We start from the raw sequence: 57,671 nt of genomic DNA, 5'->3' as shown, positions 1-57,671 counted from the left end.
GCCATGGCGGCCGGTGTGGCGCCGGTGGCGTTCGACTGCGCCCCCGGCGTCCGGGAGATCGTGTCGGACGGCGAGGACGGCCTCCTGGCCCGCCTGGGCAACACGGTGGAACTGGCCGGGCACCTGAGCCGGCTGATCTCCGACAAGGAGCTCCGGGACCGGATGGGCGACACCGCGTTCCGGGACGTGAAGCGCTACTCCAGCACGGAGATCACAGACCGCTGGGAAGAGCTGTTCGCGTTCCTCCAGCGCTAGCGGCGACGGCGCCGGCGGAAGCGCCGGCGCCCACTGCGGACGACGAGGGGCCGCCCTCCCGACACCGGGAGGGCGGCCCCTTCGCTTCCGCGGGCGCGGTCGGGACCGCGCCCGGCCCGGCTAGCGCTCGCGGTGGGCGAGCGTCTTGTTCGCCTGCCAGCCGGCCCAGGCCGAGGTGATCATCTCGCGCACGTCGTGGCGGGCCTTCCAGCCCAGCTCCCGCTCGATCCTGTCGGCGGAGGCCACCACCTTGGCCGGGTCGCCGGGGCGGCGCGGGGTGATCACGGGCGCGTGGTCGTGCCCGGTGTTCTCGTTGAGCAGCTCGACCATCTCGCGGACGGAGACGCCCTCGCCGCGGCCGATGTTGACGGTGAGGTCGCGGTACTCGCCCTCCCGCGCCCACTCGGCGAGCTTGCGGGCGGCCGCCACGTGCGCCTCCGCGAGGTCCTCGACGTGGATGTAGTCGCGGATGCAGGTGCCGTCCGGGGTCGGGTAGTCGTCGCCGAAGATCCGGGCGCCCTCGCCCCGGTCGTAGCGCTCGAAGACCATCGGGACCAGGTTGAACACGCCGGTGTCGGCGAGCTCGGGAGCCGCTGCCCCGGCCACGTTGAAGTAGCGCAGGCAGGCGGTGGCGATGCCGTGCGCCTTGCCGGTCGCGCGGACCAGCCACTCGCCGGCCAGCTTGGTCTCGCCGTACGGGCTCAGCGGCGCGGCCGGGGTCTCCTCGGTGACCAGGTCCACGTCGGGCATCCCGTACACCGAGGCCGAGGAGGAGAAGAGGAAGTTGCGGACGCCCGCCCTGGCCACCGCGCCCAGCAGGACCTGCAGGCCCTCCACGTTCTCGTGGTAGTAGTACAGCGGCTTCTCGACGGACTCGCCGACCTGCTTCTTGCCGGCCAGGTGCACCACGCCGGTGATCTTGTGCTCGCGGATGGTGTCGTCCAGCACCAGGTCGTCCAGGACCGAGCCGATCACCAGGGGGACGCCCTCCGGCACGCGGTCCTCGTTGCCGGTCGACAGGTCGTCGAGCACGACGACCTTCTCCCCCGCGAGCAGCATCGCGCGGACGACGTGCGAGCCGATGTAGCCGGCCCCTCCGGTGATCAGAAACGTCATGCGGTTCTCCCGAGTCCTGTCCATGTTTTCCAGCGTGCCCAGCGTGCCCAGCGTGCCCGGCATGGCGCACGGCTTGTGCCCGGCGTGCCGCACGGCATGCGTCGTACGTGCCGCACGGCACGTACTGTCCGACGCGCCTGGCGGCCCGGCGGTTCTGCCGCGCGGAACGGCTAGCGCGCCCCCCGGCCCAGCCGGGCCCGGCCGAGGCGGTTGCGCACCAGGTCGGCCGCGCCGTCCGCGCCGGGCGCGAGCCGCAGCGCGAGCGATCCGGCGGCCGTCCGGTACGGCTGCGCCAGCAGCACACCGTACCGGCTGCTGGGGAGCGCCCGCCTGCGCAGGAGGTCACCGAGGGGACGCAGGGAGGTGAGCAGGGTGCTTCCGTCGGCGCACTCCACACCCACCCGGACGTCCCATGCCTGCATGCCGCGCAGGCCCAGCCGGCGGCCGGTGACGGCCAGCGCGGTGGGCTTGAAGGGCAGTTCGGCGGTCCAGGTGCCGTCCGCGCCGGGCCGCAGCTCCACCGGGTGCCCGCTGACCGGTTCGCCGCCGCCGCGGGGCAGGAACCGCAGCCGGGCGGTGCGCGGACCGGCCGCGGCGAGCCGCCCGTAGAGGTCGTGGACGCGGACGGTCAGGGCGCCCGGCCCGGCCGCCGGTTCGGCGTCGACGGTGACCGGGAGCTCGGCGACCGGCAGCGAGCCGAGGCCGTCGAGTTCGGCGGCGGGCAGCTCCGCGCTCCACACCGGGGTGCCGTCGGCGGTCTCGGCGTACGGCGGCAGCAGGCGCGGGGGTTCGGCGGCGAACCGGGTCAGCCGCTCGACGTCGGCGGGCGGTTCTTCACAGGCGCGCAGCACGCGGACGACCCACCGGGCCTTGGGTGCGGCCGCCTCGACGGCGGCCTCGTCGAAACCGGCGACGTAGCCGCGGGTCAGGTCCCACCAGTCCTGCCGGTACACGGGGTCCTTGCCGAGCTCGCGCAGGTACATGCGGAGGTCGTATTCGAGGAACTTGACCCGGCAGGCGAGTCCGAGGAGCGGGGAGGCGGCGGCGAGGACCTCGTGCGCGGTGCGGTGCGCCTCGATCCGGGAGCGCCAGTTGCCGACGTCCTTGCGGTCCAGGGAGATGGAGACCTTCGCGGCGCTGCGCCGGACGTGCCAGACGTAGACGAGGTCCTCGACGACGGCGATGCGCGGGGCCGCGGCCAGCACGCGGGCGGTGAAGACGAAGTCCTCGTAGACGAACCGGCCGTCGGGGAAGCGGATGCCGTGCGCGTTGAGGAAGTCCTTGGCGTAGAGCTTGTTGACGCAGAGGGTGTCGCGGACGAGTTCGGGCCGGTCCGCGGGGTCCTCGATGACCTCGCCGGGGGTGAGCAGGCCGGGCATCCACGGCACGTCGTTGCCCTGGGGCAGCTCGCGGCGCACGCAGGAGCCGACGGTGACCTGTGCGCGGTGCTCCTCGGCGGCGCGCAGCAGCGCGGCGGCCGCTCCGGGCGGCAGGACGTCGTCGCTGTCGAGGAAAAGGACGTACGGCGCGCCGGCGGCCGCGATGCCGTCGTTGCGCGGGGTGCCGCAGCCGCCGCTGTTCTCCGCGCGGTGGATCACCTTCAGGCGCGGGTGCTCGGCGGCGAGCTCGTCCAGCACCCGGCCGGTGCCGTCGGACGATCTGTCGTCCACCGCGATGACCTCGCTGACGGCCGGGCCCTGGGCGAGGGCCGAGGCGACGGCCTCCCCCACCAGCCCGGCGTCGTTGTAGGCGATCACGATGACGCTGACGCTCGGAGTGCTCACCGGAGCGATCCTACGGGAGCGCGGAAGCGGCCGGTCCGGGTGCCCGGACCGGCCGCTGCGGACGCTGCCCGCGGGTGCCTCAGAAGGGGCGGAACTCGTCGTACTCGCGCTGCGCGGCGTCGCCGCGCTGGGCTTCCTTCTCCTTGCGGCGCTGGGTGGCCGGGCGCGGGGCGTCCAGACGGTGGTCCTCACCGCGGCGGCCCAGCATCTCGGCGCCGGCCTGGAGGGTCGGCTCCCAGTCGAAGACCACGGCGTTCTCGTCGGAACCGATGGCCACGCCGTCGCCGGCGCGGGCGCCGGCCTTCATCAGCGCGTCCTCGACGCCGAGGCGGTTGAGGCGGTCGGCGAGGTAGCCGACGGCCTCGTCGTTGTTGAAGTCGGTCTGGCGGACCCAGCGCTCCGGCTTCTCGCCGCGCACCTGGTAGATGTCCTCCGCCTCGTCGTAGGTGACGGTGAAGCCGGAGTCGTCCAGGGCCTTCGGGCGGATGACGATGCGGGTCGCCTCCTGCTTGGGCTTGCGGGCGCGGGCCTTGGCCACGATCTCGGCGAGGGCGAAGGAGAGCTCCTTCAGGCCGGTCCGGGCGACCGCCGAGACCTCGAAGACCTTGTAGCCGCGCTCCTCCAGGTCGGGCCGGATCATGTCGGCGAGGTCCTGGCCGTCCGGGATGTCGACCTTGTTGAGCACGACCAGCCGCGGACGCTTCTCCAGGCCGCCGCCGTACTGCCTGAGCTCCTCCTCGATGACCTCGAGGTCGGAGAGCGGGTCGCGGTCGGACTCCAGGGTGGCGGTGTCCAGTACGTGCACCAGCACCGAGCAGCGCTCGACGTGCCGCAGGAACTCCAGGCCCAGGCCCCTGCCCTGGCTGGCGCCGGGGATCAGGCCGGGGACGTCGGCGATGGTGTAGACGGTGGAGCCGGCGGTGACCACGCCCAGGTTCGGGACCAGCGTGGTGAAGGGGTAGTCGGCGATCTTCGGCTTGGCGGCGGAGAGCACCGAGATCAGCGAGGACTTGCCGGCGCTGGGGTAGCCGACGAGGGCCACGTCGGCGACGGTCTTCAGCTCCAGGACGATGTCGCCGGAGTCACCGGGCTCGCCGAGCAGTGCGAAGCCGGGGGCCTTGCGGCGGGCCGAGGACAGGGCCGCGTTGCCGAGGCCGCCGCGACCGCCCTGGGCGGCGACGTACGTGGTGCCCTGGCCGACCAGGTCGGCGAGGACGTTGCCCTGCTTGTCGAGGACGACCGTGCCGTCGGGAACGGTGAGGAGCAGGTCCTGGCCGTCCTTGCCGGAGCGGTTGTCGCCCTCGCCAGGCTTGCCGTTGGTCGCCTTGCGGTGCGGGCTGTGGTGGTACTCCAGCAGCGTGGTGATCGACTGGTCGACGGTCAGGATCACGTCGCCGCCGCGGCCGCCGTTGCCGCCGTCGGGGCCGCCGAGCGGCTTGAACTTCTCCCGGTGTACGGAGGCGCAGCCGTGGCCCCCGTTACCCGCGGCGACGTGCAGCTCGACGCGGTCCACGAAGGTGGTCATGGTTGTTCCTCCAGATGTACAGCGATGTACGGAAAAGTCTTGCGTTACAGCCTGTGTAACGCGCCGAGGGCGGACCCGCTTCCCGGCTTGCGCCGGGAAGACTCAGATCCGCCCTCAGTGAGTTTCGAACGCCTTGATCAGATGATCAGATCAGGCGGCCGGAACGATGTTCACGACCTTGCGGCCACGGTGGGTGCCGAACTGCACCGCGCCGGCCTGCAGGGCGAACAGCGTGTCGTCGCCACCACGGCCGACACCGGCGCCCGGGTGGAAGTGGGTGCCGCGCTGGCGGACGAGGATCTCACCAGCGGAAACGACCTGACCGCCGAAGCGCTTCACGCCGAGCCGCTGGGCATTGGAGTCGCGACCGTTCCGGGTGGACGATGCGCCCTTCTTGTGTGCCATTGCTCAGTCCCTCTTTACTTCGCGGCCGTCGGGATGGACGTGACCTTGATCGCCGTGTACTGCTGACGGTGACCCTGGCGACGGCGGTAGCCCGTCTTGTTCTTGTAGCGCAGGATGTCGATCTTGACGCCCTTGTGGTGGTCCACGACCTCGGCCTGGACCTTGATGCCCGCCAGGACCCACGGGTCGCTGGTCACGGCGTCGCCGTCGACAACGAGCAGGGTCGAGAGCTCGACCGTGTCGCCAACATTGGCAGTGGAAATCTTGTCAACCTCAACGATGTCGCCGACAGCAACCTTGTGCTGGCGGCCACCGCTGCGCACGATGGCGTACACGCGGATCTCTCTCTCGCTCGAAATGGGAACCCCTGAAGCCAGCCGACCCCCGTCGAACACGGGGCGGCCTCCCCCGCGCCGCGAAGGACCCGGGAGGTGAGTTGCTCAGTGGCTGGCGTGCACTGAGACACGCCGACGGTCAAGGTTACGGGGCCGGGTTTGAGAGGTCAAACCGGGCCCCGTGACCCCGCCCGCCCCCGGGGTCCCTCACAGGACCCCGGGGGCGGGAACGGCTGCGATCAGGCCTCGGTGGAGGCCGAGACGGACGGAGCGGTCTGCTCCGCCGCCGCGGTCTTCTTCGTCGCCTTCTTGGCCGTGGTCTTCTTCGCCGTCGTCTTCTTGGCGACGGCCTTCTTCGCGGTCGTCGTCTTCTTGGCGACGGCCTTCTTCGCCGGGGCCTTCTTGGCGGCCGTCTTGCGGGCCGTCTTCTTGGCCGGGGCAGCCTCCTCGGCCGGCCCGTCCGCCGGGGCTTCCGCGGCCGGGGCCTCGGTCTGCTCCGGGGCGGCCACCACCAGGACCGCGGCCTCGGCGCCCGCCGGGGAACCGGCCGGAGCGGTGGCCTTACGGGTGGCGCGGCGGCGCGGACGCGCCGGAGCGGCCTCCGCGACCGGCGCCGGCTCGGGCGCGGCCTCGGCCACCGGGGCCACGGCCGGCTCGGCGGCCGGGACCACGACCTCGGCGACGGCCGGGGCCTCCGCCTCGGCAGCCGGCTTCGGCGAACCCGCCGGAGCCGTCGCCTTGCGGGTGGCACGGCGGCGCGGACGCGCCGGAGCGGCCTCCGCGACCGGAGCGGCCTCCACGACCTGCTCGGGCTCGGCCACGGCCTCGGCGGCCGGCTCCAGGACGGTGTCCGCGGGCTCGGTCACCGGCACGGCCTCGACCACCGGCTCCACCACGGGCTCCACGACCGGCTCCGCGACCGGCTCGGCCACGGCCACCGGCTCGGCGGCAGCGGCACGCGGGGCGGCGGCACGCGGGGCACCCGCCGGAGCGGTGGCCTTGCGGGTCGCGCGGCGGCGGTTGCGGCGCGGGCTCAGACCCGCCGCGGCCTCCGCCTCGGCCGGGCTGCTGTAGAGCTCCTCGTCCGGGACGAACGCCGGCTCGGGCAGCGCCACCGGGGCGGCGGCCTCCGCAGCGACCTCGGCCTCGGTCTCCACGGCCACGGCGGAACCGGCGGTCTCGACCACCTCGACCTCGTGCTCGTGCTCGTGGCCGCGGCCGGCGCGCTTCTTCGCGCGCTTGCCGTTGCCACCGCCGCCGACGGCCGTCGGCTGCTCCATGTGCACGATCACACCGCGCCCGTTGCAGTGGACACAGGTCTCGGAGAAGGACTCCAGCAGGCCCTGGCCCACCCGCTTGCGGGTCATCTGGACCAGGCCCAGCGAGGTGACCTCGGCGACCTGGTGCTTCGTACGGTCCCGGCCCAGGCACTCCAGCATGCGCCGCAGCACCAGGTCCCGGTTGGACTCCAGCACCATGTCGATGAAGTCGATCACGACGATGCCGCCCAGGTCGCGCAGCCGCAGCTGGCGCACGATCTCCTCGGCCGCCTCCAGGTTGTTCCTGGTGACCGTCTCTTCGAGGTTGCCGCCCTGACCGGTGAACTTGCCGGTGTTGACGTCGATGACGATCATCGCCTCGGTCTTGTCGATCACGAGGGAGCCGCCCGAGGGCAGCCACACCTTGCGGTCGAGCGCCTTGGCGAGCTGCTCGTCGATCCGGTACGTCGCGAAGACGTCCACCTCTGAGGTCCAGCGCGACAGCCGGTCGGCCAGGTCCGGAGCCACGTGCGAGACGTAGCCGTGGATGGTCTCCCAGGCGCCGTCACCGCTGACGATGACCTTCGAGAAGTCCTCGTTGAAGATGTCGCGCACGACGCGGACGGTCATGTCCGGCTCGCCGTACAGCAGGCTCGGCGAAGAGGTCGAGATCTGCTTCGACTTCTTCTGGATGTCCTCCCACTGGGCCTGCAGACGCTCGACGTCGCGGCGCAGCTCGTCCTCGCTCGCGCCCTCGGCGGCGGTGCGCACGATGACGCCCGCGTCCTCGGGGACGATCTTCTTGAGGATGGTCTTCAGGCGCGCGCGCTCGGTGTCGGGCAGCTTGCGGCTGATGCCGGTCATCGAGCCCTCGGGCACGTAGACCAGGTAGCGGCCGGGCAGCGAGACCTGCGAGGTCAGGCGGGCGCCCTTGTGGCCGATCGGGTCCTTGGTGACCTGGACCAGCACGGACTGGCCGGACTTCAGAGCGGACTCGATGCGGCGCGGCCCGTTGGCCATGCCGAGCGCCTCGAAGTTGACCTCACCGGCGTACAGGACGGCGTTGCGGCCCTTGCCGATGTCGATGAAGGCGGCCTCCATGGACGGCAGCACGTTCTGGACCTTGCCCAGGTAGACGTTGCCGACGTACGAGGTGGCCTCCTCCTTGTTGACGTAGTGCTCGACGAGCACGTTGTCCTCGAGGACGCCGATCTGGGTGCGCTCGCCGGACTGGCGGACGACCATCACGCGCTCGACGGCCTCACGGCGGGCCAGGAACTCGGCCTCCGTGATGATCGGCACGCGGCGGCGGCCCTGCTCGCGGCCCTCGCGGCGGCGCTGCTTCTTCGCCTCCAGGCGGGTGGAGCCCTTGATGGACTGCACCTCGTCGGAGGCCTCCTTCTCGCGGGCCGGGCGCGGCTCGCGGACCTTGACGACCGTGCGGACGCCGTCCTCGTCGGCGGCGGCCTCCTCGGCGCCGGTGTCACCGGAACGGCGACGGCGGCGACGGCGACGGCGGCTGGAGCTGCTGCCGAGCGCGGCGCCCTCCTCCGACTCGTCCTCGTCCTCGGCCTCGGCGGCGGCCTCGTCGGCCTCCTCCTCGTCGGCTTCCTCGGCGGCCTCGTCGAGCTCGGCGGACTCACCGCGGCGACGGCGGCGGCCACCACGGCGACGGCGGCGCGACGGACGCCCGTCCGCTTCCTCGGTCTCGTCCTCGGCCTGCTCGGCGGCCTCGTCGGCCTCGGCTTCGGCCTCGGTCTCGGTCTCGACCTGGTCCTCGGGCTCCGGCTCGGCGGCCACGGGGGCGCCGCGGCGGCGGCGACGGCGGCCGGAGGGCTGCTCGACGGGGACCTGGACCTCGGCGACGGCCTCGGTCTCGTCCTCCTCGAGCTCCTCCGCGTCCTCGGCCTCGGCCTCGGCGGCGCGGGCGGCGGCGACGGCCGCGGCGGCGGTCTCCGGGGTCTGGAACATCGGCTCGGTGAACACCGGGGCCTGGAACACGGCCACGGCGGGGCGCACGGAGCGGCGCGAGCGGGCCGGGGCCTCGGCCTCCGGCTCGGCGGCCGGGGCGGGCGCGGGCTCGGACTTCCGGGCGGGCGCGGCGGCGCGGGTGGCGCGGCGGCGGGTGCGGCCCTTGGGGGCGTCGACGGCGTCGGCGACCGTCACGGTCTCCACCGCGGCGGGAGCCTCCTCGGCGGCCGGGGCCGGGGCCTCGGCGGCGGGAGCGGCCTCGGTGGCGGCCGGAGCCACCGGAGCGGTCGCCGCACGCGTGGCACGACGACGGGTACGGGCCTTCGGCGCCGTCTCCTCCACCGCGGCGGCCGGGGCGGCCTCGGCGGCGACGGGCTCGGCAGCGGCCTCGGCGACGGGCGCCTCGACAGCGGCGGACGCTTCCACGACGGCGGACGCGGCGGGCGCGACAGGCGCCGCGGCGGCACGGGTCGCACGACGACGGGTACGCGCCGGAGCAGCGGCCGGAGCCTCCTCCACGGCCTGAGCCGCAGCCTCGGCAGCGGGGGCCTCTACGACAGGAGCGGCCTCGGCGGCGGCCGGAGCCACCGGAGCGGTCGCCGCACGCGTGGCACGACGACGGGTACGGGCCTTCGGCGCCGTCTCCTCCACCTCGGCGGCCGGGGCGGCCTCGGCGGCGACGGGCTCGGCAGCGGCCTCGGCGACGGGCGCCTCGACCACGGCGGACGCGGCGGGCGCGACAGGCGCCGCGGCGGCACGGGTCGCACGACGACGGGTACGCGCCGGAGCAGCGGCCGGAGCCTCCTCCACGGCCGGAGCCGCAGCCTCGGCAGCGGGGGCCTCGGCAGCGGGAGCGGCCTCGGCGGTGGCCCCCGGCGGGCCGGCCGGACGCGACGCGGCACGGCGGCGTCGGCGCGGCGGCAGGTTGTCGCTGGGGCTGTCGCCACCGGCGGCGGGGTTCTCGATTTCGTTGTTGAGCATGCGGGCGGTTCTCCCGTCACGCCCCCTGGGCACCGCGGCTGACATCCGGTCCGGCACGGCTCCGCACGATGAATGCGGAGCCTGCCTCCGGGGCGCGTTCGCCTCACGGGAGCTGTAGGTCCAAGGCCGCCGGTTCCGTACGCGTGGTGCGTACGGCCTGGCGGAAGTCTTCAGGTCAGTGCGCGGCCCGACCCAGGTGGCTCCCGAGTACCAGGACCGCGCGTCGAGACGTCCTTACGCGGCGGGACCTTCCGGCGCCTTCGCGGCGGCAGTCTCGGCGGCCGTGGGTGGGGCGGCCGTGACAGCCTCGCGGTCGGGCGCGAGCGGGTCGGTCACCGTGCCGGACTCCTCGTCGAAGAGCCCCTGCGCCAGCCTGGTCACCGCTGCGGGGACCGGCGGCGCCAGGTCGGCCACAGCTCGGAGACCGGACAGGACGTCGTCGGGTCGCACGGCAGGTGTCACGTGCCGAACAACCAGCCGCAGTATCGCACAGGCATTGTCCGGCGTCCTATCACCCGGAGCGGGCGCCGCTTCGAGGCTGACCACCGCCCCCCGGGTGTCGAAGGTCCGCATGCCGTTCTTGGTCCGGCGCTGGACCTCGACCGCCTCGGCGGCGAGGAACACGCCGGCGGCCCGTTCGGCCTCGTCGGCCTCCACGCCTTCCAGGCGCAGCTCCCAGATGGAGGCGGTCAGCCGGTCGGCGAGGCCCGAGGTGCGGGCCTCCACGGCGTCGGTGATGTCCAGGCCCGCCGGCAGGGACTCGTCGAGCAGCTCGCGGAGCTTCTCGGGGTCGCGGTGGGCGGTGAGGGCGATCTCCAGGTACTCCGCCTCGCTGCCGGTACCGGTCGGAGCGGCGTTGGCGTAGCTGACCTTCGGGTGCGGGGTGAAGCCGGCCGAGTAGGCCATCGGCACCTCGGCGCGGCGCAGGGCCCGCTCGAAGGCGCGCTGGAAGTCGCGGTGGCTGGTGAACCGGAGGCGGCCGCGCTTGGTGTAGCGCAGTCGGATGCGCTGCACCGCCGGTGCGGGCGGTGGGCCTTCGGGCTGTCGCTTGCCCAGTGGTTCTTCTCCTTGTGCGGGGCGCGAGCGCTCAGGCTCCGCCCTGTGACGTCTTTCGCAGCCGGTGCGGCTCCGGGGCCGCGCCCACGGCTGTCGTACTACCCAGAGTACGCGCCCGTGACCTCGCCGGTTCCCGGGGAGGAGTACCCCACAGGGCCCGGCGCACCTGCTCGCGGGCCTCGCGCACGGCACCCCGTACGGTCCGCCAGGCATCACGCACGGCATGTCCGGCCGGGGTGAGCACATGCCGGTACACCCTGGTCGCCGGCCACCCGACGGTCACCCAGCCGACCCACTTGACCGCACGCCACAGCGCCCGCAGGATCCGCCCGGCCACGTGCCAGGCCCACACGAGCACCCGCCAGACGGGCCGCAGCACATGGATCCACACCCGTGCGCCCAGCCACCCGAGCGAGATCCCGACGGGCCGGATCAGACAGGTCCACACCTGCATGCCGAGCCACCCGAGGGCAACCCCGACGGGCCGGACCGCGTACCGCCACACCCGAACGGCGACCCAGCCCACGACCAGCGCCGACGGCCTGACCACGTACCGCCACAGCCCGACCCACGGCCAGACGAACACCGCCATGGCCAGCACCCACCCCAGCCGGGCCAGCGCCTTCCCGGCCGGCCGCAGCAGATACGTCCACAGCACCTGCCCGACCCACCCGCCGGCCACCCCCAGCGGGTGCAGCACCCACCGGTACAGGAACGCCCCGAGGGGCGCGAGCAGGTACGTGTACACCCGCTCGGCGAGCCACCCGCAGCCCACCCCCACGGGCCGCAGCAGGTACCGCCACAACCCGGTCCAGGGCCAGACGAACACCAGCTTCAGCAGAACGACGCACACCCACCCCAGCGCCCGTCCGCACGGCACGAGCACGTACGCGTACACCGGGTGGAGCACGTACTCCCGGAACGGCCGCAGCAGATACCGCCCCACAGCCCGCGCCGCGACGACAACGAGATCCCAGACCAACCGCACGGGCAGCACGACGGCCACGGCCACCGCCTTGGCCACCCCGCCGAGACACCCACCGGCAGCCGGCGCGGGCTGTTCCTTCAGCGTGTTCATACACCTCAGGACACCCTGAGGCGTGGTGCAGTTGCGGTCAGTCGATGGAACCGGGCTCCGCCAGCCAGCGGGTGCGCAGATCCGCGTGCTTCGCGATGGTCTCGAAATCCCGGTCGTAGTGGAGGACGGTGAGCCGGTGGTGCTGCGCGGTCAATGCCACGACGAGGTCGATGACGCCGGCTGAGCGGAGAGCCCCCGCCGCTGCCAGCGTGGACTGGAGCGCCATGACCTTCGTCCAGACGCCGTCGGGGACCCCGTACCAGGCGTAGAGGTCGCGGTGGGTTCCGCGCATTTCCGTGTACTGGCCTGCCGACCTCGCCGAGTACAACACCTCGGCCTCTGTCGCCGGGCACATGCCGATCCGGCCGGCGCTCAGGGCGCCCCGCCACGCCGCGAACGGCCCCGGCAGGGTGATGCGGTGCGCTGCCGAGGTGTCGATCAGGTATCGCTCGCCGAGGTCCCCCACGATCCGCGCACCTCCTCCTTGAAGCCAGGCTCCCGCCCCTTGTCGAACGCGCCCTCCTCGTCGAGGGCGAGGAGTCTGGCGAGCGCCCGCTCCCTTCTGACCCGTGCTCCTATTTCCGCGAGCGCCGCGTTGACCGTGTCCTTCTTGGTCTTCGTTCCCAGCGCCTCCGCCGCCAGCGCGAGCGCTTCCTCATCCAGATCGATAACAGTCTTCGCCATGTACATCCACCTCCGCGAGAAAACTATATCCAGCACACATCACAGCGGAAACATTTCAGCACCCTTCGAACACATATGCCCCCGCCGGGAAGATCCCGGCGGGGGCATATCGATCAGGGCAGCGGGGGCTACTTGACCACGGTCAGCGGCAACATCTTCTTGCCCGTGGGGCCGATCTGGATGTGGGTGTCCATCTGAGGACACACGCCGCAGTCGAAGCACGGGGTCCAGCGGCAGTCCTCGACTTCGGTTTCGTCGAGGGCGTCCTGCCAGTCCTCCCAGAGCCAGTCCTTGTCGAGGCCCGAGTCCAGGTGGTCCCAGGGGAGGACCTCCTCGTAGGTGCGCTCGCGGGTGGTGTACCAGGCGACGTCCACGCCGTACTCGGGCAGGGTCTTCTCGGCCGCCTGCATCCAGCGGTCGTACGAGAAGTGCTCGCGCCAGCCGTCGAAGCGGCCGCCGTCCTCGTAGACCGCGCGGATGACGTCGCCGATGCGGCGGTCGCCGCGGGAGAGGAGGCCCTCGACGATGCCCGGCTTGCCGTCGTGGTAGCGGAAGCCGATGGAGCGGCCGTACTTCTTGTCGCCGCGGATCTTGTCGCGGAGCTTTTCGAGACGGGCGTCCGTCTCCTCCGCCGAGAGCTGCGGCGCCCACTGGAACGGGGTGTGCGGCTTGGGCACGAAGCCGCCGATGGAGACCGTGCAGCGGATGTCGTTCTGGCCGGAGACCTCACGGCCCTTGGCGATCACGTTGACCGCCATGTCGCCGATCTGGAGGACGTCCTCGTCGGTCTCCGTGGGCAGGCCGCACATGAAGTACAGCTTCACCTGGCGCCAGCCGTTGCCGTACGCCGTGGAGACCGTACGGATCAGGTCCTCCTCCGAGACCATCTTGTTGATGACCTTGCGCATGCGCTCGGAGCCGCCCTCGGGGGCGAAGGTGAGGCCGGACCGGCGGCCGTTGCGGGTCAGCTCGTTGGCCAGGTCGACGTTGAAGGCGTCCACCCGGGTGGAGGGCAGCGAGAGGCCGATCTTGTCTTCCTCGTAGCGGTCCGCGAGGCCCTTGGCGATGTCGGCGATCTCCGTGTGGTCCGCGGAGGACAGGGAGAGCAGGCCGACCTCTTCGAAGCCCGTGGCCTTCAGACCGCGGTCCACCATCTCGCCGATGCCGGTGATGCTTCGCTCCCGCACGGGGCGCGTGATCATGCCGGCCTGGCAGAAACGGCAACCGCGGGTGCAGCCGCGGAAGATCTCGACGGACATCCGCTCGTGGACCGTCTCGGCGAGCGGGACCAGCGGCTGCTTGGGGTACGGCCACTCGTCGAGGTCCATGACGGTGTGCTTGGACACGCGCCACGGCACGCCGGAGCGGTTGGGGACCACGCGGGCGATACGGCCGTCGGGCAGGTACTCGACGTCGTAGAAGCGCGGGATGTAGACCGCACCGGTCTTGGCCAGGCGGAGCAGGACCTCGTCGCGGCCGCCGGGCCGGCCCTCGGCCTTCCAGGCGCGGATGATCTCGGTCATGTCGAGCACGGCCTGCTCGCCGTCGCCGATGATCGCCGCGTCGATGAAGTCCGCGATCGGCTCCGGGTTGAAGGCGGCGTGGCCGCCCGCCAGGACGATCGGGTGGTCGACGGTGCGGTCCTTGGACTCCAGCGGGATGCCCGCCAGGTCCAGGGCGGTGAGCATGTTCGTGTAGCCCAGCTCCGTGGAGAAGGACAGGCCGAACACGTCGAAGGACGAGACCGGGCGGTGGGAGTCCACGGTGAACTGGGGGACCCCGTGCTCGCGCATCAGGGCCTCCAGGTCGGGCCACACGCTGTAGGTGCGCTCGGCCAGGACGCCCTCGCGCTCGTTGAGCACCTCGTAGAGGATCATGACGCCCTGGTTGGGGAGCCCGACCTCGTACGCGTCCGGGTACATGAGCGCCCAGCGGACGTCGCTGCTCTCCCAGGGCTTGACGGTGGAGTTGAGTTCACCGCCGACGTACTGGATGGGCTTCTGCACATGCGGGAGCAGCGCTTCGAGCTGGGGGAAGACCGACTCGGACATCACGCGACTTTCGTGAAGCGGGCAGGGGGAGACATTCCAGGGTACCCGAGGCCCGGACGGCCTCCGTCGGCCTTGATCACCGGTGCCCCCTGCCCGCGGTGGTCAGCCGAGGGCGGCCCTCAGGGCGGGATCGGACGCCTCGGCCCAGAGCTCCGGGAGGTCGCGTTCGGCGCGTTCGGCGCGGGCCTCCTCGCGGCCGTGGAGGAGGCCCCAGCTGAAGGAGGGCTCGCCGGCGCCGTGGGCCTGGTGGGCCAGGTCGAGGAGGGCGGTGCGGGCGACCACGCTGTCCTGGTGCTCGCCGAGCAGGCTCTGGACGGACTTCATGGCCTTGGCGAGCTTCCTGGCGGGTTTGCCGAGTGCGGGTTCGGCGGCCTCGGCGGCGTAGCGGGCTCGTTTGGCGGCCTTGCGGGCGTCGTGCAGGGCGTGGTCGCGCTCCTCCCCCGGGTCCAGGGACAGGGCGTGGTCGACGCGGGCGGCGAGCCGGCCGTAGTCGTGCAGGACGGCTTCGGGGAGGGCCTTCGCGGCGGGCTTCCCGGCGCCGGACTTCAGGGGCGGGTCGGCGAGCAGGCCCTCCAGGGTGTCGAGCAGGGCGAGGTGGCGGCCGTCGTCGAGGGCGGCGAGGGTCTGGCGGCGGGAGCCGGAGCGGCGGGTCTTGTTCCAGGTGCGGAGGCGGCGGCGGGCCGGGCCGGAGACGAGGGTGCGCGGGAGGCCGGTGAGTGCGGTCAGGAAGTGCTCGTGGAGGACTTCCTGGTCGCGGTCGACGCCGAGTTCCCGGCCGAGCCGGCGCAGTTCCTCGCCGATCGGGTCGGTGACGTCCCGGTCGAGGACCTTGCGGTAGGTCTTGAAGGCGCTGCGCAGGCGGCGGGCGGCGACCCGCATCTGGTGCACGGAGTCGGGCTCGTCGCGGCGTACGGCCGGGTCGTAGGTGATCAGGGCGTCGACCTGTTCGCGGAGGTACGCCAGGACGTACGCGCCGGCCGTGCCGTCGTCCCCGGGGTCGGGGCGGGGGCGGGCGGGGGGTTCGGTGCCGGTTTCGGCGAGCGCGCGGGCGAGTTTGGAGGGGGCGTCGGAGACCTTGAGCCCGGCCTTCCCGAACGTCTTCTCGACGGCGTCGAGGAGGGCGGGGTCGGTGTCGTCGGCGAGTTCGACCTCGACCTCGGTCCAGGCGGCGGTGGTGTCCTCGCGTTCGGCGGTGACGCTGTCGGTGCTGAGTTCGGCGAGGAGGGTCCCGTCGGCGGCGAGGAGGTGGCTGATCCGGCGCGAGGAGAGCAGCCGGACCCGGGGTTCCAGCGGGGCGTCGCGGACGCGGGAGCGGACGAGGGCGGCGAGGGACCGGGGCAGGGTGTCGCTGAGGGCGGCCCGGACCTCGTCGCGGACCCCGGGGGCGACGGGGAGCTTGAGGTGCCAGCCGGCGTCCTCGCCGCCGGTGCGGCGGCGCAGGGTCAGGCCGTCGGCGGCGAGCCGGTGGTCGGGGGTGTCGTAGTAGACGGCGTCGAGGTCGGCGGTGCCCTGGTCGTGGACGGCGGCGATGCCGGCCGTGCCCGTCAGGTCCGGTACCCCGCGGCGTTCCGCCTTCGGCTTCGTGAACTCGAATTTCCGCTCGATCTCGCGCTTCGTGTCCGCCATGCATCGAACGTAGTCCTGAACGGGGTGGAACGCGGTGGTGAACGGGAGATTCGGCCGAGATCCTCTCGGGGTGTGGGCCCGGCCGGGGCTCCCGCCGAGCCGGGCGGTGGCGTGGCCCGGCCGGGGCCGGTGTGGCCGGCTCCGGCCGAGCGGGTCCGCCGGCCGCGCCCTGTTCGAGCGAAGTCGAGAACTCGGGGAGGGTGGGCACACCGGGACACCCCGCTCAAGCACTCGCCCCCGCCCTGCCGGAGCCCCGCCCAGGGTGGGGACCCCCATCGCCCTGCGGGACGCCTGCCCACACCGCGCGGCACGGCCCACGCCGCGCGGGCGCCTGCCACAGCGGGCGCGACGCCCCGCGCCGGGCGGACGCTAAGCGCTTATCGGGCGTTGCACCCTGATGGATTGGAGTAGTCCGACCGCGACCCATACGGCGAACATCGAGGAGCCGCCGTAGGAGACGAAGGGGAGGGGCAGGCCGGCGACCGGCATGATGCCGAGGTTCATGCCGATGTTCTCGAAGGCCTGGAAGGCGAACCAGGCGATGATCCCGGCCGCCACGATCGTGCCGTACAGCTCGGTGGTCTCGCGGGCGATCACGCAGGCCCGCCACAGCACCACGGCCAGCAGGCCGAGGATCGCGAGGCCGCCGACGAAGCCCAGCTCCTCCCCCGCCACCGTGAACACGAAGTCGGTCTGCTGCTCGGGCACGAACTGCCCGGTGGTCTGCGGGCCCTTGAACAGGCCCGACCCCAGCAGGCCGCCGCCGCCGATCGCGATGCGCGCCTGGTTGGTGTTGTAGCCGGCGCCCGAGGGGTCGAGGTCGGGGTTGGCGAAGGCGGCGAAGCGGTTGATCTGGTACTCGTCGAGCACGCCCAGCTGCCAGACCAGGATCGCGCCGCCGATGCCGGAGCCCAGCAGGCCCAGCACCCAGCGGTTGGAGGCGCCCGAGGCCAGCAGCACGCCGAGCACGATCACCACCATGACCATGACCGAGCCCAGGTCGGGCATCAGCATGACGATGCCCATGGGTGCGGCGGCCAGGCACAGCGCCTTGACCACGGTCCGGTGCTCGGGGTGCACCAGGTCGCCCGCGTCCACGCGGGCGGCCAGCAGCATCGCCATCACCAGGATGATGGTGACCTTGACGAACTCGGAGGGCTGGAGGGAGAAGCCGCCTCCGATCACGATCCAGGCGTGGGCGCCGTTGATGGTGGCGCCGAGCGGGGTGAGCACCGCCGTCACCAGGAGCAGCGAGAGCCCGTAGAGGACGGGTACGGCGCCGCGCAGCGTGCGGTGGCCGAGCCAGACCGTGCCGGCCATCAGGACCAGGCCGATGCCGGTGTTGAGCAGGTGGCGGTAGAGGAAGTACTCGGGGTCGCCCTGGTTGAGGGTGTCCCGGTTGCGGGTGGCGGACCACACCAGCAGGGCGCCGATCAGGGACAGGGCGAGCGCGGAGAGCAGTATCGGCCAGTCGAGTCGGCGCACGACGGAGTCGCGGGCCGTCAGCCGGGCGATCGGGCCCTTCTGCGGCGCGTACCGGGAGACGGAGAACTTGGTGGCGGTCGGCATCTTCGGCTCAGTCCTGCCGGTGTCGGGGCGGGGCGGGGGGACCGGCGAGTCCGGGCGTCTGCTCCTCCGGGGTCGGAGGCACGTACGGCTTGATCTCGGGGGCCTGGATGGTGCCGTCGGGCTGCACGGCGGGCAGCTTGGCCTCGGGCTTGGGCAGCAGCGCCTTGCCGGTCGGCTTGCCCTCCATGGTGAGTCCGTACAGCGCGTTGTAGATGTTGCGCACGGCGGGGCCCGAGGCGCCGGAGCCGGTGCCGCCCTGGGAGATCGTCATCACGATGGTGAAGTCGTCGGTGTACGTCGCCAGCCACGAGGTGGTCTGCTTGCCGTAGACCTGGGCGGTGCCGGTCTTGGCGTGCATGGTGATCTTGTCCTGCGGCCAGCCGCCGAAGCGCCAGGCCGCGGTGCCGCCGGGCTCGACGACGGACTGCAGGCCCTTGTCCAGGTCGGAGATGGTCTTGGCGTCGACGGGCAGCTTCGCGTGGAACTTGGGCTTGATCTCCTCCACGGTGCCGTCGGGGCCGACGACGGCCTTGCCGACGATGGGGTGGTAGAGGGTGCCGCCGTTGCTGATGGCGCCGTAGATGGACGCCATCTGGATGGGGGTGACGAGGACGTCGCCCTGGCCGATGGCGAAGTTGATGCTGTCGAAGGCCTTCAGCTGGTTGCCTTCGAGGCAGTTCTCGTACGCGATCTGCTGGACGTAGGTGCCGCCCTTCTTGCCCTCGCGGCACCAGGAGTCCTTGTTGGCCTCCCAGAAGCTCTTCTTCCACTGGCGGTCGGGGATGCGGCCGGTGACCTCGTTGGGCAGGTCGATGCCGGTCTCGGAGCCGAGTCCGAAGTCGCGGGCGGTCTTGTAGAACCAGTCGTGGGCGTCCTTCTTGGGGCTCAGGCCGCCGTCGCGCTGCCATTCCTTGTGGCCGAGGGCGTAGAAGACGGTGTTGCAGGAGAACTTGAGGGCTTCGCCGAGGGTGATGGGGCCGTGCCCCTTGGACTCGAAGTTCGCGAAGCTGCGGCCGCCCATGTTGTAGGAGGCGCTGCAGTTGTACTTGTCGTCGAAGCCGTATCCGGCGCGTACGGCGGCGCTCGCGGACACCACCTTGAAGATCGAGCCGGCCGGGGCCTGGCCCTGGATGGCCCGGTTGAGCAGCGGGTAGTTGGAGCTCTTGCTGGTGAGCCGGGCGTAGTCCTGGCCGGAGATGCCGCCGACCCAGGCGTTGGGGTCGTAGTCGGGCTGGGAGGCCATGGCGACGACGCGGCCGGTCTTGGCCTCCATGACGACGACGGCGCCGGAGTCGGCCTCGTACTTGCGGTTGGTGATGTTGTCCGTCTCGTTGCGGACGACCTTCATGGCCTGGGCGAGTTCGTACTCGGCGACGGCCTGGACGCGGGCGTCGATGCTGGTGACCAGGGTGGAGCCGGCCACGCCGGGGTCGGACTGGGTCTGGCCCATGACCCGGCCGAGGTTGTCGACCTCGTAGGAGGTGACCTGGGCCTTGCCGCGCAGCTGCTTGTCGTAGGTGCGTTCGATGCCGGAGCGGCCGACCTGGTCCGAGCGCAGGTGCGGGGAGTCGGTGTCCTTGGCCTTCTGGATCTCGTCGTCGGTGACGGGCGAGAGGTAGCCGAGCACCTGGGCGGTACGGGCTCCACCGGGCGCCGGGTAGCGGCGGACGGCGGTGGGCTCGGCGGTGATGCCGGGGAAGTCCTCGGGGCGCTCGCGGATCGTGAGGGCCTGCTGGGTGGTGGCTTCGAGGGTGACCGGGATCGGCTGGTACGGGGAGCCGTTCCAGCAGGGCTTGGGGGTCTTGGAGTCGCAGAGCCGGATCTTGTCCCTGACCTCCTGCGGGTCCATGTTCAGGACTCCCGCGAGGCGGGTCAGGACGGCCTTGCCCCGGTCCTTTATCTTCATCAGCTCGGTGCGGGACGCCGAGACGACCAGGCGGGTCTCGTTGTCGGCGATCGGGACCCCGCGGGCGTCCAGGACGGAGCCGCGCACGGCGGGCTGCACCACCCGCTGGACGTGGTTGCTGCGGGCCGCGTGCGCGTACTCGTGGCCCTGACGGATCTGCAGGTACCAGAGCCGTCCGCCGAGCGTGAGCAGCAGGGAGAACACGAGCACCTGGATGATGACGAGCCGGATCTGCACCCGGGGGGTGCGGCCGGTCTCCGGGATGTTGGTCATGCGTCGTGTTCCCCCGTCACAGCTTCTTGACGCTCTTCACGCCCTTGATGCCCTTTATCCGGCCGGCCCGGTTGGCCCGGCCGCGGGCGGTCCGCAGCCGGAGTCCGCCGCGCTGGCCGCCGATGCGCAGGCCGGTGCCGCCGGCCACCCAGCCGGAGGAGACGTCGGTGCCCTGCGGTGCGCCGGCGTTGGCCTCCACGGCCATCGGGTCGTTCTCCGCGCGGCGGGCCAGGGCCATGATGAACGGCACCGTGAACGGGGCGAGCACCAGGTCGTAGAGGACGGCGCTGAACAGCAGTCCGCCGAGGCCGACGTGGCGTTCGGCGGTGTCGCCGACCAGGACGCCCACGCCGACGTAGAGGAGGACGGAGCCGATGGCGGCGGCGACCACGGTGAGCATGGGGCCCCAGACGGACCGGAAGCGTCCCTTGTCGGGGCGGGCCAGGCCGGCGGCGTAGCCGATGACGCACAGGACGAGGGCGTAACGGCCGAGGGCGTGGTCGGCGGGCGGGGCGAGGTCGGCGAGGAGTCCGGCGCCGAAGCCGAGCAGGGCTCCGGAGGTGGGGCCGTAGACCAGGGACAGGGCGACCACGGTGAGCAGCAGCAGGTCGGGGACGGCGCCGGGCAGTTGGAGCCGTCCCAGGACGGTGACCTGGATGACCAGGGCGACCACGACGAGGGTGCCGGAGAGCAGGATCCGGTTGAAGCGCATGGCTCACCTCTCCTCTTCGTCAGCCGGGCGGCCGGAGACGCTCGGGGAGGGCGTCACCGTGACGGTGACCGTGGGGATGGGCTTCGGGGGTTCGGGCTTGGGCGGCAGGACGGCGTCGCGGGGGTCCTCCCGGGGCGGTACGACGACCACGCCGACGATGTCGAGGCGGGAGAAGCCGACGAAGGGGCGGACGTGGACGGTGCGGGTGAGTCCGCCGCCGGAGGGGTCGACGCGGACCACCTCGCCGAGCGGGACGCCGGGCACGAAGGGCTTGTTGGCGCTGGAGCCGAAGGTGACGAGGCGGTCGCCGGGGCTGACCTTGGCCTTGCCGTTGAGCATCTGGACGGACAGGGGGCGGTCGCCCTGGCCGGTGGCGAAGCCGAGTTCGCCGGTCTTCTCCAGGCGGGTGCCGACGGTGAAGTCGGGGTCGCTGGCGAGGAGGACGGTGGCGGTGTCGGGGCCGACGGTGGTGACCCGGCCGACGAGTCCGTCGCCGTTGAGGACGGTCATGTCGCGCTGGATGCCGTCCTTGGTGCCGGCGTCGATGGTGACCGTCCAGGAGAAGCCCTGGGCCGCTCCTATGGCGATGACCTCGGCACCCTTGATGCCGTACTGGCCGGCTCCGGCGCGCTTGAGCATGCCGTCGAGTTCCAGGATGCGGCTGCGGTTGCGGTCGTCGCTGCCGAGCTTGGCCTTGAGGGCCGCGTTCTCGCGTTCCAGCACGCTGATCCGGTTGTGCCGTTCACCGGAGTCCCGTACCGCTCCTATGGCGTTGGCGACCGGGTCGACGGCGGTCGCCACGCCCTTCTCGACCGGGCCGAAGACCGCGGCGGCGGCCTGCCGGGCACCGTCGACCGGCGACTCCTCGCCCGCCCGGATGTCCACCGTGATCAGTGCGAACGCGATGGCGACCAGCAGTACCAGGAGCAGCCGGCTTTCTCGTGTGTCCCTCACGTGCGGCGGCCGTGCCTTCCGTTGTGATCCGTTCCGGTGTGCGGACCGGCTCCCGGTGGAGCCGGTGCTTCCACCGGGTTCCCTGCCTGTATATCAACGATCCGCCGTACGGGAGCGGCAGCACCCGTACGGCGGATCCTCGTGTTCCGCGGGTCCCCTGGAGGTGGGGATCCGTTCACCGCCGGGGCTGGGCGTCCAGTACCTGCTGGAGTGCCTCGAACTCCTCCACGCACTTGCCGGAGCCGAGTGCGACGGAGTCGAGGGGGTCCTCGGCGATGTGGATGGGCATGCCGGTCTCCCGGCGGAGCCGCTCGTCGAGGCCGCGGAGGAGCGCGCCTCCGCCGGTGAGGACGATGCCGCGGTCCATGATGTCGCCGGAGAGCTCCGGCGGGCACTTGTCGAGGGTGGTCTTGACGGCGTCGACGATGGCGTTGACCGGTTCCTCGATGGCCTTGCGGACCTCGGCGGCCGAGATGACGACCGTCTTGGGGAGTCCGGAGACCAGGTCGCGGCCGCGGATCTCGGTGTGCTCGTCCTTGTCGAGGTCGTACGCCGACCCGATGGTGATCTTGATCTGTTCGGCGGTCCGCTCACCGAGGAGGAGGCTGTACTCCTTCTTGATGTGCTGGATGATCGCGTTGTCGAGCTCGTCACCGGCCACCCGGATGGACTGTGCCGTGACGATTCCGCCGAGGGAGATGACGGCGACTTCGGTGGTGCCGCCGCCGATGTCCACGACCATGTTGCCGGTCGCCTCGTGGACGGGGAGGCCGGAGCCGATGGCGGCGGCCATGGGCTCCTCGATGATGTGCACCTGGCGGGCGCCGGCCTGGGTGGACGCCTCGATGACGGCGCGGCGCTCGACTCCGGTGATGCCGGAGGGGACGCAGACCACGACGCGCGGGCGGGCCAGGTAACGGCGCTTGTGGATCTTGAGGATGAAGTAGCGCAGCATGCGCTCGGTGATCTCGAAGTCGGCGATGACGCCGTCCTTGAGCGGGCGTACCGCGACGATGTTGCCGGGCGTCCGGCCGATCATCTTCTTCGCCTCGGATCCGACCGCCAGGATGCCGCCGGTGTTCGTGTTGATGGCGACGACGGAAGGCTCGTTCAGGACGATCCCCCGGCCCCTCACGTACACCAGCGTGTTGGCGGTCCCGAGGTCGACAGCCATGTCACGGCCGATGAACGACATTGAGTTCCCCTTGTTCCCCATGAGGAGCGTCTGGCCTTCCAGTTGATAGCGGCTGCTGTCAGGTCGGCGAGGTGGGTGTGGGTGGAGGCCCCATCGTAGTGCTGTACCTGAGCACGTGCGCGACGGGACTCCGCTTGGGGTGACGCGGGGCCGTCTGGACGGCCTCCGCCCCCGTATGTGCTGACGTCATCGTCTGCCCATGCGTTCCCGAACGGGCCCACCGATACCGAAGGGCGACCGAAATTACTTCGGTCGCCCCAGGTCATGAGCGCTATATGGCTGATGTTGAGTCAGAAAGGAGTGCGTCCGGCCCCGCTCGGACCACTGCGGCGACCCGGGCCGCCACGGCGGCCCGGACCGTTACAGCGAGGGGAAGAACAGCTTCAGCTCGCGCTCCGCGGACTCCTCGCCGTCGGAGGCGTGGATGAGGTTCTCGCGGACGATGGTGCCGAAGTCGCCCCGGATGGAGCCGGGGGCCGCGGCGATCGGGTCGGTGGGACCGGCGAGCGTGCGCAGGCCCTCGATCGCGCGCTCCCCTTCCACGACCAGGACGACCACGGGGCCGCTCGCCATGAAGCCCATCAGCGGCTCGTAGAAGGGCTTGCCCTTGTGCTCGCCGTAGTGGGCCTCAAGGGTGCCCTCGTCCAGGGTGCGCAGCTCCATCGCGGGGATGGTCCAGCCGGCCTTGCGCTCGATACGGCCGATGATCTCGCCGATCAGACCCCGCCGGACGGCGTCGGGCTTGAGGATGACGAGAGTGCGCTGGGTCATGGGTACGGCTCCTTGCGGCATACGGGTGCGGTCGTACGAGGCTACAGGGGGTGCGGGGCTACGCCTCGGCCCGGGCCTCCGCCTGTGCGGCCCAGCGGGCCTTGGCGGCGTCCACCTTGCGGCCGTAGTGCACCGAGCACCACCACAGGCCGGCGAAGACCGCGCCGAGGAAGAACATCGTCGGCACGATGAAGCCGCTGAGGACCAGCCCGATCTGCAGGGCCCAGCCGATCTGTACGGCGCCGGGCCGCGACAGCATCCCGCACAGCAGGACCGACAGCAGCATGGCGGCGCCGCACACGGTCCAGACGGTGGCCTGCGACAGATCGCCCTTCATGGCGACCAGCCCGGCGAAGCCGATCACGAAGAACTCGCCGATCAGCGTGGAGGCGCACAGGGTACGCACGGTTGGCTCAGCCCCTCTTCAGCAGCAGGCGGGCCTCGCCCACCGTCATCACGGAACCGGTCACCAGGACGCCGGCCCCTCCGTATTCGGCCTCTTCCTCCGCCAGGGTGATCGCCGCTTCCAGGGCGTCGTCCAGGCGCGGCTCCACCTGCACCCGCTCGGCACCGAAGACCTCGACCGCGATGGCGGCGAGCTCGTCGGCGTCCAGCGCGCGGTGGGTGGCGTTCGCGGTGATCACGACCTCCGCGAAGATCGGTTCGAAGGCTTCCAGGACGCCGCGGACGTCCTTGCCCTCGCTGGTGCCGACCACGCCGATCAGCCGGCTGAAACCGAAGGACTCGGCGACCGCCTCGGCCGTGGCGAGGGCGCCCGCCGGGTTGTGCGCGGCGTCCAGGACCACCGTGGGGCTGCGCCGGACGACCTCCATGCGGCCGGGCGAGGTGACCGAGGCGAAGGCCTTGCGGACCGTGTCGATGTCCAGCGGCCGGGCGTGCTCGGCGCCGATGCCGAAGAACGCCTCCACGGCCGCCAGCGCCACCGCCGCGTTGTGCGCCATGTGCGCGCCGTACAGCGGGAGGAAGACGTCCTCGTACTCGCCGCCCAGGCCGCGCAGCGTGAGCTGCTGGCCGCCGACCGCGACCTCCCGCGAGACCACGCCGAACTCCATGCCCTCGCGGGCCACGGTGGCGTCCACCTCGACGGCCTTCTTCAGCAGCACCTGGGCCGCGTCCACCGGCTGCTGGGCCATGATCACGGTGGCGCCGGGCTTGATGATGCCGCCCTTCTCCTCCGCGATCTCGCCGGTGGTGCCGCCGAGCCGGTCGGTGTGGTCCAGGCTGATCGGGGTGACCACGGCGACCGAGGCGTCGATGACGTTGGTGGCGTCCCAGGTGCCGCCCATGCCGACCTCGACCACGGCGGCGTCCACCGGGGCGTCGGCGAAGGCGGCGTAGGCCATGCCGGTGAGCACCTCGAAGAAGGACAGCCGGTAGTCCTGCGAGGAGTCGACCATCTCCACGTACGGCTTGATGTCCCGGTACGTCTCGACGAAGCGCTCGACGTCGATCGGGCCGCCGTCCAGGCTGATCCGCTCGGTGACCATCTGCACGTGCGGGCTGGTGTAGCGGCCGGTGCGCAGCTCGAAGGCGTTCAGCAGGGCCTCGATCATGCGCGAGGTGCTGGTCTTGCCGTTGGTGCCGGTGACGTGGATGGACGGGTACGAGCGCTGGGGCTCGCCGAGGACGTCCATCAGTGCGGCGATGCGCCGGACGGAGGGCTCCAGCTTGGTCTCGCCCCAGCGGGTGGACAGCTCCTGCTCCACCTCGCGCAGCGCCTTGACCAGCTCGGGGTCGGTGGGCAGGGCGGGCACGGGGTCGCTCTGCGGGGCGCCGGCCTGGGCGCGCAGGGTACGGCTGCCGGCCTCGATCACCGCCAGGTCGGGGTCGCGTTCGGTCTGTTCGGCCACGATCTCGTCGAACTCGTCGAAGCGATCGTCACTGGGCTCGGGCTGCTGCTCACTCACGGGTCCAGTCTACGGACGGGCGGCGCGCCGCCACCGGGGCGGGCCGCGGGGGGCGGGGCGGGAGGCCGGGCCGGAGGGCGGCGGGCGGGTGCCGGGCGCGGGACCGGAGCGGGGCCGGAGCGGGACTAGGAGCTGGGCAGGGTGGCGATGACCTGGTACTGCCGGTCCGTACGGGTGGCGGTCAGGGTGCCGCCCAGGCTGCGGACGCGCTCGGCCATGCCGGCCGTGCCGGAGCCCGCCGAGACCGGGGCGCGGCCGGGCCCGCCCGCGGGCAGGGCGTTGCTGACGGCGATCCGCAGCTGAGGGCCGTCCGTGGAGATGCGTACGTCGACGGTCTCGCCCCGCGCGTGCTTGGCCGCGTTGGTCAGGCATTCCTGCACCACCCGGTAGACGGCGGCCTGGCGCAGCGGAGAGAGGGCGTGGACCCCGGGGCCGACGTCCAGCCGGACCGGGGAGCCGGCCCGGCCGCTCTGCTCGGCCAGCGCGGGCAGCCCGTCCGTGCCGGGGGTGGCGGCCCGCTCGCCGCGCTGCACGATGATCTCGTTGAGCACGAGGTGGGCCCGGCGGGCGGTGTCGGCGAGCTCGTCGAAGTCCTTCGCGTGCGCGGTCCGGCGCGCTCGCACGGCGAGCACCTCGGAGCGGACGGTCAGGAGGGTCAGTTCGCGGCCGACGAAGTCGTGGACGTCGCGCGCGACGGAGTTCCGCTCCTGCTGCACGGCCTGGAGCACGGCGGACTCGGCGCGCCGCGCGTCGAGTTCCCGGACCAGGTCCTGCCGGTAGGCGGCGATGCCGACGGCCGAGGCGAGGACCCCGATGGGCACCACCAGGCCGAGGAAGGCGCTGAGGGTCCTGGCGTGGTCCAGGGGCCAGCCCGGCACGTTGTAGAGGGCCAGACAGAAGGCGATGTATCCGGCGGTGGCGAGGACCGCGGGCCGGCGGCCCCGGTAGCGGCCCACGGAGTACAGGGCGAACTGGATCAGGGTGAGCTCGTGCAGCCAGCCGATGAAGAGCAGGGACACGGCGAGCGAGAGCCAGGGCAGCTCGCGCCGGACCAGCAGGGTGGCGGCGCCGGCGGCCAGCACGAGGGCGGCGGTCGGGCCGTTCAGCGAGTTGTCGGCGGCGGCCAGGCCGGGCAGGTCCAGGGCCATCAGCGCGAGGCAGGCGATGGCGGTGAGGGCGTCGAGGACGCGTGGCGTCACGGCCCGGTTCCCGGCGGTCCGGCGGGCGGCGGCCGTGACCGACCGGAGCGCCGGGGCGACGCGCTTGGGGTGCATGCCCTCCACTATCCGCGGTCGGGGCGGCGGATGAGATCGGCATGAGGGGCGAAAGTCAGTGATATACGGCACTTCCGGACAGCCCGGACAGCCCGGACGACCCGCATCGCCGTCTCATTTCCATCGTCCGATAACCGGAATTTCCGATTCAATACATACGATGCCGTTAGCCGACGGCTTTTGAGGCGGTCGGGGGGACCGATTCAAAGGCTCAAGGGCTTGACAAAATGAACAGCGTTTCGACTAAACCTGCCGGAAAACTCCGCGCCGCAGGGCGGGACCCGGCGCTTTCCGAGCCCACCGCCGCCGACGGCAGGGCCCGCACCCGCCGGGAAGCGGCGGCCGCGCTCACGGCCGCCTTCCTCGCCATGGCGGCTTACTGCACGGGCCTGGCGGCCCACGGCACCTATCCCTTCGGACCCGCTCCGCGCGCGGTCAACGACCTGCGCCACCAGTACGTGCCCTTCCACACCTACCTGTGGGACCTCCAGCACGGCACGGCAGAGGGCGACCTGTTCTTCAACTGGCAGAGCGGATACGGGGTCGGCTTCCTCGGCGACTTCCTCACCTATCTGACGAATCCTTTCTCCTGGCTCGCCGGGCTGTTCGGCCGCGACCAGGGCGAACTCGTCGTCTACGTCGTCAGCCTGTTCAGCATGGGGCTGGCCGCCTCGCTGATGACCGTCTACCTCGGCCGTCTGCGGCCCGGCTCGCCATGGCTGCGCGCCCTGCTCGCCACCGGCTACGCGGTCTGCGGCTGGGGCGTGGTCGAAGGCACCGTCGTCCCCATGTGGACCTGGGGCCTGGTCGCCCTGCCGCTGATGGGCCTGGCGGGCGAGTGGGCGCTGACCGGCCGCCGGCCGGTGCTCGGCAGCCTGGCCGTCGCCGTCTGCTGGTTCGGCAACTTCTACACCGCGGCCATGGCCACCATCGCCACCGCACTGGTCCTGTTGCTCCGGCTGGCCCTGGCCGGCACCGACTGGCGGACCCGCGGCCGGGTTCTCGTACGGGCCGCCCTGACGACCGGCACCGGGCTGCTGCTGGCCGCGCCCGCCGTCCTGGTGTGCGGAATGGCCAACGCGCAGTCCCAGCCCACCGACCGGTTCGTGGTCAGCGTGGACACCGAGCCGCTGACCTACCTGGCGATGCTCATACCGGGCACCCTGCCCAAGTACCCCGCCCCGAACGTGTTCGCCGGCATCCTCACCCTGCTCCTGGTGCTGGCGCTGCCCTTCCAGTCGAAGGTGCCCGCCCGGGAGCGGGCCGGCTGGTCGGCCCTGCTGCTGCTCACCGCCGTCTCCTTCGTCATCACCCCGACGGCGAAGCTCTGGCAGGGCATGACCCTCCCCCACGGCGCCCCCTTCCGCGAGTCCTTCGTCCTCAGCGGCCTGATGGCGATGGCCGCGTGGATCTGCCTCGCCCGCATGCCGCGGGTGCGCGCGCTGGCCGGCGGGGCCGGACTGCTCGCCGTACTGGTCCTGCTGACGCACGGACAGCAGCCCGTCAACGACTACGCCCTGACGGTGGCGCTGCTCGGCGGCGCCGCGGTCACCGTCCTGCTGGTGGTGTACGTACGGGGACTGCGGCGGCCCGGCCGGATCGCGGTCGTCGGACTGCTCACCGCGACGGTCTTCGCGAGCACGGCCTACGCCGTGTACGGCATCGCGGTGCTGCACGACCCCCGGGACCGCGGCCCGGCCCGCGCCGGCACGATGACCGAGCTCGGCACCAACGCCCGGCGGGCCCTGGGCGGCCGGAGCGACTGGGCCGAGACCGGACGCGCCGACCACGGGCCCGGAGTGTTCGTCACCAACAACGACGCAATGCTGCTCGGCGGACAGGGCGGCTCGTACTACAGCAGCTACGTGACCGTGGAGACGGCGACCGCGCTGCGCGACCTCGGCCTCGGCTACCGGATGGGCGGCCGCCACCTGCAGCCCGCCCAGAACCCCGTCCTGCAGGCCCTGCTGAGCATCGGGACGGTGCTGGAACCGGTGGGCCGGGACGGGGTCAAGGCCACCACCCGTCCCGCACCGCCGCTGGTCACCGTACGGGCGCCGGGCAGCGACGGGGCGTACGGGGCGCCGGCCGGCTCGGTCTGGGCGCGGCAGCAGGCCGCACTGGGAGCCCGCGTGTACACCGTGCCGGAGCTCGCGCCCACGGGCGGCCCGGCCGCCGAGCGCACCGCCGACGGCTCCGGCTTCCGGCTGCGGAAGGCGCGGGACGGCGGCACCGGGGCCGAGCAGTGGACCTCCTTCACCGCCCGGTGCGCTCCGGGGACGCGGGCCTTCCTCCACGCGCCCTCGCTGAACGGGGTGGCACGCTCCGAGAAGGGGCCGAAGCAGGGCTTCCTCGGTGATCCGCCGGTGGTCAGCGCAGCCATGAAGGAGCTCGGGCCGGTGCCGGCGGACGGCCGGTTCTCGTTCTCGGTCCGGGCGGCGAAGGACGGGCAGGTGCTGCCCGCGGCGGCGCTCGGCTGCCTGGACGGGGCCGCGCTGGACGCCCGGATCGCCGAGCTGAGGTCCACCGCGGGCGCGGTGTCCGTCCGGACCGGCGGGCATTCGGTCACGGCGGAGCTGCCCGCCGGTGCCACCGGTACGGCCGTGGTCGGCGCCACGGCCGCACCCGGCTGGTCCTGCTCGGCCGACGGCGGCCCGTCCCGCGCGCCGGTGTCGTACCAGGGGCTGATGGGGGTCCCGCTGGGGCCGTCCGGCGCGAGCCGGATCTCCTGCACCTACACCCCGCCGGGCCTGCACGCGGGCCTGGCCGGCACGGCCCTGGGCTCCGCCCTGCTGTGCGGCACGTTCCTGTGGCCCCGGGCCCGCCGCCGCCTCGCGGCGCGCAGCTCCGCCCCCGCGGCCTGATCGCCGCCCCGAAGACACAGGGGCCCGGCACCACACGGTGCCGGGCCCCTGTCCTGGTACTGCGGGCGGCTACGCCGCCGGGAGGGCGTCCAGCTGGGACTGGATGCGGGCGATGTCCGCCTCCGCCTTGGCGAGCCGGCCCTTGATCTTGTCGACCACGTTGTCCGGCGCCTTCGCCAGGAACGCCTCGTTGCCGAGCTTGGCCTCCGCCTGCTGCTTCTCCTTCTCGGCGGCGCCCAGGTCCTTCGTCAGCCGCTTGCGCTCCGCCTCGACGTCGATCGTGCCGGACAGGTCCAGCGCGACCGTCGCCCCGGCGACCGGCAGGGTGGCGGTGGCGCTGAAGCCCTCGCCCTCCGGCTGGAGGCGCAGCAGCTGGCGGATGGCCGCCTCGTGCGCGGCCAGCGGGGTACCGGCCAGGTCGAGGCGGGCCGGGACCTTCTGACCCGGCTGCAGGCCCTGGTCGGCGCGGAACCGGCGGACCTCGGTGACGACCGCCTGCAGGTTCTCGATCTCGGCCTCGGCGGCGTCGTCGCGGAAGCCACCCGGGGCGTCAGCCCCAGGAACGGACACGGCCTTCGGCCACTCGGCGACCACGAGGGACTCGCCCCCGGTGAGCGTGGTCCACAGGGTCTCGGTGACGAACGGGACGACCGGGTGCAGCAGGCGCATCAGGACGTCCAGGACCTCGCCGAGGACCCGGCCGGAGACCTCGGCACCCTCGCCGCCCGCGAAGAACGTGGTCTTCGACAGCTCGACGTACCAGTCGAAGACCTCGTCCCACGCGAAGTGGTACAGCGCCTCGCTGAGCTTGGCGAACTGGAAGTCCTCGTAGTACGCGTCGACCTGCGCGACCGTCTTGTTCAGCCGGGACAGGATCCAGCGGTCGGTGGCCGACAGCTTCTCGGCCGGCGGCAGCTCGCCCTCGACCGTGGCGCCGTTCATCAGCGCGAAGCGGGTCGCGTTCCAGATCTTGTTGGCGAAGTTCCGGGACGCCTGGACCCAGTCCTCGCCGATCGGGACGTCGGTGCCCGGGTTGGCGCCCTTGGCCAGGGTGAAGCGGACGGCGTCGGAGCCGTACTTGTCCATCCAGTCCAGCGGGTCGACGACGTTGCCGAAGGACTTCGACATCTTCTTGCCGCGCTCGTCGCGGACCAGGCCGGTCAGGGCGATGGTCTTGAACGGGACCTCGCCGTCCATCGCGTACAGGCCGAACATCATCATCCGGGCGACCCAGAAGAAGATGATGTCGTGGCCGGTGAGCAGGACGTCGGTGGAGTAGAACTTCTCCAGGTCCGGGGTCTTCTCCGGCCAGCCGAGCGTGGAGAACGGCCACAGGCCGGACGAGAACCAGGTGTCCAGGACGTCCGTGTCCTGGTGCCAGCCCTCGCCCGCCGGCGGCTGCTCGTCGGGACCGACGCAGACGACCTCGCCGTCAGGGCCGTACCAGACCGGGATGCGGTGGCCCCACCACAGCTGGCGCGAGATGCACCAGTCGTTGAGGTTGTCGACCCAGTCGAAGTAGCGCCGCTCCATCTCCTTCGGGTGGATCTTGACCCGGCCGTCGCGGACCGCGTCACCGGCGTCCTTGGCGAGGGTCTCGACCTTGACCCACCACTGGAGGGACAGGCGGGGCTCGATGGTCGTGCTGCAGCGCGAGCAGTGCCCGACGGAGTGGACGTACGGGCGCTTCTCGGCGACGATCCGGCCCTGCTCGCGCAGGGCGCCGACGACGGCGCTGCGCGCTTCGAAGCGGTCCAGGCCCAGGAAGGGGCCGTGAACGGTGATGACACCGCGCTCGTCCATGATCGTCATGTTGGGCAGGCCGTGGCGCTGCCCGATGGCGAAGTCGTTCGGGTCGTGGGCGGGCGTCACCTTGACGCAGCCGGTGCCGAACTCGGGGTCGACGTGGGTGTCCGCGACGACCGGGATCGAGCGGTCGGTGAGCGGCAGCTTGATCAGCTTGCCGACCAGGTGCTTGTAGCGCTCGTCGTCCGGGTGGACGGCGATGGCCGTGTCACCGAGCATCGTCTCGGCGCGGGTGGTGGCGACGACGAGGGTGTCCTCGCCCTCCCCGTACCGGATGGAGACCAGCTCGCCGGCGTCCTCCTGGTACTCCACCTCGATGTCGGAGATGGCGGTGAGGCAGCGCGGGCACCAGTTGATGATGCGCTCGGCGCGGTAGATCAGCTCGTCGTCGTAGAGCTTCTTGAAGATCGTCTGGACGGCCCGGGACAGGCCCTCGTCCATGGTGAAGCGCTCACGGGACCAGTCGACGCCGTCGCCGAGACGGCGCATCTGGCCGAGGATCTTGCCGCCGTACTCTTCCTTCCACTGCCAGACCCGGTCGACGAACTCCTCGCGGCCCAGGTCGTGGCGGGACTTGCCCTCCTCGGCGAGCTGCTGCTCGACCTTGTTCTGGGTGGCGATGCCGGCGTGGTCCATGCCGGGCAGCCACAGGGACTCGAAGCCCTGCATGCGCTTGCGGCGGGTGAGGGCGTCCATCAGCGTGTGCTGGAAGGCGTGGCCCAGGTGGAGCGAGCCGGTGACGTTCGGCGGCGGAATGACGATGGTGTACGCGGGCTTCTCGCTCTTGGCGTCGGCCGTGAAGTAACCCCGCTCCACCCAGCGCTCGTAGAGCTGCCCCTCTACCTCGGCCGGCGCGTACTGGGTCGGCAGTTCGGAGTGGGGGCTGCTGGGTGTCTGCGTGTTCTCGGTCACGGGGCACAGGATACGGGCGGCCCGGCCCCCGTTACGAATCGATACCGCACAGTGGCCGCGCGCCACGGCGGTGATCTCGTAGTGGTTCGGTAACGCCTTGGACCCCGGCGCCCACGTTGTCACCGGCTTCCGCCAGGATGTGTGGAGCAGATAAGAATCCTCTAGGGGGACGTCGACTCATGAGCTACAACCAGCCCGGCCCGTACGGCCAGCCGAATCCTTACGGCGGCCAGCAGCCCCAGCAGCCCAACCCGTACGGCCAGCCTGCCCCGCCGCCGCCCCCGGGCCAGCCCGCGCCGGGCTACGGCTACCCGCAGCAGCCGGGCGTCCCGCCGCAGGGCCAGCCGGCCCCGGCCTACGGCTACCCCCAGCAGCAGCCGCCCGGCGTCCCCCCGCAGGGCGGCGCACCGTACGGCGCCCCGGTGGGCGGTTACCAGCAGCCCCCGAAGAAGTCGAAGGCGGGCATCATCGTCCTCGCGGCCGTGGTCGGCGTCGCGGCGATCGGCGCGGGCGCGTACTTCCTGCTGAGCGGCGACGGTGCGAGCAACAGCGACGTGTCGGCCGACACGAAGGGCTACAAGCTGGTCGCTCCGGAGTCGGTCGACGAGTTCAAGAAGGCCGACAAGGCCACGGACAAGACGTTCAGCTCCAAGGACAAGCAGGAGGCCGAGGCCGCCGGCATCAAGAACCCGGACGGCATCGGGGAGTCTTACCAGATCGGCGACAAGAGCAACCCGCTCGCCATGAAGAACCTCACCTTCGAAGGCGTCTACGGTGACATCGCCGACCCGGAGAAGGTGATCGACTCGTCCTTCGCCAAGGCCAAGCAGGAGATGACGAAGGATGGCGACAAGGACGCCTCGGGCGAACTGATCGGTTCCCCGAAGGTGATGAACCCGTCCGGCTTCTCGGGCGCCATCATGAAGTGCCAGGAAGTCAAGGTGACTCCCAAGAAGTCCGAGTCGAGCCCGCTCACGAAGCCGTTCACGGTCCCGGTGTGCATCTGGGCCGATTACAGCACCAGCGGCACGGTCCTCGCGATGGACTTCGCCGCGATGATCGGTGGCGGCAACGGCTACTCGATGGACCAGACCGCGGGGTACACGGCAAAGCTCTACAGCACTGCCCGCGTCAAGAAGTAACGACTCGGCGGGGGCCTGCACATGCAGCACCCCCGCCCCCTTACTAGCGCTTCGCCTGGCGACACGCCTCGCTCGCGTGCCCAGGATTGACCCCGAGGCTGACAAGACCCCCGTAGCAGGCGGGGTGGGGCAACCCGGTGATGATCGGCGCGTTGCTGCAGGCACTCCACACCTTCGGGCCGACCTTGTAGCCCTGCTTGTTCAGGTAGTACGCGCAGTCGCCCTGGTTGGCCGACGCAGGCGAGGCCGCCAGGATCGGCAGCGCTCCCGCCATCGCCGTCGCCGCCATCACGCCGAGCACGCGCTTCAACTTGGACATTCGGCCCCTCCCCTCGAAGTTACCTACTGGTAAATGATCAAGGACGGGGCGGTCGATACCAAACCGAGCGGGTGCATCCGGCCACCTGTGGCCGCAATTGGCGCGGAACAGTCAACGCAACGCGAAGGGGCGCCCCGGAGGATCCGGGGCGCCCCTTCACGTCGTTCAGGTACCGCTGCGGCTACGCCGACTTCTCGTGCGGCCCCTGGTCCTTCGGGACGATCCGCGGGACCAGCGTCGGGTTGACGTTGGAGCGGACCACGTCGGCGGTGATGACCACGCGGGCCACGTCCTTGCGGGACGGGACCTCGTACATCACCGACATCAGGACCTCCTCCATGATCGCGCGGAGGCCGCGCGCGCCGGTCTGGCGGAGGATGGCCTGGTCCGCGATCGCCTCCAGCGCCCCGCGCTCGAAGTCCAGCTCCACGCCGTCGAGTTCGAACAGCCGCTGGTACTGCTTCACCAGCGCGTTGCGCGGCTCCACCAGGATCTGCAGCAGCGCCTCGCGGTCCAGGTTGTGGACCGAGGTGATGACGGGGAGACGGCCGATGAACTCCGGGATCATCCCGAACTTCACCAGGTCCTCCGGCATGACCTCCTGGAACTGGTCGCTCGCCTCGATCTCCCGCTTGGAGCGGATCGTCGCGCCGAAGCCGATGCCCTTGGCACCCGCCCGCGCCTCGATGATCTTCTCCAGGCCGGCGAAGGCACCGCCCACGATGAACAGCACGTTCGTCGTGTCGATCTGGATGAACTCCTGGTGCGGGTGCTTCCGGCCGCCCTGCGGGGGAACCGACGCCGTCGTGCCCTCCAGGATCTTCAGGAGGGCCTGCTGCACACCCTCCCCGCTCACGTCGCGCGTGATCGACGGGTTCTCGCTCTTCCGGGCGACCTTGTCGATCTCGTCGATGTAGATGATCCCGGTCTCGGCCTTCTTGACGTCGTAGTCGGCCGCCTGGATCAGCTTGAGCAGGATGTTCTCGACGTCCTCGCCGACGTAGCCGGCCTCCGTCAGCGCGGTCGCGTCGGCGATCGCGAACGGGACGTTGAGCATGCGGGCCAGCGTCTGGGCGAGCAGCGTCTTGCCGGAGCCCGTCGGGCCCAGCAGCAGGATGTTGGACTTCGCCAGCTCGATGGCGTCGTCCCGGCCCTGCGCGCCGCCGTTCTCGCCCGCCTGGACCCGCTTGTAGTGGTTGTACACCGCGACGGAGAGCGCCTTCTTGGCCGGCTCCTGGCCGACGACGTAGCTCTCCAGGAACTCGTAGATCTCACGAGGCTTGGGGAGTTCCTCCCACCGGACCTCGCTCGTCTCGGCGAGCTCCTCCTCGATGATCTCGTTGCAGAGGTCGATGCACTCGTCGCAGATGTACACACCGGGTCCTGCGATGAGCTTCTTCACCTGCTTCTGGCTCTTTCCACAGAACGAGCACTTGAGCAGGTCGCCGCCGTCACCGATGCGTGCCACGAGGTGCTTCCCCTTCGCCTGGGAGACGCTTGGTTCAGCGCTCCTGGTGCCTCATATCCGACGGTACCTTGCCGGGGCCCCGCTTCGGGGCCCCGTGCAAGTATCAGGCCGCGTTCATCTTCCGGGTGGAGATGATCTGGTCGATCAGACCGTAGGCCAGAGCGTCCTCAGCGGTGAGGATCTTGTCGCGCTCGATGTCGTCGCGGATCTTCTCGATCGGGGTCGAGGAGTGCTTGGCCAGCATGCTCTCCAGCTGGTCGCGCATGCGCAGGATCTCGTTGGCCGCGATCTCCAGGTCGGAGAGCTGCTCACGGCCGGTGCCGCCGGACGGCTGGTGGATCAGCACGCGGGCGTTCGGCAGGGCCATGCGCTTGCCGGGGGTGCCGGCGGCCAGCAGGACGGCGGCGGCGGAGGCCGCCTGGCCCATGCAGACCGTCTGGATGTCCGGCTTCACGAACTGCATGGTGTCGTAGATGGCCGTCAGCGCGGTGAAGGAGCCGCCCGGGCTGTTGATGTAGATCGAGATGTCGCGGTCCGGGTCCATCGACTCCAGGCACAGCAGCTGCGCCATGACGTCGTTGGCGGAGGCGTCGTCGATCTGCACGCCGAGGAAGATCACGCGCTCCTCGAACAGCTTCGCGTACGGGTCGTACTCGCGCACGCCCTGCGAGGTGCGCTCGACGAAGCGGGGGACGACGTAGCGGTTGTCCACCTGGGCCCCGGTGTAAAGGCCGCTCGCGGAGAAGTTGTTCTGCATCTGGGTGTTCACCATCCTGGTGGCGTTCTGCGGGCTGGGGCTTTCCTGGTACGGGACCGGGGCCGGGATCAGGCTCCGGTACCGCCGCCGCCCGGAGCGAGCGACGCGGCCGAGATGATGTCGTCGATGAGGCCGTAGTCCTTGGCCTCCTCGGCGGTGAACCAGCGGTCGCGGTCGCCGTCGCGGATGATCGCCTCGACGGTCTGGCCCGAGTGGTGGGCGGTGATCTCGGCCATGCGCTGCTTGGTGCGCAGCAGGTACTGGGCCTGGATCTTGATGTCCGACGCGGTGCCGCCGATGCCGGCGGAGCCCTGGTGCATCAGGATGTCGGTGTTCGGGAGCGCGAAGCGCTTGCCCGCGGTGCCGCCGGTGAGCAGGAACTGGCCCATGGAGGCGGCCATGCCCATGCCGATGGTGACGACGTCGTTCGGGATGAACTGCATGGTGTCGTAGATCGCCATGCCGGCCGTCACGGAGCCACCGGGGCTGTTGATGTACAGGAAGATGTCCTTGTCCGGGTCCGCGGCAAGGAGGAGGAGCTGCGCCGTGATCTTGTTGGCGATGTCGTCGTCGACCTGCTGGCCGAGGAAGATGATCCGCTCGCCGAGCAGCCGGTTGTAGACATGGTCGCCGAGGCCGCCACCGATGGACGGCTCACCCGCGGCGTAAGGCTTCAGATTCGTCACGTATCCACCTGCTCGTCTCCGACGGCTTCACGTGCCGTCTCAGCGTCTCGTTCCGAGGGCAGTGCCCTCATAGTCATGGACCCTAACGCGCAGGTCGGACAACGCCATCCCGGTTCCCGAACTGTTCGCTCGGAGCGCAAGCTCCGCGGGGCCCGCCGCGAGGGTGCGGAAGGGCCCGGACGCACACGCGTCCGGGCCCTTCCGGTGCAGCTCAGAGGTGGTGCTCAGAGGTGCTGCTCAGAGGCGGTTACTTGGCCTCGTCGGCCTGCGCCTCGGCGTCGGCCTCGACGACGGCCTCGACCGTCTCGGCGGCCTGCTCCTCGTCCTCGTCGGAGAGGTCGACGACCTCACCGTTGGTGTCGACGACCTTGGAGCCCTCGACGACCAGCGCGAGCGCCTTGCCGCGGGCGACCTCGCCGACCAGCATCGGGACCTGGCCGCCCTCGACGACCGCCTGGGCGAACTGGTCGGGGGACATGCCGGAGGAGGCGGCACGGCGGACCAGGTGCTCGGTGAGCTCGTCCTGGTTGACGTTCAGCTTCTCCTTGTTGACCAGGGCGTCCAGCAGGAACTGGGTCTTGATGCCCTTGACCGCGGCGTCCTTGGTCTCGGCCTCGAACTCCTCGACCGTCTTGCCCTGGAACTCGAGGTACTTCTCGAGGGTCAGGCCCATCTGGCCGAGCTGGTGGTGCTCCAGGTTGTGCTTGCGGGTGTTGACCTCGTCCTCGAGCAGCTTCTCGGGGACCGGGATCTCCGCGAGCTCGATGAACTTCTCCAGCACGCGCTCCTGGGCCTGGGTGGCCTGGTCGTACTGCTTCATGTTCTCGAGGCGCTTGCGGCTGTCCGCCTTCAGCTCCTCCAGGGTGTCGAACTCGCTCGCCAGCTGCGCGAACTCGTCGTCCAGGGCCGGGAGCTCCTTGGCGGCGACCTTGGTGACCTTGACGGTGACCTCGGCGTCCTTGCCCTCGGCGGAGCCGCCCTTCAGCTGCGAGGTGAAGGTGGCCTCGCCGCCGGCCTCGAGGCCCTTGACGGCCTCGTCGATGCCGTCGAGCAGCTCGCCCGAGCCGATGGTGTAGGAGACGTCGCTGGCGACGCCGTCCGGGAGGACCTCGCCGTCGACCTTGGCCTCGAGGTCGATGGTGACGACGTCACCCTCCTCGGCGGCACGCTCGACGGTGTTGGTGGAGGCGAAGCGGTTGCGCAGCTGCTCGACCGACTTCTCGATGTCCTCGTCGGTGACCTCGACGGCGTCGACCTCGACCTCGATGCCGGAGAAGTCCGGGATCTCGATCTCGGGGCGGACGTCCACCTCGGCGGTGAAGGCCAGCAGCTCGCCGTCCTTCAGCTCGGTGATGTCGACCTCAGGCTGACCCAGCGGGTTCAGCTCGGCCTCGTTGATGGCCTCGGTGTAGAACTTCGGGAGGGCGTCGTTGACGGCCTCCTCCAGCACCGCACCGCGGCCGAAGCGCTGGTCGATGACCCGGGCCGGGATCTTGCCCTTGCGGAAGCCCTTGACCGTGACCTGCTGGTTGATCTTCTTGTACGCCGCGTCGAGGCTGTCCTTGAGCTCCTCGAAGGGCACCTCGACAGTGAGCCGAACCCGAGTCGGGTTCAGGGTCTCCACGGCGCTCTTCACGGTTCGGTCTCCTTGTGGCTGACTTCTGGGGTTCTGCCGACGCTGCGTATTCAGCGGTCCGGCGGATCGGGCCCGGCACATCAGACACACGGGCACGCAGCTTGCATAGTAACCGCAGCCGGGAAGCAGCCCACAACGCGATCTTGGACGGGAGCGCCGACGGAAGGCCGACGCGATCTCCGCGGATGGTGGTGCAGGTGGTGGTCGGGGTGGCCGGATTCGAACCGACGACCTTCCGCTCCCAAAGCGGACGCGCTACCAAGCTGCGCCACACCCCGTCGGTGCGACACGTAGGGTACATGCCCGTGGACGGTCCCATGCGCAGGGTTTTCCTGCGGGGAAGAGACGGATCGGTCAACGGGCGAACCACCGGCGGGAAAGCAGTGTGCGATCCACCGACCGGACCCGCTAGGATGCTGTCCGTGCCGGGGTCGCCGACCGTGGCGCACGCACTGCGGGCGTAGCTCAATGGTAGAGCCCTAGTCTTCCAAACTAGCTACGCGGGTTCGATTCCCGTCGCCCGCTCTTCATGGCTCAGGGCCAGGTCAGAGGATGTTTTCCTCGGCCTGGCCCTGAGTCGTTTCCGGGGCCGGGACGAAACATGTCACGTCCGGGGCGCCGTCAGATCTTGATGCCGGCGATGGTGTCCGCGAGCGAGGTGAGGAACCGGTTCACGTCCGGGGCGATGGAGCTGGACGCGAGGAAGAAGCCGAAGAGGACCGCGACGATGGCGGGGCCCGGCTTGAGGTGGTTGCCGCGGATCAGCACCACCATGATGATCGCCAACAGAACAACCACTGACAGCGAAATGGCCACTACTGATCACACCTTCGGTCGTCCCCTGGTCCGTCAGGGGCACGGCCGCGCTGCGCGCACCCCCACATGGACCATCCTCCCACCAACGGGCCCTGGCCATACGCCTCATGGGGGTCATTTCTGCCAACTGCGGTGGTTTCAGAGAGAAAGGAGGGAGCGCATGTACGCGTACTTCGCGGTGAGCCGTTCGCGGGTGGCTTCGTCCAGGACCGCCAGCCGGGCCGGGTCGGCGTTGTGCGCCAGGTCGGCCTCCTTGACCAGCAGGGCTCCGGGGGTGTGCAGGATGCGGGCGGCGTAGTCCGCGGGAGGTTCACCGGGGCGCTTGGTGACGGCCAGGACCATCGCCTTCACCGAGGGCTGCAGGGCGGCGGAATCCAGCCAGGTGAGGGACAGGGCCTCGTCCTCGATGGCGTCGTGCAGCCAGGCGGCGGCCTGCTGCTCGGCACTGCCGCCGCGGACGCGGACGCCCTCGGCGACGGCCGCGAGGTGTTCGGCGTAGGGCCGCCCCGCCTTGTCGGTCTGCCCTTCGTGTGCCGCGCGGGCCAGGGCCTCGACCTCCGCGAGCGTGAGCGTGGCGTTTGGGCCGTCCGTGCCGTCCGTGGTCATCCGAGTCCTTTCGCCGCCGTACGCAGGGCCTGCGCGGCCCGGCCTACGTCCGTGTGCGTGGTACGCCAGTTGGAGAACGCGGCGCGCAGGGCCGCGGTTCCACCGAACACGGTCGGCGTGACGAACACCTCCCCGGCAGCGGCCTCGCGGAGCGCGGCGAGCCGCTCCGGGGTCGGACGGTCGGCGAGGGTGAAGCAGACGACGTTGAGCCGGACCGGCGCGAGCAGCCGGAAGGCGGGGTCGGCGGCGAGCTCGTCGCCCAGCCGGCGGGCGCAGTCGATGTCCCGCTCGACGATCTCCCGGTGGCCCTGGCGCCCGTACGCGCGGAGGGTGAACCAGGCGGCGAGGGCCCTCAGCCGGTGGGAGTTCTCCGGGGTGAGGTGCACCAGGTCGGGGTCGGGCCCGAGCGGCCCGAGGTAGGCTGCCGCGTTCGAGAACACCCGGGCCTGGAGGTCCTGCCTGCGGGTGAACTGCACGGCGCTGTCGTAGGGCACGTTGAGCCACTTGTGCAGGTCCACGCACACGCTGTCGGCGAGCCCGAGCCCCGCGACCAGGTGGGCGTGCTCCGGGGACAGCCCGGCGAAGGCCCCGAAGGCGGCATCGGTGTGCAGCCAGAAGTCGTGGCGGCGCTTGAGCCCCGCGATGGCGGTGAGGTCGTCGAAGTCCACGGTGTTGACGGTGCCGGCGTTGGCGACGACCACGGCGGGCCCGGGCGTGTCGGCGAGGGCCCGGTCCAGCGCCACCGGGTCTACCGCTTCCCGGCCCGGCAGCGTGGGCACCGTCACCAGCGCGTTCCGCCCGAGCCCGAGCACGGACAGCGCCTTGCCGATGGAGGAGTGCGGCGCGCCGGAGAGCACCCGTACGGTCCCCAGGGCGCCGGCCCCGTCCTCGGCCGGGGAGACCCCGAGCCGCTCCCCGAGCCACTCCCGGGCGATGGCGAGCCCGACGGTGTTGGAAAGGGTGGCACCACTGACGAAGGTGCCGCTGTGCTCGGGCCCGAGCCCGAAGAGCTCACGCAGCAGCCCCACCGTCTCGCGTTCGAGCGCCTGCCCGGCCCCGTCCAGCCCGGAGTTGGAGTTCTGGTCGAAGACCGAGGTCAGCCAGTCACCCGCCAGCGCGGCAGGGGTGGCCCCACCGGTGACGAACCCGAGGTACCGGCCCCCCGCGGAGGCCGACAGCCACGGCGCCCACCGCGCACCGAACTCGGCGAGCGCCCCCTCGACCCCGCCCCCTTCCTCACCCAGGCCCTGCCCCAGGCCCTGCCCCAGGCCCTCGCCCGGGCCCTCGTCCAGTCCCTCGCCACCGCCCGCGCCGACGGCCCGGGACGGCACCACGGGCCGTTCGTCGAGCCCGTCGAGCACGCTCTGGGCGTACCGGAGGGTGAGCCCGAGCAGCTCGGGCAGTCGGCGGAGGTCTGTGGCAAGGCGATGGTCCATACGGCCACGCTAGGAGGTGGCGCCCGCCCCGGCCCCGGTCCAATGCGCCACAAGTGGCCGGTCCGCCGCGATCCGCCCGTACGGGACCCGTAGGGTCGGGGAATGAGCGGACAGGGGTGGATACAGAGGATCATCGGCGGCCTGGCCGTCCCCGCACTCGTCGTACTCGTCACGACGACGGTCACCGGCTGCGAGACGGCACCACCACCGGAACGGGCCCCCGGCCCGACGCCGGCGGCTCCCCGCCCCTCGGGGGCCGGCATCGTCACCCCGGAAAGACTCCCGACGGACCGGCCGCCGGCCGCACCACCGATGTCCCCGCCCGGGGGCGCACCCCTGCCCGCGTCCACGGGCGGCACAGCCGCGGGCGGCGCGCCCGAGGACACGACCTGCCCGCCGGACGGCATCCTGCTCCGCGAAGGCACGGGCGACGCCGCGATGGGCCTCCGCGTCGAGAGCATCGAACTGTTCAACTGCGGGACCGTCCCCTACGAACTGAACGGCTACCCGGACATCCGCCTGCTCGACGAGCGGAAGTCCCCCGTGGAGGTGCAGGTGGGACACGGTTCGAACGGCATCTCCACGGGCACCGGCTTCGACGAGGCCCCCGGCAGGGTGACCGTCCTGCCCGGCCGGTCCGCGTCGTTCGGCCTCCTGTGGCGCAACCTGGTCACCGAGTCGACCGTCCCGGCGACCGAGGGCCGCCACCTGGAGGTACAGCCACGCCCCGGCGCACCGCGCCGGACCCTGACCCTCACCCGTCCGGTCGACCTCGGCAACACGGGGAAGCTGGGGCTGGGCCCGTGGAAGGAACTGCCCCGTTGATCGTCTGGTTGAACGGCCCCTTCGGCGGTGGCAAGACACAGACCGCCCACGAGCTGCACCGAAGGCTGCCGGGAAGCGCGGTGTGCGACCCCGAACACATCGGCTTCGGCCTGCACCGGGCGATGCCGGCCGGGCTGCGCGGTGACTTCCAGGACCTGGCGGCCTGGCGGCAGGGTGTCGTCGAGGTGCTCGACCTGGTGGCGCAACGGCACCCGGGCCCGCTGCTGGTACCGATGACGGTGACCGACCCGCGGTACTTCACGGAGACCGTGGGCCGGTTGCGGGAGCACGGGCACGACGTCCGGCACTTCGCCCTGCTCGCCGAGCGGGCGACGGTACTGCGGAGGCTTTCCGGCCGGGGCCTGTGGCCGGGCCTGAAACGGGAGAGCTTCGCCGTCGCCCGGCTGGACGACTGCCTCTCGGCGCTGCGGGCACCGGAATTCGCAGAGCACGTCCACACCGACGACCTGCCGGTGGCCCGGGTCGCCGAGCGGGTGGCCGCCTCGGCGGGCCTCCGGCTGCTGCCGGACCGGGACGGTCCGCTCCGGCGGCGGGTACGCCACGCGATGGTCGGTGTCCGACACATCCGCTTCGACTGATGCGTTGCCCTGCCGGGCGGGCGGGGCGGGCTGCTGGCCGGCTGGGCGGGGGCGGGCGTTGTCGGTCGGCGCGCGGCCGGGCGTTTTTCGCGCTTCGCGCGGGGGTTTCCCACCCGCACCACCCGTACAAGGGATCTCGATGTCGAGCCGCCTGTGGGTGGCCGGGCGCCGCTGGCGGCCGGCGGGTGGGGTGGTGGTGGTGTGCCGGTGCTTCGCCTGGGCGGCGTCACGGGGGTGCCCGGGGGCTGCACCCGACCCCGCCCCGGCACCTCGTTCAGCTCGGCCTCACGGTGCCGGGGGCGGTGGGCAACCCCCGACCGGGCCCGGCGGGGCTCGGGGGGTGGAGCGGGCCGCGGGCGTAGCGCCGTAGACCCGCCCCACCCGCCCCGTGGCCCGGGCGCGGCCCCACCCCCCGAGCCCGGTCGGGCTCAAGGGGTGGGGCCGGGCGCGCGGGTTGTCCCGTGCCCCCGCGCCGTCCTGTCAGGACCTTGCCAGGATCCGGCGGGCCGGGAGCGTTGTCGCCGTGAGGGCCAGGGCCAGGACCGCTGCCGTCATGGAGGCGTAGACGGCGGGTGGGACGTAAGGACCGGTCCCCGTGACGGCGCGGGTCAGGGGGTGCAGTGTCGCCAGGGCGATGGCCGTGCCCAGGGTGATGCCTGCGGCCGTGACCAGCAGTGCCTCCCAGCCGATCATCCGGAGGACCTGGCGCCGGGTGGAGCCGACCAATCGGAGCACGGTGAGTTCGCGGTGCCGGTCGAGGACGGTCATCACCAGCGTGTTGGCTGCGGCGATGGCGGCGAAGCCGCCGAGGACGACTGCCATCGTGTAGTTCGCCCAGGCGTTCAGCGCCCGCTCCGTGTCCTGCGCGACCGTCCACCCGTTCGCGTCGGTGACCCGGCCCAGGGACGGGTCCGGTGCGGGACCGCCCCTGAGCCCCTTGAGCAGTACTTCGGTCGGGAACAGGGACGTCGCGTGGCCGCGCAGGTCGTCGACCGGCAGGGTGATCATGCCGAAGCCCAGGCCGCGGCCGTAGACCGCGGCCACGGTCGGTGTGGCCGGCGTGCCGTCCGGGAGACGGATCCGCAACCGCTCGCCCCTCGCCACCCCCGCCGCGTCGGCGAGCGTCCGGTCGACCGCGACCGTGCCCGGGCCGAGCGAGTCCAGGGAGCCCTCCGTGACGCCCAGGTCCTGGACCTGTGCCAGAGCCGACGGCTTGCCGGCGAACGCCTGGACGGGGAATGCCTCGTGCCGGCGTTCGGACCCGGACCCGACCTGTACGAGCAGGCTGGTGCGGGTGATCGGGACGACCGACTCCGCCACCGGACGCTCCGCCACCGACGGGTCCGTCGGCCCGGTGATCACGTGATCGGCCAGCAGGCCCGCCCGCTGCTGGTCCCTGGTCGCCCGGTCCTCGCTCGTGTGCAGGAAGACCAGCGTCGACGAGAAGGCCATCGCCAGCACGATGGGCGTGATGGCGGACGCCAGTCGGCGCGCGTTCGTACGGGAGTTGGCGGCGGCCAGCCCGCCGGCCGGGCCGGCCCCGCGCAGCACGAGCCCGAACAGCTCCGCGCACAGCCTCGCGATCAGTGGTCCGAGCAGGGCGACGGCCAGCATGAACAGCATGACCACGCCGAGGGCGGCGTTCGCCGAGTCCTCGCCGGTCGAGGACGCCGCCAGCCCGGAGCAGACGATGCCGCCCGTGAGCGCGGCGAGCCCGAGGGGCGTACGGACCCACCCGGGCCGGATGCGTTCCACGGCGGCCGCGGCGAGCGCCAGACCCGGACGGGTACGGGCGGGCCGGCGCGCGGCGGCGCGCCCGGCCACCAGGGCGGTCAGCAGTCCCACCCCCACGGCCACGGTCAGCGGGATCCACCCGACGACGAGCTCCACCTCGCGGGGGACGGCCCCCTTCTCCTGCAGCCGCCCGAACCACCACCGGGCGAGGGCGATCCCGGGCAGGCAGCCGAGCAGCCCGGCGGCGGGTGCGACCAGCAGGGCCTCGGTGGCGACCATGCGGCGGATCTGGCGCGGGGTGGCCCCGACCGCGCGCAGCAGCGCGAACTCGCGGGAGCGCTGGCCCACGCCGAGGGCGACGGTGCCGGCCGCGGTGAACACCGCCACCATGGCGGCAACCCCGCCGAAGGACCCGCCGATGCCCATGAGGACTTCCTCGGCCGCCGCAAGGCGCCCGTCGAGGACGCGGTCGTCACCGGTCAGCACACGGGCACCCGTGCCCGCGAGGGCGGCACGGGTCGCCGTGGCGAGGGAGCCCGCGTCGGCTCCGGAACGCGGGAACAGGACGATGGCGTCGAGGGCCTTCGGATGCCCCGAGAGCACGGCGGCCTCGGCATCGGCGAACCAGACCCCGGCGCGGTCGGCCTGTCCGACCACCCGGAACTCGCGCCGCCCGGCCGGGGTGTCCAGGGTCACGGACCCGGCGGCAGAACCATCGGGGGGACGAACGGCGGAACCGACAGCGGGACCAACGGCCGGACCCGCCCCGGCCCCCGAACCGGGCGCACCGGGCGCACCGGGCGCACCGCCCGGACCGAGGACCACCTCGCCCCGCTCCGGCGCCCGCCCCGACGTCAGGCCGGCCCCGGTGAAGGCAGTGGACCCCCACCCCGCCGCCTGCCCCTCCCCCGCCGCAGCGCGCACGGGGAAGACGACGTCCGGTACGGCCCGGCCGACGCCGGAGAGCCGGTCGAGCAGCGCGGCGTCCAACCTGGCCCGGTCCGGGACGGGCCGGGAATCGGTGAAGGCCCCCTCCCCGCTGCCCACCGTGAGGTGCACCTGCTGGTCGGCGGCGACGACCACGGGTGCGTCGGCGTACCGGGTGGGCGGGAGGGCCGCGCGGGCGCCGGACTCCAGGAGGATCCCGCAGGCGGAAACGATGGCCACGGTCATCAGCAGGGCGACGAAGGTGCCGACGAAGGCGGCGGGCCGGAACCGGACGGCCGCCCGCGCCAGCCCGTTCGTACGAAACGGCCGAACGGTCACGCCGCGGCCCCCAGGCGACCGGTATGACCGGTGTGACCGGTACCACCGGGACCACCAAGGCCACCAGGACCGCCGGGACCACCGGTACGGGCACCATGCGAAGCCAGCGAGTCGGTCAGGGCGGTCATGCGGTCGGCCACGGCAGCGGCCGGGCTGCGCGGCATCCGGTCCGCGATCACGCCGTCGGCGAGGAAGAGGACCTGGTCGGCGTGGGCGGCGGCAGCCGGGTCGTGGGTGACCATGACCACCGTGGCGCCGAGCGAGTCCACCGCGCCGCGCAGCAGCGCGAGCACCTCCGCCGCCGTGGTGGTGTCCAGCGCGCCCGTGGGCTCGTCGGCGAAGACCACGTCCGGGTCGGTGACCAGGGCGCGGGCGATGGCGACGCGCTGCTGCTGGCCGCCGGAGAGTTCGGCGGGCCGGCGCCGGCCCTTGCCGCCCAGGCCGACCTGTTCGAGCAGGGCCGCGGCGCGGCCATGGTCCTGGCGGCCGCCGGCCAGCCGCATCGGCAGCAGCACGTTCTGCTCGACGGTGAGCGAGGGCAGCAGGTTGAACGCCTGGAAGACGAACCCGAGGCGGGACCGGCGGAGTTCGGTGAGATGGTTCTCGTTCATGCCGGTGATCTCGGTGCCGCCGAGGCGGACCGAGCCCGCCGTCGGGCGGTCCAGTCCGGCCGCGCACTGGAGGAAGGTCGACTTGCCGGAGCCGGAGGGGCCCATCACGGCGGTGAACGTCCCGCGGGGCAGGACCAGGTCGATGCCCCGGAGGGCGTGCACGGTGGCCGAGCCCCGGCCGTACTCCCGCCGTACGCCCCGCAGCTCGACCGCCGCCGTGGTGTCGTGCGCGGTGCTGCCGTACACGTCGGTGCCGTACGCGTCGGTGGCGTGCGGGGGCACTTCGGCCCGCGCCTCCGGCTGGTCCCCGCCGCGCCGCCGCGCGTTCCTCCGCAGCCCGATCCCCATGGCTTCCCCGTCCTCCGTGTCCCTGCGTCCCCGACCGCCGCCGGTGGGTCGGTCGGTACGACGAACCTACGGATCCCGAAGGGGGCGGAACCATGACGGAACCAGGTGGATCGGAGGTGGGGGAAACCCCACCACCGGAGCGAACGGAGCTGAGGGAGGGCAGAGCAAAGGGAGGGCAGAGCAAAGGGAGGGCAGAGCAAAGGGAGGGCAGAGCAAAGGGAGGCCGGCCGAGCGGCCGGCCCCTAAGCCGAGCGCCGGATCAGCAGCAGCGCCCGGTCGTCGTTGACGTCCTTGGCCACCTTCTCGATCAGGTGCCAGGCCGCACCCTCCCAGCCGGCGGCCACATAGCGGTCGGCTTCGCCGGTCAGCCGGTCGATGCCCTCGCTGATCTCCCGGTCGGCGGTCTCGACCAGGCCGTCGGTGAACAGCATCAGCACGTCGCCGGGCCGCAGGCTGCCGCGGACGGGCTCGAACTCGGCCCCGTCGTAGACGCCGAGCAGCGGTCCGGAGCCGGACTTCTCCTGCCAGCGGCCGGTGCCCGCGGACAGCTGGAGGGCGGGCAGGTGGCCCGCCGACAGCAGCTCGTAGTCGCCGGTGTGCAGGTCCAGCACCAGGTGGACGGAGGTGGCGAAGCCCTCGTCCCAGTCCTGCCGCAGGAGGTAGCCGTTCGCCGCCGGCAGGAAGTCCTGCGGGGGCAGCGAGCCCAGCAGGCCGCCGAAGGCGCCGGAGAGCAGCAGGGCGCGGGATCCGGCGTCCATGCCCTTGCCCGAGACGTCGGTGAGGACGACCTCCAGGGTGCGGCCCCGGGGGCCGGTACGGGCGGCCACCACGAAGTCGCCGGAGAAGGACTGTCCGCCGGCCGGGCGGAGGGCCATCTCGCGGTGCCAGCCGGGTGGCAGGGCGGGCAGCTTGCTCTGCACCCTGATCCGTTCGCGCAGGTCGAAGAGCATGGTGCCGCCGCGCCGCCAGGGCACGCCGACGCGGCTGCGGAACTGGGCGATGACCAGGCCGAAGAGTCCGCACGCGGCCACCACCAGCACGGTGCCGGGAGTGACCCTGGCGGGCCCCTGGGTGTACGGGCCGAGGACGAGCGCCTCGACGATCAGTGCGGCGGCGGAGGCGGCGTACAGGGCGAGCAGGCTGGCGGGGCGCAGCAGCAGGCCGCCCGCGACGATCGGCAGGACGAGGGCGGACGGCGAGCACCACACCGGCAGCATCAGGGTGCCGCAGGTGATGGCGGGCACGGTCAGCAGAAGTCCGGCGAAGGCGAGCCAGTCCGAGGCGTCTCCGCGGAAGTAGTCCACGGCGGATTTGCGCAGGGCGGTGCGGACCCGGTGCGACATCTTCCGCATCCGGGCCGTCACGGTCTCTCCACGTGCTCGGGCCATTGCTTCGGGACCCTATCCACCCGGGCTGTGTGCGCGCAGGGGTACCCCCGCAGCGGCAGGGAATCCGGGCCGTGAACAGTCTCCGGACCCTCGCCCCACCCAGCCCGAACCAACCGCTCGCCCACACCGAACCAACCGCTCATCCACCCCCACCCCACCGCTCACCCACCCCGAACCACCCCCGACCAACCCCGACCAACCCCGAAAACCGGTCGACGTGCGAGGAACGTCCTGATAACCATGCCTTCATGGCGTATGAGACACGGGTCCTGCGGCCCGAGGAGTGGGACACCTGGTACGACCTGCTCGAACTGGCCTTCGGCGGGGTGCCGGAGTCGGCCGAGGAGCGGTCGCTGTACAAGTCGCTCACGGAGATCGAGCGTTCGCTCGGCGTCTGGGACGGCGCGGACTGCGTGGGCACCGCCTCGTCGTTCGGCTTCCGGCTGTCGGTGCCGGGTGGCGCGCTGGTGCCGACCGCCGCGGTGACGATGGTGGGAGTGGCCCCCACGCACCGCCGCCGGGGCGTGCTCACCTCCATGATGCGGCGTCAGCTCGAAGACGTCCGGGCCGGCGGCGAACCGCTGGCGGCGCTGACGGCCTCGGAACCGGTGATCTACGGCCGGTTCGGCTACGGCATCGCGACCTGGGCCACCGCCCTGGACATCGACACCAGCCGGGTCCGGCTGACGGTTCCGCCCGGCACGGACGGGATCCGGCTGCGGCTGGTGGATCCGGAGGAGGCACTGGCCGCCTGCGAGAAGGTGTACGCCGAGCTGGTGCCGCGGCGGCCGGGGATGCCGGCCCGGGCGCCGGGCTGGGAGCGGCTGGGGCTGCTGGATCCGGAGCATGCGCGCGAGGGCGCCTCGCCGCTGAAGTGCGTGCTGGCGGAGCGGGCGGACGGCGAACCGGCCGGGTACGCCCGCTACCGGGTGAAACCCGAGTGGGACCTGACCGGCTCGGACGGGGTGGTGCGGGTCGCGGACGTGGACGCGCTGGATCCGCAGGCGTACGCGGCGCTGTGGCGGTACCTGTTCGAGATCGACCTGACCTGGCACGTCGAGGCGGGCCGGCGTCCCGTCGACGATCCGGTGCTGCACCTGTTGAGCGACGTACGGCGCTCACAGCCGCGGTCGCGCGACCAGATGCACGTACGGCTGGTGGACCTGCCGGCGGCGCTGGAGGCCCGGACGTACGGGTCCCCGGTGAACGTCGTGTTCGAGGTCGAGGACGCGTTCTGCCCGTGGAACGCGGGGCGCTGGCGGCTGACCGGCGGCGCGGAGGGGGCGAGCTGCGTCCGTACGCGCGACGCGGCCGGTCTGGCGCTGTCGGTGCGGGAGCTGGGTTCCGCCTACCTGGGCGGGGTGTCGCTGACCGCGCTGGCGGGCGCGGGCCGGGTGACGGAGCTGCGGCCGGGCGCGCTCGCGGAGGCGTCCCGGGCCTTCGCGGGCGATGTCGCGCCCTGGCTGCCGCACTTCTTCTAGACGGCACTCCTCCTCACCTGCGGGGCCCCTACCGGCCCTGGCACCCCGGGCACCAGAAGAGGTTGCGGGCGGCGAGGTCGGCGGTGCGGATCTCGCCGTCGCAGATGTGGCAGGGCATGGCCGCCCGGCGGTAGACGTAGACCTCGCCGCCGTGGTCGTCCACGCGGGGCGGCCGGCCCATGGCCTCGGGGGTGTGCTCGGGGCGGACGGTGTCGATGCGGTTGTTCCGGACGCCCTCGCGCATCAGCTCCACCAGGTCCAGCCACATGGCGTCCCACTCGCGTCGGCCGATGTCCTTGCCGGGCCGGTACGGGTCGATGCCGTGCCGGAAGAGGACCTCGGCGCGGTAGACGTTCCCGACGCCCGCGACGATCTTCTGGTCCATGAGCAGGGCGGCGATGGTGGTGCGGGAGCGGGAGATCCGCTTCCAGGCCCGGTCCGGGTCGTCGCCGGCCCGCAGCGGGTCGGGGCCGAGCCGGTCGTGTATCGCCTTCTTCTCGCCGTCCGTGATCAGCTCGCACGCGGTGGGTCCGCGGAGGTCGGCGTAGTGCTCGTCGTTCAGCAGGCGCAGCCGCACGGTGTCGGTGGCGGGCGGGGCGGGCACGGCCCCGAAGGCGTACTTGCCGAACAGGCCGAGGTGGATGTGGATCCAGTCCTCGTCCAGTCCGAGGAAGAGGTGCTTGCCGTGGGCCTCGGCCGAGGCCAGCTCACGGCCGTCGAGCAGTGCCGCGCTCTCGGCGAACCGTCCCTGCGGGCTGCTCACCCGGACCGTGCGGTCGGCGAACCGCTCGGTGTGGTCCTGGGCGAGTCGGTGGATCGTATGCCCCTCGGGCACTGCTGCTCTCCTCGGGTGGACATGGCCGTGCCGCCGGACCCCGGGTCCGGCGGCACGCGGGTGTTACTTGTCCTGCGGGTGGTGGGCCGGGATCGGGGGCAGCTCGCCGGTGGTCTCGTACGCGGAGAGCATGTCGATGCGGCGGGTGTGGCGCTCCTCGTTCGAGTACGGGGTGGCGAGGAAGGCCTCGATGAAGGAGGTGGCGTCCTCCTCGCTGTGCATGCGGCCGCCGACGGAGATCACGTTGGCGTTGTTGTGCTCGCGGCCGAGCTTGGCGGTCTCCACGCTCCAGGCGAGGATGGCGCGGACGCCCTTGACCTTGTTGGCGGCGATCTGCTCGCCGTTGCCGGAGCCGCCGATCACGATGCCGAGGCTGCCCTCGTCGGCCGCGGTCTTCTCCGCGGCGCGGAGGCAGAACGGCGGGTAGTCGTCGACGGCGTCGTAGATGTGCGGCCCGCAGTCGACGGGCTCGTGGCCGTTGTTCTTGAGCCAGTCCACGAGGTGGTTCTTGAGCTCAAAGCCGGCGTGGTCGGATCCGAGGTAGACGCGCATGGGCACGAGTGTGTCACGGGCGGGTCCGCGGAAGGGCGGCCGGGGTGCCCGCGTCGGGGGCCCTTCCCTCACCGAGCGTGCGCGGCAGGTGCACCGTGCGTGCATCGTGCGGGACCCGTCCCGGATCACGGCCCGCCTGTGGCGTAGGTCACTCCGCGATGACCCCCGAAGCTCAAGTAATCCCAAAGTGCCCAGTTCAGACACGGATGCCGGTTCCGGGACCTAGGTCCTGGACGTTCGCCCTACGGCAACGATCCGGATTCGGGTCTTCCGTCTTTTGTTCATTCCGGGTTTGAATGCCGGGGCTCGAAACCCGAGAACCAAAGGAATCGTCCATGAGCTCCACGACGACCCTTCAGAAGGCAGGCGGCCCCGCTGGTGAACCCGGCGCCCCGCAGTCTTCCGACGGTCTGAAGGCCGGTCTCAAGAACCGCCACCTGTCCATGATCGCCATTGGCGGCGTCATCGGAGCGGGACTCTTCGTCGGCTCCGGCGGCGGTATCGCCAAGGCCGGTCCCGCCATCCTGATCTCCTACGCGCTCGTCGGCGCGATGGTGGTCTTCGTCATGCGGATGCTGGGCGAGATGGCTGCGGCCAGCCCGAACTCCGGCTCCTTCTCCGCCTACGCCGACCGCGCGCTGGGCCGCTGGGCCGGCTTCTCCATCGGCTGGCTGTACTGGTTCTTCTGGGTCGTCGTGCTGGCCGTCGAGGCCACCGCCGGCGCCGCCATCCTGGAGAGCTGGATCCCGGCCGTCCCGCAGTGGGGCTGGGCCCTGATCGTGATGGCGGTCCTGACCGCCACCAACCTCGGCTCGGTCGCCTCCTACGGCGAGTTCGAGTTCTGGTTCGCGGGCATCAAGGTCGTCGCCATCGGCGCGTTCGTCATCGTCGGCATGCTGGCCGTGTTCGGCGTGCTGCCCGGCTCGGACAACCCGGGCGCCGGCTTCGCACACCTCACCGACGCCGGCGGCTTCTTCCCCAACGGCTACGGCGCCGTCCTCACCGGTGTCCTGATGGTGGTCTTCTCCTTCATGGGCAGCGAGATCGTCACCCTCGCCGCCGGTGAGTCGGAGAACCCCCGCAAGGCGGTCACCCAGGCCACCAACTCCGTCATCTGGCGGATCGGCGTCTTCTACCTCGGCTCGATCTTCATCGTGCTGACGCTGCTCCCCTGGAACGACAAGTCGATCACCGAGAAGGGCTCGTACGTCGCCGCCCTCGACTCGATCGGCATCGCGCACGCCGGCACGATCATGGAGGTCATCGTCCTGACCGCCGTGCTGTCCTGCCTGAACTCGGGCCTCTACACCGCCTCCCGCATGGCCTTCTCGCTCGGCGAGCGCGGCGACGCCCCCAAGGCGTTCGCCAAGGTCAACTCCAAGGGCGTGCCGGTGGCCGCGATCCTGGGCTCCACGGTCTTCGGCTTCATCGCCGTCTACTTCAACTACGCCTTCAAGGACACGGTCTTCAACTTCCTGCTGAACTCCTCGGGTGCCATCGCCCTCTTCGTCTGGCTGGTGATCTGCTTCACCCAGCTGAAGATGCGCGGGATCCTGGTCCGTGAGGCGCCGGAGAAGCTGACCGTCAAGATGTGGCTGTTCCCGTGGCTGACCTGGGCGACCGCCGCCCTGATCATGTTCGTGATCGGCTACATGTTCGTGGACGACGCCAACCGCGAGGTGGTCACCCTGTCCACCCTGGTGGCCGGCGCTGTCGTGGCCATCGGCGTGGTCCTGGACTTCCGCCGCAAGCGGGCTGCCCTGCAGGGCTGATCCCCCGCCCCAGCCACGTGCGTACGCACGCACGCACAGGTACGTACGCGCAGACGCCGGAGCCCGGCCCGCCTCTACAGGCGGGCCGGGCTCCGGCGCGTCGGGCCGCGATCGGCAGCGATCGGCAGCAATCAGCAGCGATCAACAATGATCGGCAGCCGTCGGCGGCGAATCGCGGGGCTACGGCCCTCAGCCCCGCCTGCCGGCCAGCTTCCAGGCGGCCGGCAGCGCCCCCATGGCCAGCGCGGCCTTGACGGCGTCGCCGATCAGGAACGGGGTCAGGCCCACCGCGACGGCCTTGCCCAGCGGCAGGCCGGTGGCGGCCATCAGGTACGGGACGCCCACCGCGTAGATGACCGCCGAGCCGAGCACCATGGCGCCGGCCGTACGGAGCACCGAGCGGTCGGTGCCGCGGCGGGCGAGGGCGCCGACCAGGGTCGCGGCCAGCAGCATGCCCAGCACGTAGCCGAAGGAGGCACCGGAGGCGCCCGCGGTGCCGCCGGCGAACCACGGCAGGCCGGCCGCACCGGCGGCGGCGTACAGCCCCAGTGCCAGGAACCCGCGCCGGGCGCCGAGGGCGCTGCCCACCAGCAGGGCGGCGAAGGTCTGTCCCGTGACCGGGACGGGGGAGCCGGGCACCGGGACCGACATCTGCGCGGCCAGACCGGTCAGCGCGGCACCGCCGACCACGAGGGCGGCCTCCCGGACGCGGCTCGCGGGCAGCAGGTCGGCCAGGACCAGACCCGGGCGGGTGACGACGGAAGCAGTGCTCATGAGGGGCTCCGCGGGAGTTGGGGGGTGGTACGGACAGCCCGACGCTACGTGCGGCGGCGGCGCGGTCACACCGCGTGCCGACACAAAGCCATGACCGTGCCCTTCGTGGGGACTCCACAAAGTCGGGCCGCGAAAGCCCAAGCGGAACGGAAGCCGAACGAAGCGGAAGGTCCGAAGTGATGCGAATCACGCAGGGGTTTGGTTGTGGCGAGTCCGTTTTGCGTGGCCGTCGAGCGCTCGGGGACACTGTCGGGATGTCACAAGCATCCCTGCCGGAAGTCACCGAGGAACCCCTCGGTCACGGCCTCAAGCAGCGCCACCTGACCATGCTCGGTCTGGGCGGCGTCATCGGCGCCGGACTCTTCGTCGGGTCCGGCGCGGGCATCTCGCTCGCCGGTCCCGGCATCGTCCTCTCCTATCTGTTCGCGGGCGCGCTCGCGATGCTGGTGATGCGGATGCTCGGGGAGATGTCCGCCGCACTGCCCGCGTCCGGATCCTTCTCGGTGCACGCAGAGCGGGCGCTGGGCCGCTGGGCCGGATTCTCGGTGGGCTGGCTCTACTGGTTCCTGCTGGTCGTGGTCCTCGCCGTGGAGGCGACCGGTGCGGCGACCATCGCGAACGGCTGGGTGCCGGGGGTCCCGCAGTGGGCCTGGGTGCTGATCTTCATGGTGGTCTTCACCGTCAGCAACCTCGCCGCGGTCCGCAACTTCGGCGAGTTCGAGTTCTGGTTCGCCACCCTGAAGGTGGGCGCGATCGTCCTCTTCCTGATCCTCTCCACCCTGGCGATCCTCGGCCTGCTCCCGGACACGGAACCGATCGGACTGGCCAATCTGACCGGGCAGGGCGGATTCCTGCCCAACGGCTGGTCCGGAGTGATCTCCGGCGTGCTGGCCGTGGTGTTCGCCTTCGGCGGCCTGGAGGTCGTCACCATCGCCGCCGCCGAGTCCGAGGACCCGGCGCGCTCGGTGTCGCGGGCGGTGCGCAGCGCGGTCTGGCGGATCCTGCTCTTCTACATCGGCTCGATGCTGGTGATCGTCACGCTGCTGCCGTGGGACGAGATGAAGCCGGGCGAGAGCCCGTACGTGGCCGTGCTCGACGCGATCGGCATTCCGGCGGCCGGCCAGATCATGAACATCGTGGTGTTCGTGGCGCTGCTGTCGGCGCTCAACGCCAACCTGTACGGCTCCTCCCGGATGGTCTTCTCGCTGGCCGAGCGCGGCGAAGCGCCGAAGGGGCTGCTGACGGTGTCGCCGGGCGGGGTGCCGCGACGGGCCGTGTTCGCCTCGGTGGCCTTCGGTTTCGTGTCGGTCGTGCTGAACCTGCTGTGGCCGGACACGGTGTTCCTCTACATGCTCAACGCGGTCGGCGCGGTGCTGCTGTTCGTGTGGGCGCTGATCGCGGTCTCCCAGCTGCGGCTGCGGCGCCGGATCGAGCGGGACATGCCGGAGCGGCTGATCCTGCGGATGTGGGCCTTCCCGTACCTGACCTGGGCGGCGCTGGCGGCCATGGCCGCGGTGCTGGTGCTGATGCTGTTCGACGACTCGGCGCGCCCCCAGCTGCTGTGGTCGACCGGGGCGGCGGCGCTCGTACTGGCGGTGGCGGGGCTGCGCGAGCTGCGCGACCGGCGGGCCGGGACCGGCCGGCGGGCCTGACCCGGCCCGCCCGGCCCGGCCGCTTTCCCACGGGCTCCCGCGCACGGCGCGCGGGGGCCCGTACGCATGTCGGGCGCACACGTCAGGCGTACACGTCAGGCGCCCAGGTCAGGCCAGGTCAGGCGCCCGCGTCAGGCCGGCACATCGGGTGCCCGCGTCAGGTGCGCAGGTAGGAAGCACCGTTGACGTCCAGGACGGTGCCCGAGCTCCACACGGCCTCGGGCGAGGCCAGGTAGCGGACCGCGGCGGCGATCTCCGCCGGTTCCGCGACCCGCCCGAAGGGGCTCTGCTCGCGGATCGCGGCGCCCTCCGGCCCGGTCAGCCGCTCCGCCACCCGTTCCGTGGCCACGAATCCCGGTGCCACCGAGGCGACCGCGATGCCGTAGGGGGCGAGGGAGACGGCCAGTGACTGGCCGAGGGCGTGCAGGGCCGCCTTGGTGGCGCCGTACGCCGGGTGGTCGGGCTCGCCGCGGAAGGCGCCGCGCGAGCCGACGTTGACGATGCGTCCCGGCCGGCCTTCGTCGATCAGTCGGCGGGCCACGCAGTGGCTGAGGTTGGCGGCGCCGAACAGGTTGACCGCGGCCGTGTCCCGCCAGGCTGCCTGCCAGTCGGCGTACGAGGTCTCGGCGAGCGGGTGGCGGACCATGACGGCCGCATTGTTGACCAGGACGTCGACCCCTTCGAGGGCCTCGGCGGCCTCCGCGGCCAGGGCCTCGACCCGTGCCGGGTCGGCGAGGTCGCCGGTGACCAGGACGTGGCCCGTGCCGTCCAGCTCCGCCAGGGTCCGCTCGGCGTCGGCGTGCCGGGCGGAGCAGTGCACGGCGACCCGGTCGCCCTGCGCGGCGAACGCGGCGGCGACGGCCCGCCCGATGCCCCGGGAGGCGCCGGTGACGAGTACCCCGCGTCCTGTGGTGGCCAGTTCCTGCGTGCTGCCGTTGCTCATCGGCTCCCCCGTGGTCGTGGGCGTTCCCTGCGTGGGCGTTCCCCTGCGCGGCCGCGCACCTGCACGGGCGCCAGCGTATGGGCATGATCACGACCAGTCACCCCGCTGTCCGGATATCGGACGCAGAACATCCGCTGACCGGACACTGGCCAGACTGGGGCGCACCCACCCGTCCCCCCGCACACCGGACAGGCCCACAACTCCATGAGCCAGACCACCCTCCCGACGCCCCCGCAGCAGGCCCCTCCCCCGGCCGCCCCACCCGCCGGCGGACCCCCGCTCTCGGGCGGACTCAAGCAGCGCCACCTCTCGATGATCGCCCTCGGCGGGGTCATCGGCGCCGGCCTGTTCGTCGGCTCCGGCGCCGGGATCGCGGCCGCCGGCCCCTCGATCGTGCTCGCGTACGCCGCGTCCGGACTGCTCGTCATGTTCGTGATGCGGATGCTCGGCGAGATGTCCGCGGCCAACCCGGCGTCCGGTTCCTTCTCGGTGCACGCCGAGCGGGCCATCGGCCCGTGGGCGGGCTTCACCGCCGGATGGATGTTCTGGACCCTGCTGGTGGTCGGCGTGGCCATCGAGGCCATCGGCGCCGCCGCGATCCTCACGGGATGGTTCCCCGGCACCCCGTCCTGGATGTGGGTGCTGGTGTTCATGGCCGTGTTCTGCGGCACCAACCTGGCGGCCGTCTCCAACTTCGGCGAGTTCGAGTTCTGGTTCGCCGCGCTGAAGATCGCCGCGATCGGCGCGTTCCTGGTCCTCGGCACCCTCGCCGTCCTGGGCCTGCTGCCCGGCACCGACTCCCCCGGCACCGCCAACCTGCTGCACGACGGCGGCTTCCTCCCCAACGGGATCGAGGGCCTGCTGGTCGGCCTGCTCGCGTCGGTGGTCGCGTACGGCGGCCTGGAGACGGTGACCATCGCGGCCGCCGAGTCCGACGACCCGGTGCGCGGCGTCGCCCGCGCCGTCCGCACCACCATGTGGCGGATCGGCATCATCTACGTCGGCTCGATGCTGGTCGTCGTCACGCTGATCCCGTGGCACTCCGAGGGCGCGGGCAAGGCGCCGTACGCCGCCGCCCTGGACCACCTCGGGATCCCGGGCGCCGGCCAGATCATGAACGCGGCCATCCTGGTCGCGCTGCTGTCCGCGATGAACGCGAACATCTACGGCTCCTCCCGGATGGCGTACTCCCTGGTCCGCCGCGGCCAGGGGCCCAAGGCCCTCGGGCGGGTCTCCGGCGGGGTCCCGCGCCGTGCGGTGCTGGCCTCCTCGGGCTTCGGCTTCGTCTGCGTCCTGCTGTCGTACCGGTACCCGACCACCCTGTTCGCCTGGCTGCTGAACATGGTCGGCGGCGTGATCCTCGTGGTCTGGGGCTTCATCGCGGTGTCCCAGTTCGTGCTGCGCCGCCGCACCGAGCGGGAGGCGCCCGGAAAGCTGGTCGTCCGGATGTGGGGGTTCCCGTACCTGACCTGGGTGGCGCTGGCCGGTGTGCTGGGCGTGCTGGTCCTGATGGCGTGGGACTCCGGCACCCGGGTCCAGGTGGTCTTCACCGGCGGGCTGACGGTGGCGCTGGCCGTCACCGGCTACGCGATGCAGCGGAAGGCGGCCGCCGGCCGCTGATTCGCTCCCCGAGGCGGGCCCCCGGCGGTGCCACCGGGGCCCCCCCCCCCAAAAAAGGGGGTACCCCAACGGTGTGGACGCCAAATATAACTGAATCGTGCGGGTTGGGCCGGGT

The 57,671-nt window shown here is 71.8% G+C and carries 46 protein-coding genes and 2 tRNA genes (1 of these 48 running past the window's edge); 10 read left to right on the top strand and 38 right to left on the bottom strand.

Going from position 1 to position 57,671, the window contains the following annotated elements:
• Positions 1 to 255, top strand: partial view of a glycosyltransferase gene (locus AB0O36_RS11930; RefSeq protein WP_365107730.1) — the end only. It extends 900 nt beyond the left edge of the window; only the last 255 of its 1,155 coding nucleotides appear in the window; its start codon lies off the left edge, out of view; it ends in the stop codon at positions 253 to 255.
• A gap of 120 nt (positions 256 to 375) precedes the next feature.
• On the opposite strand, the gene galE is transcribed toward AB0O36_RS11930, so the two are convergent.
• From galE to AB0O36_RS11825, 21 genes are all read right to left on the bottom strand, one after another.
• Positions 376 to 1,371 carry a UDP-glucose 4-epimerase GalE gene (gene galE / locus AB0O36_RS11925; protein WP_365107727.1) on the bottom strand — a complete coding sequence of 332 codons (996 nt, stop codon included), beginning with the start codon at positions 1,369 to 1,371 and terminating at the stop codon, positions 376 to 378.
• A 170-nt stretch (positions 1,372 to 1,541) separates the two neighbouring features.
• Positions 1,542 to 3,155 (bottom strand): glycosyltransferase family 2 protein, encoded by a 1,614-nt coding sequence (locus AB0O36_RS11920; protein WP_365107724.1) that lies wholly within the window; start codon positions 3,153 to 3,155, stop codon positions 1,542 to 1,544.
• A gap of 79 nt (positions 3,156 to 3,234) precedes the next feature.
• Entirely contained in the window at positions 3,235 to 4,680 is a 1,446-nt protein-coding gene (gene obgE / locus AB0O36_RS11915) for a GTPase ObgE (protein ID WP_365107721.1), read from the bottom strand.
• Positions 4,681 to 4,830: 150 nt separating this feature from the next.
• Positions 4,831 to 5,085, bottom strand: a complete 255-nt coding sequence (gene rpmA, locus AB0O36_RS11910; protein WP_008738950.1) for a 50S ribosomal protein L27 — start codon at positions 5,083 to 5,085, stop codon at positions 4,831 to 4,833.
• A gap of 14 nt (positions 5,086 to 5,099) precedes the next feature.
• A complete protein-coding gene (rplU, locus tag AB0O36_RS11905; protein ID WP_365107718.1) occupies positions 5,100 to 5,420 on the bottom strand; it encodes a 50S ribosomal protein L21 in 321 nt (106 codons plus the stop codon).
• 239 nt (positions 5,421 to 5,659) lie between these two features.
• Complete coding sequence (locus AB0O36_RS11900; protein WP_365107715.1) at positions 5,660 to 9,631, bottom strand: Rne/Rng family ribonuclease; 3,972 nt, start codon at positions 9,629 to 9,631, stop codon at positions 5,660 to 5,662.
• Between the two features lie 234 nt (positions 9,632 to 9,865).
• Positions 9,866 to 10,645, bottom strand: a complete 780-nt coding sequence (locus AB0O36_RS11895; protein ID WP_365107712.1) for a TIGR03936 family radical SAM-associated protein — start codon at positions 10,643 to 10,645, stop codon at positions 9,866 to 9,868.
• Between the two features lie 73 nt (positions 10,646 to 10,718).
• The gene (locus tag AB0O36_RS11890; RefSeq protein WP_365107710.1) at positions 10,719 to 11,765 is read right to left on the bottom strand and encodes a hypothetical protein; all 1,047 of its coding nucleotides are present in this window, start codon (positions 11,763 to 11,765) and stop codon (positions 10,719 to 10,721) included.
• 37 nt (positions 11,766 to 11,802) lie between these two features.
• Entirely contained in the window at positions 11,803 to 12,231 is a 429-nt protein-coding gene (locus tag AB0O36_RS11885) for a PIN domain nuclease (protein WP_365107707.1), read from the bottom strand.
• Positions 12,204 to 12,449: a type II toxin-antitoxin system VapB family antitoxin gene (locus AB0O36_RS11880; RefSeq protein WP_365107705.1), complete on the bottom strand. Its 246-nt coding sequence runs from the start codon at positions 12,447 to 12,449 to the stop codon at positions 12,204 to 12,206. The genes AB0O36_RS11885 and AB0O36_RS11880 overlap by 28 nt, the downstream gene beginning before the upstream one ends.
• 128 nt (positions 12,450 to 12,577) lie before the next feature.
• A complete protein-coding gene (locus AB0O36_RS11875; RefSeq protein WP_365107702.1) occupies positions 12,578 to 14,503 on the bottom strand; it encodes a TIGR03960 family B12-binding radical SAM protein in 1,926 nt (641 codons plus the stop codon).
• Between the two features lie 99 nt (positions 14,504 to 14,602).
• Positions 14,603 to 16,126, bottom strand: coding sequence for a CYTH and CHAD domain-containing protein (locus tag AB0O36_RS11870; RefSeq protein WP_365107699.1), 1,524 nt, complete (start codon positions 16,124 to 16,126; stop codon positions 14,603 to 14,605).
• 369 nt (positions 16,127 to 16,495) lie between these two features.
• The gene (gene rodA / locus AB0O36_RS11865; RefSeq protein ID WP_365107696.1) at positions 16,496 to 17,695 is read right to left on the bottom strand and encodes a rod shape-determining protein RodA; all 1,200 of its coding nucleotides are present in this window, start codon (positions 17,693 to 17,695) and stop codon (positions 16,496 to 16,498) included.
• Positions 17,696 to 17,702: 7 nt separating this feature from the next.
• Positions 17,703 to 19,874 carry a penicillin-binding protein 2 gene (gene mrdA / locus AB0O36_RS11860; protein ID WP_365107693.1) on the bottom strand — a complete coding sequence of 724 codons (2,172 nt, stop codon included), beginning with the start codon at positions 19,872 to 19,874 and terminating at the stop codon, positions 17,703 to 17,705.
• Between the two features lie 16 nt (positions 19,875 to 19,890).
• The gene (mreD, locus tag AB0O36_RS11855) at positions 19,891 to 20,586 is read right to left on the bottom strand and encodes a rod shape-determining protein MreD (protein ID WP_365107690.1); all 696 of its coding nucleotides are present in this window, start codon (positions 20,584 to 20,586) and stop codon (positions 19,891 to 19,893) included.
• A gap of 3 nt (positions 20,587 to 20,589) precedes the next feature.
• Complete coding sequence (mreC, locus tag AB0O36_RS11850; protein WP_365107687.1) at positions 20,590 to 21,540, bottom strand: rod shape-determining protein MreC; 951 nt, start codon at positions 21,538 to 21,540, stop codon at positions 20,590 to 20,592.
• Positions 21,541 to 21,715: 175 nt separating this feature from the next.
• Entirely contained in the window at positions 21,716 to 22,735 is a 1,020-nt protein-coding gene (locus AB0O36_RS11845; RefSeq protein WP_125647420.1) for a rod shape-determining protein, read from the bottom strand.
• A gap of 360 nt (positions 22,736 to 23,095) precedes the next feature.
• Entirely contained in the window at positions 23,096 to 23,506 is a 411-nt protein-coding gene (gene ndk / locus AB0O36_RS11840) for a nucleoside-diphosphate kinase (RefSeq protein ID WP_365107684.1), read from the bottom strand.
• Positions 23,507 to 23,564: 58 nt separating this feature from the next.
• Entirely contained in the window at positions 23,565 to 23,912 is a 348-nt protein-coding gene (locus AB0O36_RS11835; RefSeq protein ID WP_365107682.1) for a DUF4233 domain-containing protein, read from the bottom strand.
• 7 nt (positions 23,913 to 23,919) lie between these two features.
• Positions 23,920 to 25,434 carry a folylpolyglutamate synthase/dihydrofolate synthase family protein gene (locus AB0O36_RS11830; protein ID WP_365107679.1) on the bottom strand — a complete coding sequence of 505 codons (1,515 nt, stop codon included), beginning with the start codon at positions 25,432 to 25,434 and terminating at the stop codon, positions 23,920 to 23,922.
• A 125-nt stretch (positions 25,435 to 25,559) separates the two neighbouring features.
• A complete protein-coding gene (locus AB0O36_RS11825) occupies positions 25,560 to 26,708 on the bottom strand; it encodes a histidine kinase (protein WP_365107676.1) in 1,149 nt (382 codons plus the stop codon).
• A gap of 227 nt (positions 26,709 to 26,935) precedes the next feature.
• Between AB0O36_RS11825 and AB0O36_RS11820 the strand changes: the two genes are divergently transcribed.
• On the top strand, positions 26,936 to 29,572 hold the full coding sequence (locus AB0O36_RS11820; RefSeq protein WP_365107673.1) for a YfhO family protein: 2,637 nt from the start codon (positions 26,936 to 26,938) through the stop codon (positions 29,570 to 29,572).
• A gap of 69 nt (positions 29,573 to 29,641) precedes the next feature.
• Here AB0O36_RS11820 and AB0O36_RS11815 read toward each other — a convergent pair whose 3' ends face one another.
• Positions 29,642 to 32,290, bottom strand: a complete 2,649-nt coding sequence (locus tag AB0O36_RS11815) for a valine--tRNA ligase (protein ID WP_365107670.1) — start codon at positions 32,288 to 32,290, stop codon at positions 29,642 to 29,644.
• A 179-nt stretch (positions 32,291 to 32,469) separates the two neighbouring features.
• Here AB0O36_RS11815 and AB0O36_RS11810 point away from each other — a divergent pair, with 179 nt between their 5' ends.
• Positions 32,470 to 33,432 carry a hypothetical protein gene (locus AB0O36_RS11810; protein ID WP_365107667.1) on the top strand — a complete coding sequence of 321 codons (963 nt, stop codon included), beginning with the start codon at positions 32,470 to 32,472 and terminating at the stop codon, positions 33,430 to 33,432.
• A gap of 43 nt (positions 33,433 to 33,475) precedes the next feature.
• On the opposite strand, the gene AB0O36_RS11805 is transcribed toward AB0O36_RS11810, so the two are convergent.
• The 6 genes from AB0O36_RS11805 to AB0O36_RS11780 form a co-directional block, all read right to left on the bottom strand.
• Positions 33,476 to 33,751 carry a hypothetical protein gene (locus AB0O36_RS11805; protein WP_365107664.1) on the bottom strand — a complete coding sequence of 92 codons (276 nt, stop codon included), beginning with the start codon at positions 33,749 to 33,751 and terminating at the stop codon, positions 33,476 to 33,478.
• 181 nt (positions 33,752 to 33,932) lie between these two features.
• Positions 33,933 to 35,219, bottom strand: coding sequence for an ATP-dependent Clp protease ATP-binding subunit ClpX (gene clpX / locus AB0O36_RS11800; protein ID WP_365107661.1), 1,287 nt, complete (start codon positions 35,217 to 35,219; stop codon positions 33,933 to 33,935).
• A 103-nt stretch (positions 35,220 to 35,322) separates the two neighbouring features.
• The gene (locus AB0O36_RS11795) at positions 35,323 to 35,991 is read right to left on the bottom strand and encodes an ATP-dependent Clp protease proteolytic subunit (RefSeq protein WP_365107658.1); all 669 of its coding nucleotides are present in this window, start codon (positions 35,989 to 35,991) and stop codon (positions 35,323 to 35,325) included.
• Positions 35,992 to 36,044: 53 nt separating this feature from the next.
• On the bottom strand, positions 36,045 to 36,662 hold the full coding sequence (locus AB0O36_RS11790; protein ID WP_365107655.1) for an ATP-dependent Clp protease proteolytic subunit: 618 nt from the start codon (positions 36,660 to 36,662) through the stop codon (positions 36,045 to 36,047).
• A gap of 247 nt (positions 36,663 to 36,909) precedes the next feature.
• A complete protein-coding gene (gene tig, locus AB0O36_RS11785; RefSeq protein ID WP_365107652.1) occupies positions 36,910 to 38,298 on the bottom strand; it encodes a trigger factor in 1,389 nt (462 codons plus the stop codon).
• A 201-nt stretch (positions 38,299 to 38,499) separates the two neighbouring features.
• Positions 38,500 to 38,576 (bottom strand) — tRNA-Pro (locus AB0O36_RS11780).
• 176 nt (positions 38,577 to 38,752) lie between these two features.
• On the opposite strand from AB0O36_RS11780, the gene AB0O36_RS11775 reads away from it, so the two are divergent.
• Positions 38,753 to 38,823: transfer RNA gene (locus tag AB0O36_RS11775), tRNA-Gly, on the top strand.
• A 96-nt stretch (positions 38,824 to 38,919) separates the two neighbouring features.
• Here AB0O36_RS11775 and AB0O36_RS11770 read toward each other — a convergent pair.
• From AB0O36_RS11770 to AB0O36_RS11760, 3 genes are all read right to left on the bottom strand, one after another.
• On the bottom strand, positions 38,920 to 39,114 hold the full coding sequence (locus AB0O36_RS11770; protein WP_365107649.1) for a hypothetical protein: 195 nt from the start codon (positions 39,112 to 39,114) through the stop codon (positions 38,920 to 38,922).
• A 138-nt stretch (positions 39,115 to 39,252) separates the two neighbouring features.
• Positions 39,253 to 39,720: an HD domain-containing protein gene (locus AB0O36_RS11765; protein ID WP_365107646.1), complete on the bottom strand. Its 468-nt coding sequence runs from the start codon at positions 39,718 to 39,720 to the stop codon at positions 39,253 to 39,255.
• Positions 39,717 to 41,156, bottom strand: coding sequence for a pyridoxal-dependent decarboxylase (locus tag AB0O36_RS11760; RefSeq protein WP_365107644.1), 1,440 nt, complete (start codon positions 41,154 to 41,156; stop codon positions 39,717 to 39,719). Before AB0O36_RS11760 ends, AB0O36_RS11765 begins: the two co-directional genes overlap by 4 nt.
• Positions 41,157 to 41,258: 102 nt before the next feature.
• Between AB0O36_RS11760 and AB0O36_RS11755 the strand changes: the two genes are divergently transcribed.
• Both AB0O36_RS11755 and AB0O36_RS11750 read left to right on the top strand, forming a co-directional pair.
• Positions 41,259 to 41,981 (top strand): DUF4232 domain-containing protein, encoded by a 723-nt coding sequence (locus AB0O36_RS11755; protein ID WP_365107641.1) that lies wholly within the window; start codon positions 41,259 to 41,261, stop codon positions 41,979 to 41,981.
• Positions 41,978 to 42,580, top strand: coding sequence for an AAA family ATPase (locus tag AB0O36_RS11750; RefSeq protein ID WP_365107638.1), 603 nt, complete (start codon positions 41,978 to 41,980; stop codon positions 42,578 to 42,580). The genes AB0O36_RS11755 and AB0O36_RS11750 overlap by 4 nt, the downstream gene beginning before the upstream one ends.
• Positions 42,581 to 43,060: 480 nt before the next feature.
• Here the strand turns inward: AB0O36_RS11750 and AB0O36_RS11745 are convergent, their stop codons facing one another.
• The 3 genes from AB0O36_RS11745 to AB0O36_RS11735 all read right to left on the bottom strand — a co-directional run bounded on the left by AB0O36_RS11745 (position 43,061) and on the right by AB0O36_RS11735 (position 47,927).
• Positions 43,061 to 45,580 carry an FtsX-like permease family protein gene (locus AB0O36_RS11745; RefSeq protein WP_365107635.1) on the bottom strand — a complete coding sequence of 840 codons (2,520 nt, stop codon included), beginning with the start codon at positions 45,578 to 45,580 and terminating at the stop codon, positions 43,061 to 43,063.
• Positions 45,577 to 46,539, bottom strand: a complete 963-nt coding sequence (locus AB0O36_RS11740; protein ID WP_365107632.1) for an ABC transporter ATP-binding protein — start codon at positions 46,537 to 46,539, stop codon at positions 45,577 to 45,579. The genes AB0O36_RS11745 and AB0O36_RS11740 overlap by 4 nt, the downstream gene beginning before the upstream one ends.
• Positions 46,540 to 46,781: 242 nt before the next feature.
• Positions 46,782 to 47,927, bottom strand: a complete 1,146-nt coding sequence (locus AB0O36_RS11735; RefSeq protein ID WP_365107629.1) for a PP2C family protein-serine/threonine phosphatase — start codon at positions 47,925 to 47,927, stop codon at positions 46,782 to 46,784.
• Positions 47,928 to 48,175: 248 nt separating this feature from the next.
• On the opposite strand from AB0O36_RS11735, the gene AB0O36_RS11730 reads away from it, so the two are divergent.
• On the top strand, positions 48,176 to 49,408 hold the full coding sequence (locus AB0O36_RS11730) for a GNAT family N-acetyltransferase (protein ID WP_365107626.1): 1,233 nt from the start codon (positions 48,176 to 48,178) through the stop codon (positions 49,406 to 49,408).
• 28 nt (positions 49,409 to 49,436) lie between these two features.
• On the opposite strand, the gene AB0O36_RS11725 is transcribed toward AB0O36_RS11730, so the two are convergent.
• Both AB0O36_RS11725 and AB0O36_RS11720 read right to left on the bottom strand, forming a co-directional pair.
• Positions 49,437 to 50,243 carry a DNA-formamidopyrimidine glycosylase family protein gene (locus tag AB0O36_RS11725; RefSeq protein WP_365107623.1) on the bottom strand — a complete coding sequence of 269 codons (807 nt, stop codon included), beginning with the start codon at positions 50,241 to 50,243 and terminating at the stop codon, positions 49,437 to 49,439.
• A gap of 63 nt (positions 50,244 to 50,306) precedes the next feature.
• Entirely contained in the window at positions 50,307 to 50,795 is a 489-nt protein-coding gene (locus AB0O36_RS11720; protein WP_365107621.1) for a ribose-5-phosphate isomerase, read from the bottom strand.
• Positions 50,796 to 51,130: 335 nt separating this feature from the next.
• Here AB0O36_RS11720 and AB0O36_RS11715 point away from each other — a divergent pair, with 335 nt between their 5' ends.
• Positions 51,131 to 52,567, top strand: a complete 1,437-nt coding sequence (locus AB0O36_RS11715) for an amino acid permease (protein WP_365107618.1) — start codon at positions 51,131 to 51,133, stop codon at positions 52,565 to 52,567.
• 189 nt (positions 52,568 to 52,756) lie between these two features.
• Here AB0O36_RS11715 and AB0O36_RS11710 read toward each other — a convergent pair whose 3' ends face one another.
• Entirely contained in the window at positions 52,757 to 53,341 is a 585-nt protein-coding gene (locus tag AB0O36_RS11710) for a biotin transporter BioY (protein ID WP_365107615.1), read from the bottom strand.
• Between the two features lie 254 nt (positions 53,342 to 53,595).
• Between AB0O36_RS11710 and AB0O36_RS11705 the strand changes: the two genes are divergently transcribed.
• Positions 53,596 to 54,993 (top strand): amino acid permease, encoded by a 1,398-nt coding sequence (locus AB0O36_RS11705; RefSeq protein WP_365107612.1) that lies wholly within the window; start codon positions 53,596 to 53,598, stop codon positions 54,991 to 54,993.
• Positions 54,994 to 55,150: 157 nt separating this feature from the next.
• Here the strand turns inward: AB0O36_RS11705 and AB0O36_RS11700 are convergent, their stop codons facing one another.
• Positions 55,151 to 55,936: an SDR family oxidoreductase gene (locus AB0O36_RS11700; RefSeq protein ID WP_365107609.1), complete on the bottom strand. Its 786-nt coding sequence runs from the start codon at positions 55,934 to 55,936 to the stop codon at positions 55,151 to 55,153.
• Between the two features lie 204 nt (positions 55,937 to 56,140).
• Between AB0O36_RS11700 and AB0O36_RS11695 the strand changes: the two genes are divergently transcribed.
• Entirely contained in the window at positions 56,141 to 57,556 is a 1,416-nt protein-coding gene (locus AB0O36_RS11695) for an amino acid permease (protein WP_365107607.1), read from the top strand.
• Positions 57,557 to 57,671 lie beyond the last annotated feature (115 nt).

The sequence above is a fragment of the Streptomyces sp. NPDC089799 genome, from assembly GCF_040684755.1.
In the GTDB taxonomy this organism is placed as follows: domain Bacteria; phylum Actinomycetota; class Actinomycetes; order Streptomycetales; family Streptomycetaceae; genus Streptomyces.
Note: the sequence above shows the minus strand (reverse complement) of the source record. Positions and strands in the feature narration are given on the sequence as shown.

What these genes read in the sequence shown, in the direction of transcription:
- AB0O36_RS11900 (WP_365107715.1), bottom strand. Translation starts at nt 9,631, where the DNA reads ATGCTCAACAACGAAATCGAGAACCCCGCCGCCGGTGGCGACAGCCCC.
- mreD (WP_365107690.1), bottom strand. Translation starts at nt 20,586, where the DNA reads ATGCGCTTCAACCGGATCCTGCTCTCCGGCACCCTCGTCGTGGTCGCC.
- AB0O36_RS11825 (WP_365107676.1), bottom strand. Translation starts at nt 26,708, where the DNA reads ATGCACCCCAAGCGCGTCGCCCCGGCGCTCCGGTCGGTCACGGCCGCC.
- galE (WP_365107727.1), bottom strand. Translation starts at nt 1,371, where the DNA reads ATGACGTTTCTGATCACCGGAGGGGCCGGCTACATCGGCTCGCACGTC.
- AB0O36_RS11765 (WP_365107646.1), bottom strand. Translation starts at nt 39,720, where the DNA reads ATGACCACGGACGGCACGGACGGCCCAAACGCCACGCTCACGCTCGCG.
- AB0O36_RS11890 (WP_365107710.1), bottom strand. Translation starts at nt 11,765, where the DNA reads ATGAACACGCTGAAGGAACAGCCCGCGCCGGCTGCCGGTGGGTGTCTC.
- AB0O36_RS11870 (WP_365107699.1), bottom strand. Translation starts at nt 16,126, where the DNA reads ATGGCGGACACGAAGCGCGAGATCGAGCGGAAATTCGAGTTCACGAAG.
- AB0O36_RS11710 (WP_365107615.1), bottom strand. Translation starts at nt 53,341, where the DNA reads ATGAGCACTGCTTCCGTCGTCACCCGCCCGGGTCTGGTCCTGGCCGAC.
- AB0O36_RS11700 (WP_365107609.1), bottom strand. Translation starts at nt 55,936, where the DNA reads ATGAGCAACGGCAGCACGCAGGAACTGGCCACCACAGGACGCGGGGTA.
- AB0O36_RS11820 (WP_365107673.1), top strand. Translation starts at nt 26,936, where the DNA reads ATGAACAGCGTTTCGACTAAACCTGCCGGAAAACTCCGCGCCGCAGGG.
- AB0O36_RS11720 (WP_365107621.1), bottom strand. Translation starts at nt 50,795, where the DNA reads ATGCGCGTCTACCTCGGATCCGACCACGCCGGCTTTGAGCTCAAGAAC.
- AB0O36_RS11805 (WP_365107664.1), bottom strand. Translation starts at nt 33,751, where the DNA reads ATGTCCAAGTTGAAGCGCGTGCTCGGCGTGATGGCGGCGACGGCGATG.
- AB0O36_RS11845 (WP_125647420.1), bottom strand. Translation starts at nt 22,735, where the DNA reads ATGTCGTTCATCGGCCGTGACATGGCTGTCGACCTCGGGACCGCCAAC.
- rpmA (WP_008738950.1), bottom strand. Translation starts at nt 5,085, where the DNA reads ATGGCACACAAGAAGGGCGCATCGTCCACCCGGAACGGTCGCGACTCC.
- AB0O36_RS11760 (WP_365107644.1), bottom strand. Translation starts at nt 41,156, where the DNA reads ATGGACCATCGCCTTGCCACAGACCTCCGCCGACTGCCCGAGCTGCTC.
- AB0O36_RS11795 (WP_365107658.1), bottom strand. Translation starts at nt 35,991, where the DNA reads ATGGTGAACACCCAGATGCAGAACAACTTCTCCGCGAGCGGCCTTTAC.
- mrdA (WP_365107693.1), bottom strand. Translation starts at nt 19,874, where the DNA reads ATGACCAACATCCCGGAGACCGGCCGCACCCCCCGGGTGCAGATCCGG.
- AB0O36_RS11695 (WP_365107607.1), top strand. Translation starts at nt 56,141, where the DNA reads ATGAGCCAGACCACCCTCCCGACGCCCCCGCAGCAGGCCCCTCCCCCG.
- AB0O36_RS11715 (WP_365107618.1), top strand. Translation starts at nt 51,131, where the DNA reads ATGAGCTCCACGACGACCCTTCAGAAGGCAGGCGGCCCCGCTGGTGAA.
- obgE (WP_365107721.1), bottom strand. Translation starts at nt 4,680, where the DNA reads ATGACCACCTTCGTGGACCGCGTCGAGCTGCACGTCGCCGCGGGTAAC.
- rodA (WP_365107696.1), bottom strand. Translation starts at nt 17,695, where the DNA reads ATGCCGACCGCCACCAAGTTCTCCGTCTCCCGGTACGCGCCGCAGAAG.
- AB0O36_RS11880 (WP_365107705.1), bottom strand. Translation starts at nt 12,449, where the DNA reads ATGGCGAAGACTGTTATCGATCTGGATGAGGAAGCGCTCGCGCTGGCG.
- AB0O36_RS11810 (WP_365107667.1), top strand. Translation starts at nt 32,470, where the DNA reads ATGAGCTACAACCAGCCCGGCCCGTACGGCCAGCCGAATCCTTACGGC.
- AB0O36_RS11740 (WP_365107632.1), bottom strand. Translation starts at nt 46,539, where the DNA reads ATGGGGATCGGGCTGCGGAGGAACGCGCGGCGGCGCGGCGGGGACCAG.
- AB0O36_RS11705 (WP_365107612.1), top strand. Translation starts at nt 53,596, where the DNA reads ATGTCACAAGCATCCCTGCCGGAAGTCACCGAGGAACCCCTCGGTCAC.
- AB0O36_RS11730 (WP_365107626.1), top strand. Translation starts at nt 48,176, where the DNA reads ATGGCGTATGAGACACGGGTCCTGCGGCCCGAGGAGTGGGACACCTGG.
- AB0O36_RS11755 (WP_365107641.1), top strand. Translation starts at nt 41,259, where the DNA reads ATGAGCGGACAGGGGTGGATACAGAGGATCATCGGCGGCCTGGCCGTC.
- AB0O36_RS11735 (WP_365107629.1), bottom strand. Translation starts at nt 47,927, where the DNA reads ATGGCCCGAGCACGTGGAGAGACCGTGACGGCCCGGATGCGGAAGATG.
- ndk (WP_365107684.1), bottom strand. Translation starts at nt 23,506, where the DNA reads ATGACCCAGCGCACTCTCGTCATCCTCAAGCCCGACGCCGTCCGGCGG.